This is a genomic window from Limnohabitans sp. Rim8 (assembly GCF_943326455.1).
GTDB lineage: Bacteria > Pseudomonadota > Gammaproteobacteria > Burkholderiales > Burkholderiaceae_C > Limnohabitans_A.
The window spans coordinates 1-54,360 of the sequence record NZ_CALPTI020000010.1; the positions used below are offsets into that span (position 1 = coordinate 1).

The 54,360-nt window shown below is 59.2% G+C and carries 57 protein-coding genes (1 of these 57 only partly in view); 30 read left to right on the forward strand and 27 right to left on the reverse strand.

All coding sequences use genetic code 11. The features are described 5' to 3' along the window. The 5 genes from Q1M54_RS08595 to Q1M54_RS08615 all read left to right on the forward strand — a co-directional run. The coding region (locus Q1M54_RS08595; RefSeq protein ID WP_300556259.1) for an SPASM domain-containing protein at window positions 1-499 on the forward strand (499 nt) is incomplete at its 5' end. Between the two features lie 75 nt (window positions 500-574). After that, on the forward strand, window positions 575-874 hold the full coding sequence (locus Q1M54_RS08600) for a DUF6127 family protein (RefSeq protein ID WP_300556261.1): 300 nt from the start codon (window positions 575-577) through the stop codon (window positions 872-874). Continuing rightward, entirely contained in the window at window positions 871-1,347 is a 477-nt protein-coding gene (locus Q1M54_RS08605; protein ID WP_300556263.1) for a hypothetical protein, read from the forward strand. Before Q1M54_RS08600 ends, Q1M54_RS08605 begins: the two co-directional genes overlap by 4 nt. Then, window positions 1,344-1,805, forward strand: coding sequence for a lysozyme (locus Q1M54_RS08610; protein ID WP_300556265.1), 462 nt, complete (start codon window positions 1,344-1,346; stop codon window positions 1,803-1,805). The genes Q1M54_RS08605 and Q1M54_RS08610 overlap by 4 nt, the downstream gene beginning before the upstream one ends. A 96-nt stretch (window positions 1,806-1,901) precedes the next feature. After that, a complete protein-coding gene (locus Q1M54_RS08615) occupies window positions 1,902-3,308 on the forward strand; it encodes a hypothetical protein (protein ID WP_300556267.1) in 1,407 nt (468 codons plus the stop codon). A gap of 18 nt (window positions 3,309-3,326) precedes the next feature. Here the strand turns inward: Q1M54_RS08615 and Q1M54_RS08620 are convergent, their stop codons facing one another. Together Q1M54_RS08620 and Q1M54_RS08625 are read right to left on the reverse strand one after the other, a co-directional pair. Further along, on the reverse strand, window positions 3,327-5,879 hold the full coding sequence (locus Q1M54_RS08620) for a DNA methyltransferase (protein WP_300556269.1): 2,553 nt from the start codon (window positions 5,877-5,879) through the stop codon (window positions 3,327-3,329). Beyond that, a complete protein-coding gene (locus tag Q1M54_RS08625; RefSeq protein ID WP_300556271.1) occupies window positions 5,876-6,115 on the reverse strand; it encodes a hypothetical protein in 240 nt (79 codons plus the stop codon). Before Q1M54_RS08625 ends, Q1M54_RS08620 begins: the two co-directional genes overlap by 4 nt. 161 nt (window positions 6,116-6,276) lie before the next feature. Here Q1M54_RS08625 and Q1M54_RS08630 point away from each other — a divergent pair, with 161 nt between their 5' ends. From Q1M54_RS08630 to Q1M54_RS08645, 4 genes are read left to right on the forward strand one after another with little or no spacing between them, the layout of a single operon-like run. Then, window positions 6,277-6,492, forward strand: coding sequence for a hypothetical protein (locus tag Q1M54_RS08630; RefSeq protein WP_300556273.1), 216 nt, complete (start codon window positions 6,277-6,279; stop codon window positions 6,490-6,492). A 1-nt stretch (window position 6,493) separates the two neighbouring features. Continuing rightward, a complete protein-coding gene (locus Q1M54_RS08635; RefSeq protein ID WP_300556275.1) occupies window positions 6,494-7,387 on the forward strand; it encodes a nucleotidyltransferase in 894 nt (297 codons plus the stop codon). A 13-nt stretch (window positions 7,388-7,400) separates the two neighbouring features. Then, window positions 7,401-8,063: a hypothetical protein gene (locus Q1M54_RS08640; RefSeq protein WP_300556277.1), complete on the forward strand. Its 663-nt coding sequence runs from the start codon at window positions 7,401-7,403 to the stop codon at window positions 8,061-8,063. Between the two features lie 5 nt (window positions 8,064-8,068). Then, entirely contained in the window at window positions 8,069-9,829 is a 1,761-nt protein-coding gene (locus Q1M54_RS08645; RefSeq protein WP_300556279.1) for a diadenylate cyclase, read from the forward strand. Window positions 9,830-10,258: 429 nt separating this feature from the next. Here Q1M54_RS08645 and Q1M54_RS08650 read toward each other — a convergent pair whose 3' ends face one another. Further along, window positions 10,259-10,465, reverse strand: a complete 207-nt coding sequence (locus Q1M54_RS08650) for a DNA-binding protein (RefSeq protein ID WP_300556281.1) — start codon at window positions 10,463-10,465, stop codon at window positions 10,259-10,261. 414 nt (window positions 10,466-10,879) lie between these two features. Here Q1M54_RS08650 and Q1M54_RS08655 point away from each other — a divergent pair, with 414 nt between their 5' ends. Continuing rightward, window positions 10,880-12,364 (forward strand): amidase, encoded by a 1,485-nt coding sequence (locus tag Q1M54_RS08655; RefSeq protein ID WP_300556283.1) that lies wholly within the window; start codon window positions 10,880-10,882, stop codon window positions 12,362-12,364. 91 nt (window positions 12,365-12,455) lie between these two features. On the opposite strand, the gene metK is transcribed toward Q1M54_RS08655, so the two are convergent. Then, window positions 12,456-13,637 (reverse strand): methionine adenosyltransferase, encoded by a 1,182-nt coding sequence (gene metK / locus Q1M54_RS08660; RefSeq protein ID WP_300556285.1) that lies wholly within the window; start codon window positions 13,635-13,637, stop codon window positions 12,456-12,458. Between the two features lie 173 nt (window positions 13,638-13,810). Here metK and Q1M54_RS08665 point away from each other — a divergent pair, with 173 nt between their 5' ends. Together Q1M54_RS08665 and Q1M54_RS08670 are read left to right on the forward strand one after the other, a co-directional pair. Beyond that, window positions 13,811-14,032, forward strand: a complete 222-nt coding sequence (locus Q1M54_RS08665; RefSeq protein WP_300556287.1) for a SlyX family protein — start codon at window positions 13,811-13,813, stop codon at window positions 14,030-14,032. 4 nt (window positions 14,033-14,036) lie between these two features. Further along, entirely contained in the window at window positions 14,037-15,095 is a 1,059-nt protein-coding gene (locus tag Q1M54_RS08670; protein ID WP_300556289.1) for an RNA methyltransferase, read from the forward strand. On the opposite strand, the gene Q1M54_RS08675 is transcribed toward Q1M54_RS08670, so the two are convergent. Further along, window positions 15,092-15,988 carry a DMT family transporter gene (locus tag Q1M54_RS08675; protein ID WP_300556291.1) on the reverse strand — a complete coding sequence of 299 codons (897 nt, stop codon included), beginning with the start codon at window positions 15,986-15,988 and terminating at the stop codon, window positions 15,092-15,094. The two genes, Q1M54_RS08670 and Q1M54_RS08675, sit on opposite strands and share 4 nt — an antisense overlap. After that, window positions 15,985-16,506: a methylated-DNA--[protein]-cysteine S-methyltransferase gene (locus tag Q1M54_RS08680; protein ID WP_300556293.1), complete on the reverse strand. Its 522-nt coding sequence runs from the start codon at window positions 16,504-16,506 to the stop codon at window positions 15,985-15,987. The genes Q1M54_RS08675 and Q1M54_RS08680 overlap by 4 nt, the downstream gene beginning before the upstream one ends. 81 nt (window positions 16,507-16,587) lie before the next feature. Here Q1M54_RS08680 and Q1M54_RS08685 point away from each other — a divergent pair, with 81 nt between their 5' ends. Genes Q1M54_RS08685 through Q1M54_RS08695 form a run of 3 tightly spaced genes read left to right on the forward strand, consistent with a single transcriptional unit; the run spans window position 16,588 to window position 20,485 of the window. Then, entirely contained in the window at window positions 16,588-17,991 is a 1,404-nt protein-coding gene (locus Q1M54_RS08685) for a phosphomannomutase/phosphoglucomutase (RefSeq protein WP_300556295.1), read from the forward strand. Window positions 17,992-18,013: 22 nt separating this feature from the next. Next, window positions 18,014-19,087, forward strand: a complete 1,074-nt coding sequence (locus Q1M54_RS08690) for a glycosyltransferase family 4 protein (RefSeq protein WP_300556297.1) — start codon at window positions 18,014-18,016, stop codon at window positions 19,085-19,087. 6 nt (window positions 19,088-19,093) lie between these two features. Further along, window positions 19,094-20,485, forward strand: coding sequence for a 3-deoxy-D-manno-octulosonic acid transferase (locus Q1M54_RS08695; protein ID WP_300556299.1), 1,392 nt, complete (start codon window positions 19,094-19,096; stop codon window positions 20,483-20,485). On the opposite strand, the gene Q1M54_RS08700 is transcribed toward Q1M54_RS08695, so the two are convergent. From Q1M54_RS08700 to Q1M54_RS08710, 3 genes are read right to left on the reverse strand one after another with little or no spacing between them, the layout of a single operon-like run. Next, complete coding sequence (locus tag Q1M54_RS08700; protein WP_300556301.1) at window positions 20,421-21,188, reverse strand: metal ABC transporter permease; 768 nt, start codon at window positions 21,186-21,188, stop codon at window positions 20,421-20,423. The genes Q1M54_RS08695 and Q1M54_RS08700 overlap by 65 nt on opposite strands. Then, window positions 21,188-22,096, reverse strand: coding sequence for a zinc ABC transporter substrate-binding protein (locus tag Q1M54_RS08705; protein WP_300556303.1), 909 nt, complete (start codon window positions 22,094-22,096; stop codon window positions 21,188-21,190). The genes Q1M54_RS08700 and Q1M54_RS08705 overlap by 1 nt, the downstream gene beginning before the upstream one ends. Then, the gene (locus tag Q1M54_RS08710; RefSeq protein WP_300556305.1) at window positions 22,077-23,246 is read right to left on the reverse strand and encodes a hypothetical protein; all 1,170 of its coding nucleotides are present in this window, start codon (window positions 23,244-23,246) and stop codon (window positions 22,077-22,079) included. The genes Q1M54_RS08705 and Q1M54_RS08710 overlap by 20 nt, the downstream gene beginning before the upstream one ends. Window positions 23,247-23,333: 87 nt before the next feature. Between Q1M54_RS08710 and Q1M54_RS08715 the strand changes: the two genes are divergently transcribed. After that, complete coding sequence (locus Q1M54_RS08715; protein WP_300556307.1) at window positions 23,334-23,705, forward strand: transcriptional repressor; 372 nt, start codon at window positions 23,334-23,336, stop codon at window positions 23,703-23,705. A gap of 23 nt (window positions 23,706-23,728) precedes the next feature. Here the strand turns inward: Q1M54_RS08715 and Q1M54_RS08720 are convergent, their stop codons facing one another. The 7 genes from Q1M54_RS08720 to Q1M54_RS08750 form a co-directional block, all read right to left on the reverse strand. After that, window positions 23,729-25,033, reverse strand: a complete 1,305-nt coding sequence (locus Q1M54_RS08720) for a TolC family outer membrane protein (protein ID WP_300556309.1) — start codon at window positions 25,031-25,033, stop codon at window positions 23,729-23,731. A 69-nt stretch (window positions 25,034-25,102) separates the two neighbouring features. Continuing rightward, on the reverse strand, window positions 25,103-25,432 hold the full coding sequence (locus tag Q1M54_RS08725) for a rhodanese-like domain-containing protein (RefSeq protein ID WP_300556311.1): 330 nt from the start codon (window positions 25,430-25,432) through the stop codon (window positions 25,103-25,105). A gap of 7 nt (window positions 25,433-25,439) precedes the next feature. Then, the gene (locus tag Q1M54_RS08730; protein WP_300556313.1) at window positions 25,440-26,099 is read right to left on the reverse strand and encodes a protein-L-isoaspartate O-methyltransferase; all 660 of its coding nucleotides are present in this window, start codon (window positions 26,097-26,099) and stop codon (window positions 25,440-25,442) included. Window positions 26,100-26,150: 51 nt separating this feature from the next. Next, the gene (locus Q1M54_RS08735) at window positions 26,151-29,336 is read right to left on the reverse strand and encodes an efflux RND transporter permease subunit (protein ID WP_300556315.1); all 3,186 of its coding nucleotides are present in this window, start codon (window positions 29,334-29,336) and stop codon (window positions 26,151-26,153) included. A gap of 12 nt (window positions 29,337-29,348) precedes the next feature. Further along, window positions 29,349-30,482 (reverse strand): efflux RND transporter periplasmic adaptor subunit, encoded by a 1,134-nt coding sequence (locus tag Q1M54_RS08740; protein ID WP_300556317.1) that lies wholly within the window; start codon window positions 30,480-30,482, stop codon window positions 29,349-29,351. A 29-nt stretch (window positions 30,483-30,511) separates the two neighbouring features. Continuing rightward, window positions 30,512-31,156: a TetR/AcrR family transcriptional regulator gene (locus Q1M54_RS08745; protein WP_300556319.1), complete on the reverse strand. Its 645-nt coding sequence runs from the start codon at window positions 31,154-31,156 to the stop codon at window positions 30,512-30,514. 185 nt (window positions 31,157-31,341) lie between these two features. Beyond that, a complete protein-coding gene (locus Q1M54_RS08750; RefSeq protein WP_300556321.1) occupies window positions 31,342-32,529 on the reverse strand; it encodes an acyl-CoA dehydrogenase in 1,188 nt (395 codons plus the stop codon). A 101-nt stretch (window positions 32,530-32,630) separates the two neighbouring features. On the opposite strand from Q1M54_RS08750, the gene Q1M54_RS08755 reads away from it, so the two are divergent. From Q1M54_RS08755 to Q1M54_RS08765, 3 genes are read left to right on the forward strand one after another with little or no spacing between them, the layout of a single operon-like run. Continuing rightward, window positions 32,631-33,521: a LysR family transcriptional regulator gene (locus tag Q1M54_RS08755; RefSeq protein WP_300556323.1), complete on the forward strand. Its 891-nt coding sequence runs from the start codon at window positions 32,631-32,633 to the stop codon at window positions 33,519-33,521. Between the two features lie 28 nt (window positions 33,522-33,549). Then, on the forward strand, window positions 33,550-34,080 hold the full coding sequence (gene msrA / locus Q1M54_RS08760; protein ID WP_300556325.1) for a peptide-methionine (S)-S-oxide reductase MsrA: 531 nt from the start codon (window positions 33,550-33,552) through the stop codon (window positions 34,078-34,080). Between the two features lie 20 nt (window positions 34,081-34,100). After that, window positions 34,101-35,039, forward strand: a complete 939-nt coding sequence (locus tag Q1M54_RS08765; RefSeq protein ID WP_300556327.1) for an alpha/beta hydrolase — start codon at window positions 34,101-34,103, stop codon at window positions 35,037-35,039. Here Q1M54_RS08765 and pdxH read toward each other — a convergent pair. Next, on the reverse strand, window positions 34,991-35,623 hold the full coding sequence (gene pdxH / locus Q1M54_RS08770) for a pyridoxamine 5'-phosphate oxidase (RefSeq protein WP_300556329.1): 633 nt from the start codon (window positions 35,621-35,623) through the stop codon (window positions 34,991-34,993). The genes Q1M54_RS08765 and pdxH overlap by 49 nt on opposite strands. Before the next feature lie 20 nt (window positions 35,624-35,643). Beyond that, entirely contained in the window at window positions 35,644-36,273 is a 630-nt protein-coding gene (locus Q1M54_RS08775) for a gamma-glutamylcyclotransferase (RefSeq protein WP_300556331.1), read from the reverse strand. 51 nt (window positions 36,274-36,324) lie between these two features. Between Q1M54_RS08775 and Q1M54_RS08780 the strand changes: the two genes are divergently transcribed. From Q1M54_RS08780 to eda, 3 genes are all read left to right on the forward strand, one after another. Further along, window positions 36,325-36,591, forward strand: a complete 267-nt coding sequence (locus Q1M54_RS08780; RefSeq protein ID WP_300556333.1) for a hypothetical protein — start codon at window positions 36,325-36,327, stop codon at window positions 36,589-36,591. Window positions 36,592-36,810: 219 nt separating this feature from the next. After that, window positions 36,811-38,652 carry a phosphogluconate dehydratase gene (gene edd / locus Q1M54_RS08785; RefSeq protein ID WP_300556335.1) on the forward strand — a complete coding sequence of 614 codons (1,842 nt, stop codon included), beginning with the start codon at window positions 36,811-36,813 and terminating at the stop codon, window positions 38,650-38,652. Then, entirely contained in the window at window positions 38,643-39,290 is a 648-nt protein-coding gene (eda, locus tag Q1M54_RS08790; RefSeq protein WP_300556337.1) for a bifunctional 4-hydroxy-2-oxoglutarate aldolase/2-dehydro-3-deoxy-phosphogluconate aldolase, read from the forward strand. Before edd ends, eda begins: the two co-directional genes overlap by 10 nt. Here the strand turns inward: eda and Q1M54_RS08795 are convergent, their stop codons facing one another. Genes Q1M54_RS08795 through Q1M54_RS08810 form a run of 4 tightly spaced genes read right to left on the reverse strand, consistent with a single transcriptional unit; the run spans window position 39,291 to window position 41,786 of the window. Then, window positions 39,291-39,974, reverse strand: a complete 684-nt coding sequence (locus Q1M54_RS08795) for an SDR family oxidoreductase (RefSeq protein ID WP_300556339.1) — start codon at window positions 39,972-39,974, stop codon at window positions 39,291-39,293. 11 nt (window positions 39,975-39,985) lie between these two features. After that, window positions 39,986-40,396 (reverse strand): lactoylglutathione lyase, encoded by a 411-nt coding sequence (gene gloA, locus Q1M54_RS08800; protein ID WP_300556341.1) that lies wholly within the window; start codon window positions 40,394-40,396, stop codon window positions 39,986-39,988. After that, window positions 40,393-40,965: a PaaI family thioesterase gene (locus Q1M54_RS08805; RefSeq protein ID WP_300556343.1), complete on the reverse strand. Its 573-nt coding sequence runs from the start codon at window positions 40,963-40,965 to the stop codon at window positions 40,393-40,395. Before Q1M54_RS08805 ends, gloA begins: the two co-directional genes overlap by 4 nt. A gap of 14 nt (window positions 40,966-40,979) precedes the next feature. Further along, on the reverse strand, window positions 40,980-41,786 hold the full coding sequence (locus tag Q1M54_RS08810) for an SDR family oxidoreductase (RefSeq protein ID WP_300556345.1): 807 nt from the start codon (window positions 41,784-41,786) through the stop codon (window positions 40,980-40,982). 135 nt (window positions 41,787-41,921) lie between these two features. On the opposite strand from Q1M54_RS08810, the gene Q1M54_RS08815 reads away from it, so the two are divergent. Genes Q1M54_RS08815 through Q1M54_RS08830 form a run of 4 tightly spaced genes read left to right on the forward strand, consistent with a single transcriptional unit; the run spans window position 41,922 to window position 44,745 of the window. Continuing rightward, a complete protein-coding gene (locus Q1M54_RS08815) occupies window positions 41,922-42,173 on the forward strand; it encodes a hypothetical protein (protein ID WP_300556347.1) in 252 nt (83 codons plus the stop codon). Between the two features lie 6 nt (window positions 42,174-42,179). After that, on the forward strand, window positions 42,180-43,061 hold the full coding sequence (locus tag Q1M54_RS08820) for a PA4780 family RIO1-like protein kinase (protein ID WP_300556349.1): 882 nt from the start codon (window positions 42,180-42,182) through the stop codon (window positions 43,059-43,061). After that, on the forward strand, window positions 43,061-43,816 hold the full coding sequence (locus Q1M54_RS08825) for a tRNA-uridine aminocarboxypropyltransferase (RefSeq protein ID WP_300556351.1): 756 nt from the start codon (window positions 43,061-43,063) through the stop codon (window positions 43,814-43,816). Before Q1M54_RS08820 ends, Q1M54_RS08825 begins: the two co-directional genes overlap by 1 nt. A 29-nt stretch (window positions 43,817-43,845) precedes the next feature. Continuing rightward, window positions 43,846-44,745 (forward strand): pirin family protein, encoded by a 900-nt coding sequence (locus Q1M54_RS08830; protein WP_300556353.1) that lies wholly within the window; start codon window positions 43,846-43,848, stop codon window positions 44,743-44,745. Here the strand turns inward: Q1M54_RS08830 and Q1M54_RS08835 are convergent, their stop codons facing one another. The 3 genes from Q1M54_RS08835 to Q1M54_RS08845 are packed head-to-tail and all read right to left on the reverse strand — an operon-like array spanning window position 44,746 to window position 47,299. After that, window positions 44,746-45,384 carry a 2-dehydro-3-deoxy-6-phosphogalactonate aldolase gene (locus Q1M54_RS08835; RefSeq protein ID WP_300556464.1) on the reverse strand — a complete coding sequence of 213 codons (639 nt, stop codon included), beginning with the start codon at window positions 45,382-45,384 and terminating at the stop codon, window positions 44,746-44,748. 20 nt (window positions 45,385-45,404) lie between these two features. Then, a complete protein-coding gene (locus Q1M54_RS08840) occupies window positions 45,405-46,313 on the reverse strand; it encodes a 2-dehydro-3-deoxygalactonokinase (RefSeq protein ID WP_300556355.1) in 909 nt (302 codons plus the stop codon). Beyond that, on the reverse strand, window positions 46,310-47,299 hold the full coding sequence (locus Q1M54_RS08845) for a sugar kinase (protein ID WP_300556357.1): 990 nt from the start codon (window positions 47,297-47,299) through the stop codon (window positions 46,310-46,312). The genes Q1M54_RS08840 and Q1M54_RS08845 overlap by 4 nt, the downstream gene beginning before the upstream one ends. Window positions 47,300-47,378: 79 nt before the next feature. On the opposite strand from Q1M54_RS08845, the gene Q1M54_RS08850 reads away from it, so the two are divergent. Beyond that, window positions 47,379-48,683 carry an amino acid deaminase gene (locus tag Q1M54_RS08850; RefSeq protein ID WP_300556358.1) on the forward strand — a complete coding sequence of 435 codons (1,305 nt, stop codon included), beginning with the start codon at window positions 47,379-47,381 and terminating at the stop codon, window positions 48,681-48,683. A gap of 64 nt (window positions 48,684-48,747) precedes the next feature. On the opposite strand, the gene denD is transcribed toward Q1M54_RS08850, so the two are convergent. Beyond that, window positions 48,748-49,752 carry a D-erythronate dehydrogenase gene (gene denD, locus Q1M54_RS08855; protein ID WP_300556360.1) on the reverse strand — a complete coding sequence of 335 codons (1,005 nt, stop codon included), beginning with the start codon at window positions 49,750-49,752 and terminating at the stop codon, window positions 48,748-48,750. A gap of 16 nt (window positions 49,753-49,768) precedes the next feature. Then, window positions 49,769-51,505 (reverse strand): IlvD/Edd family dehydratase, encoded by a 1,737-nt coding sequence (locus tag Q1M54_RS08860; RefSeq protein ID WP_300556362.1) that lies wholly within the window; start codon window positions 51,503-51,505, stop codon window positions 49,769-49,771. A 195-nt stretch (window positions 51,506-51,700) separates the two neighbouring features. On the opposite strand from Q1M54_RS08860, the gene Q1M54_RS08865 reads away from it, so the two are divergent. The 3 genes in view from Q1M54_RS08865 to Q1M54_RS08875 are tightly spaced (at most 14 nt apart) and all read left to right on the forward strand, a layout consistent with a single transcriptional unit that may run on beyond the window. Beyond that, window positions 51,701-52,492: a FadR/GntR family transcriptional regulator gene (locus Q1M54_RS08865; protein WP_300556364.1), complete on the forward strand. Its 792-nt coding sequence runs from the start codon at window positions 51,701-51,703 to the stop codon at window positions 52,490-52,492. Window positions 52,493-52,506: 14 nt separating this feature from the next. Next, the gene (locus tag Q1M54_RS08870) at window positions 52,507-53,073 is read left to right on the forward strand and encodes a TRAP transporter small permease (protein ID WP_300556366.1); all 567 of its coding nucleotides are present in this window, start codon (window positions 52,507-52,509) and stop codon (window positions 53,071-53,073) included. Further along, a protein-coding gene (locus Q1M54_RS08875) for a TRAP transporter large permease subunit (protein ID WP_300556368.1) crosses the window boundary here: on the forward strand, window positions 53,070-54,360 show its 5' portion. It continues 8 nt past the right edge of the window; 1,291 of the gene's 1,299 nt are visible here — the first part of the coding sequence; it begins with the start codon at window positions 53,070-53,072; its stop codon lies off the right edge, out of view. The genes Q1M54_RS08870 and Q1M54_RS08875 overlap by 4 nt, the downstream gene beginning before the upstream one ends.

Genomic DNA, 54,360 nt, shown 5'->3' on the forward strand with positions numbered 1-54,360 from the left:
CTTCATCGATTCCATTCGCTACCAGCGCCCAGCCTCTGCGCTTGGGCAAAAGTGCGGCATGGACCGCAGCCACAACCTGGCTGTGGATCTCAAAGGCAATGTCGTCACCTGCCAAAACGTGAGCGCCGCTGCCACGGCTCCGAATGGCCAGAGTCATCTGATCGGCCAGCTTTCAGATCTGTCCGCCGTGCGCATGAAAAGCGCCACGCACTGGAGCCAGCGCCAAGGCTGCTCGTCTTGTCCAGTCCTGCAAATGTGCAAGGGTTCGTGCATGTTTCTGGAAGGTCCGCTTTGGGAAGCTGGGTGCGACGCCGCCTATTCGGACAACTTGGTGTTCTTTGCAGCGGCCATTGAGTTCCTCACGGGGTGCATGCCGGTCTTTATCGACGGCGATCTGCCTCCGGAGCGCAAGGACATCTTTGGCCTGGCCAAAAGCACCGTGGAGTCGCCGCCAGTAAGGCGCGTGATTCCGATCATTGCAGCGCAGCAAGCAGCCTAAGCCAACCAATAAATCGTTTCATCAATCGCCCGCCTGGTTCACGCCAGTGCGGGCTTTTTCTTTTTGGAGATGCCCATGACAGAAGAATCCACCAGCAACCACAGCGCTGACATCCTGAACCTGCGCCCTGAGGACCTTGATGAGTTGCTCACCCGCGCCGCCGAGCGGGGGGCCGAGCGCGCGTTGGCCTGCCTTGGCCTTGAAAACGGCCACGCCGCCGCCGATATCCGTGACCTGCGGGGTCTCATCGATGCGTGGCGGGAAGCTCGCCGAACGGTCTGGCAAACCACTGTCAAGGTGCTGACCACCGGCGTGTTGGCTGCACTGCTGGTCGGCATCGCCATCAAGTTACGGCTGATGGGAGGACCCCAATGATCGAGACACTGTTGGGTGGCTTGCTGGGCGGCGCGTTTCGCTTGGCTCCCGAGGTCCTGAAATGGTTCGACCGCCAAGGCGAGCGTGGCCATGAATTGGCTATGCAGGACAAGGCGTTGGAGTTTGAGAAACTGCGCGGTGCCCAGCGCATGTCCGAGATCGGCGCGGCTGCCGACGGAGCATGGAACACCGGCGCAATCGAAACCCTGCGCGACGCCGTGCGCACCCAGGGCGAAAAAACTGGGGTGGCATGGGCAGATGCGCTCTCGAGCACGGTGCGCCCGGTGATCACTTACTGGTTCATGGCGTTGTACTGTGGGGCAAAGACGGCGGCATTTGCGGCGGCCTTGTCTGCTGGTGCTGACTGGGGAACAGCAGTTTTGCACGCATGGACTGAAGCTGACCAGGCTCTTTGGGCCGGGGTGCTGAACTTCTGGTTTTTGGGCCGCGTGTTTGACAAGGTCCGGCCATGATCGAAGTGCCGCAGGCGGCGATCGATTTGGCCAAGCGGTTCGAGGGGTTTTGCCTGGTGCCCAAGTCAGACCCTGACCGCGCTTATCCGTATGTCTGTCCAGCAGGGTTTTGGACGATCGGTTACGGCCATCTTTGCGATGCCAAGCATCTGCCGATCACCATGGAAGATGGCGAGGCTTATCTTTCTACTGACATGGCCGAAGCACTGAAGGCCACGCTGCGCTACTGTCCGGTGCTTGCCACCGAGCCGGAAACGCGGCTTGCGGCCATTGTGGATTTCACATTCAACCTCGGGGCCGGTCGGTTGCAGGCGTCGACGCTTCGACGGCGAGTCAATCAGCGGGATTGGCCGGGTGTCGCGAAAGAACTTCGCCGATGGATCTACGGTGGTGGACGCGTCTTGCCAGGGCTTGTCTTGAGAAGAACCGCTGAAGCCCTGCTGGTAGATTTTCAGTGACTGGCTCATTGCCTCTGGATCTTGCGACCCGTAGAATGATTGTATTTTAATCGCGCGCGACTTCTCGCTGTGCGTCTTTGCGGGTTAACACAATATATGGCAAAACTTCCAGGGAAAACAGCTTACTCTGGTGTTCGTCGACCTATGACGAGAGAGTCAGGATTTTCTTCTCACCCAGATTCAACTGGCGGAGAGTGGAAAGAGGAGCGATCCAAAAGCCTGAGTCTAAAGACGGGAGAATCACTGGAAATTGTTTTTACTATCCCTGCGCAGATCAAAGATACATGGATAGCATTTGGTGGCTGGTACTGCGCAGACAAAGGTCTGGCCATTAACATTGACTCCCCCTATCCTAAACATACATTATCAGAACCGGCATCACCGAATTGGTCAAAATTTGGGAGTATGTGGCAAGGCAATGGATCAGCAGTGACTGTCAAAGTCACCATGAATGCTATCAAAGACACAAATATTTCTCTTTGGAACTTGGCTTGTGGTCAAGTGGAGCAGCCCGGTTGTCACACTGCAGGAAAATTCGAAGTTTGCACCGCGCCAGGTTACTTGACCAATTTACACCTACTATCGCCTGAGGCACACTTTTGGACTGCAACTGGCGAAACAGAAGTTGCACTGCTTGGTTCTGCAGTATCACTAAATTTGGACGATGCTGGCGCGTACATCAGATTGAAGACATGTAATCGCTGCGCCCGTTTCTTACCAATAAATATTGATGACGAGAGGGTTCAACTCAGTTTTTCAAATCACTGCGTTGCACGTAGGCCGTGTGTGCATACGGGATTTGGGAAGCTCAGAAATGCAGATACACAAGAAATTCTACAGTTGGAATACGGCTACCAGCTCGAGTGCCGTTTCTGCAAAAAGTATTGTGTGAATGCTGCGCATAATAAAAATAGAACCGGTGCTCAGATGAAGGAGGACGGGGCGCGCCGTAGACACTTTGAGCTATTGGTTACTGAACTCTATCAAATGAGCCGTCAGATGGCTTTTAAGCACAAAACAGGCGTTGAGCTATCAGATTACGTCTGGAAGAAATTTGGGTGTAAGTGCTTCAATTGCAAGATAGAGCTTCCAACTGTGAAATCGATGGCTCTAGATCACACTAGGCCGTTGGCATTGTTGTGGCCTCTCGACGAAACCGCTACTGCCTTATGCGGTTCCTGTAATAGCTCAAAGAGTGACCGCTTTCCAAGCGACTTCTACACAGAAGTTCAACTGATTGAACTTAGCGGCTTGACCGGAATTGCCGTCAATGAGCTTGCAAATCCGACGCCAAATCTAGAGGTAATAAGTGAACTTATCGGGCGACTGGATTGGCTCTTTGGCACTTTTCTTATGAAATCTGAAATGATAAGAGTGCGTGATGGAAAGGTTACTGGAGAGTTGGTGGTCAAAGCGCTTCAGAAGGCTTTTGATGCTGCTCCTGGAGGCTCGACTGTTAATTTGATTGAGGAATACGAATCTCGCCGACAAGCTAAAGTTTGACGTCTCACCTGCAAAAACCTATGGTTTTTGCAGTACGAGATATTGATGGCCGGTCGTAGTTCCCTTGTCGCGAATTCCATGACTCTCGCAGTGTCCAACAGACTCGGTCGCAATGTCTACTACCTTGAAAAGTCCATCGACTCGCTGGGTGAGCTCCATGCCCATGTCGCACTTGTGACTTAGCCCAAGGTGCAGCACTGCAAGCCCCCCCGGCCGCAGCCGTTGATGAAACTTTTCAAATATGCCTCGATAGACATCAAAGGATTTTTTCTGAAGCGACTCCACAAATGCATTTGCGCGAGTGTCATAGTCGCTTCTTACCCATCCGCAGAACCAAAAGCGCATCCAGTTTGTTATGTAAAAACGAGTTGAGTCAAAAAACGGTGGTGATGTAATGATGGCGTCGAGCTCTCTTAGATCTGCAGGCCACTCGGAACAAATATCACCTTGAAAGCAACGCCCAGTTGGCAGATCCGCAGTTAGCTGAGAAGCTAAACTTTTTTCTACTTTAGCTCTCAATTTCTCAATCACGGATTTTTTGACGTAATCCCCGGTTGGTGCGTAAGGAGTTATTGGGTGACTGTTACGACTAAGTGCATACGGACGGTTGCCATGTAGAACATGAAGCATGCACGCCATTACAAGATGCCACTCCGGAGAGTCACTCTGGCTTGCCGCGAAAAACTCGCGAGCGACCAGTAATTCTTGGTAAGTGTCTGGATGAAAATATTCAATAAGCGGACCGTTAAACTTAATTTCTTCTGCCTGGCGAATAGAGTCGCTGCTTGGCTTTTTGTCAGAGATCCAAGAAGTCAATCTTTCAATGAGATCATTTACTTTTTGTGGATCGGCACGCATTAGCTTTGCGTTTGATATGGCAGTTCCCAGCAAACTAATTTCTAGCCCGAACCCTTGTCGTCCCATCAAACATGCTTCAAAGGGAATTGTTCCTGACCCACTAAACGGATCTAATATCCTGTCACCTTTTCTGCTGAATGTTTCAATGAGATGATGTGCCAAGGCTGGTTTCATCTTGGCTTGAAATGAACAAACAGAGTGGAGGGGGCTGCCCCAGTTGCGTTTTGAGTATGGTTCCTTTTGATGGGGAAGTGTATTCTTGAAATCATCCCATCGCGACAGAAACGTCATCTCACTCACCGCCTTAGTCCCCTCCGATGACTTGTCAGTAGGCTCAGTTTCAATCATTTTTCTCGTTCTAAAAATAATCAGAGATTGTGACAATAGACTCTGATCTTTTGATATTCTTTTTCTTAGGTGCACAGTTTCAACGTGTTCGAGTCCAATATCAAGACCTAACGATTCTAAAATTTCGTGGGTAGGTACATGTATTCCTCCGTATCGGCTATCACCAATATCTATACAGATAGCTGATCCAGGTTGGCAATTAGACATTAGTCCTTCAAGGACAAGTCGCATGTCTTCGAAGTACCCTGCCACCATTCGTGGAATTCTCTGGTCGTAGGCGTTTTCAGAGAGTCTGTCTACCAATGTCTGTATTGAGTCGTGAACAATTTTCCGGCCCTGTGCAGCTCCTACATCATTGATCCCCGAAGTAATCGCAGCGTCCCGGAACGACCTAAGTGTTGTTCCATTTGAAAGAAATCTGCCAAACCATAGTTCAAGCTTCGTATTCCTAAAGTAGTTTGTGCCGTTTAAATAGGGTGGCGATGTAATAACACCGTCAGCCATGTATGAGGGCGTCGCTATTAAGTCTCGCGCGTTGGGTGTGATCAAGTCAACCGATGCAGTAAGGCCATTTGCGGTGAGACAGTCCTTAGAAATTAGAAGTAAATGTTTTGATACCTCATCTACAAGTATGGGGACACCTTTCTGCAGTTCTTTTTCGGTTTTGTAACGAACATCGCCAGATCGCTTTAGCCTTGAGCAAATCACCAGCTTTGCCATCACTGCTACCGTAAACAAATCTCCAAGCAATTGATCCTTACTTGCGACTTGATCATTGATGGTCCTGAGTGCGAGAACTTGAGTCATTGCCGCATCATCAAAAAATTTGCTACCAGCGAAGTTGACCTGGTAATCTTGCTGAAGCGCTTTATCTAAATCTACTGCTTTTGTGCGTAGAGGTAGCTCTGTTGCAAGAGCGTCAAGCTTCATCGACAGTTGTTTTCGTCGGGCCACGTCTGCAGATCCAACAGCCATTTTTGACTCGACTACAAGCCTCATCGCTGGGTTCACTTCGCAATAACCGCAATCGATGCCCAACGCCGCCAATGCAACAGGTGTTGTCCCCGTGCCAGCAAATGGTTCAATGATTTTCTTTGCGTTTGGCATGTACTTCGTCAAAATATATTTAACGAACTCAGACGAGAACCCCTCCAGATAGGGGTACCAATCATGAAACGGCTCTCCCCGTCCACCTTGATGAGTTACTTGAGTGGGAGCTATGGTCTCAAGTCCATCCAAACTGAGTTGCATTTGATTTGACTTTTTTTGTCTCGTTCCTTTGGTTTTTGTACTTGCAACTGCACTGCTGCCTGCCGCTGTTTCAGAAAAAACGCTCAGCGTCTCATTGCTCGAAAACTGAGTCATGCCTGTACTCCGTTTGTCGGTGAACCTGCCTGCTCTATGGCAGTATCAAATGGTGACGATGAATCAGCTTTGGAAAACGTAAGCGGCAGTTGGCTGCTTGCTGTCATGTAATGCTCGACATTTCTCAAAAACCAATCCTTCAAAGTCAACCCATCCCGGGCCAACGCTGAGTAGAGTAGCCGCTTGGATTCAGGTTCGATTTCAATGACGATACGACCGCTGGTGCCGATGCTCATGGTGGAGTCCGTGAAAATGTAATGTGACGTATGTTACATTACATCTCGAGGTTAAAGAAGTCAAGCTCGACTTGAATAGCCACTTTTACATGTTGGTTGCGTCCTGTAGACATGGCCGCCGCCCGTCGAACGGAGCCGCTCGATACTGAAGGAGAGTCATGATGGCGAACTACTCAGAACACGACACCAGCAAAATCTACGATGCGGCGCAGTCCTTGCGGGCCAACTGCCTACTGCGGGATCGCTCGCTGCTGTTCCCAGACACTTCTGTCTGGCGCTCCGATGTTCTTGATCGCATCCGCCAACCTTTCGTTGCCACCCCTGACAATGGCGACCGGACATTTTTCGGCATGTTCAAAGACATCGCAGGGGGATAGCATGCACCCACTCGAAGCCGACTTCAGGGAGTGGTCCAAGCCACCCACTGCGACAGAAGAACAGCGCTGCTCGGGCGCGGAGAACGTCGTGCGCAACGCAATCCGCTCCTATCCGGCTTTCGCCACCAGAAACATCGAGGTGTTCCCGCAGGGCTCGTACCGGAACGGGACGAATGTTCGCGCCAACAGCGATGTCGACATTTGCGTGCGGTGCATGGATGTCTGCTTCTTCGACCTCCCAGCAGGCTACTCGAAATTTGATATCGATCTCGTCGACGCGAACTACACATACGCCGAGTTCAAGAACGACATTGAGCGGGCGCTTACGAGATATCTCGGAGCCGCAGCAGTCTCGCGTGGAAATAAGGCTTTCGACCTTCACGCCAATACTTACAGAGTTGACGCCGACGTTGTGCCGACGTTCGAGCATCGCCGCTACTGGGTGCAGGATGGCAGATACACCTACCTATCGGGAACCGAGCTACTCCCGGATGACGGCACGAGAATCATCAACTGGCCCCACCAGAATTACGAGAACGGCACAACGAAAAACAACGCGACGGGGACCCGCTTCAAAAAGCTTGTACGTGTACTCAAACGTCTGCGCGACGAGATGGTCGGGGAGGGTAACGCAGCAGCTAAGATGATCTCGTCATACCTGATTGAGTGCCTCGTCTGGAACGTCCCTAACGACGCTTTTTTCGACGACCAGTACGCAACTAACCTGCGGTCGATTCTGTTGAACCTCTACTCAAACACGCAGACCGACGTGGCCTGCAACGAGTGGGGCGAAGTCAACGAGCTGAAGTATCTATTCAGGGTAAGCCAGCCGTGGACGCGGGCCGATGTGAACAACTTCATCGTCGCGGCGTGGAACCGCGCTGGCTTCAATTGATCGGGGGAATGCCATGCTGAGCCGCCTGCATCTATCTGCCATTCTTCTCATCGCCGCCGCACTCTGGGGCGGCATGCTCATATTCGATGGCGTGGCAGTGAACGGTAAATGGTTCCGACCATTCTCGACGGTCGTTGGCGTCCTTCTGCTGCTGCTCGTGATCTTTGACATCTGGGCATGGCGTTGGCGCCTGCTCCGTGGATGGTTCGTGCCTCGGCCAGACCTTCGAGGCACCTGGCGCGTTGAGCTGCGCAGCAATTGGAAGAATCCGGCGACCAAAGTCGGCGTCGGGCCGATCGTCGCGTACCTTGTAATCCGTCAAACATTCTCCACGCTGAGCGTCCGTATGCTCACTGATGAGTCGACCTCTGAGCTGGTCGCCGCCGAGATCAACAAGGCAAACGACGGGACTTACCGCCTCGCGGCAGTTTATCGAAACGAACCTAATCTCTCGGTTCGCGATCACAGCCCAATTCACTTCGGCGCATTCGTGCTCGATGTGCAGGGCGACCCCGCCAAGGACCTAGTTGGCCACTACTGGACCGATCGCAACACACGCGGTGAGGTGCGTACGCTGGCGAGTCATGGCTCGATTGCGAACTCGTTCAAGGAGGCACGGACGTTGTTGCCGCCCGACGCCGAAACGGTGCAGGGCGCTGCAATCCAACGGGAGTAGCTGCTATGAGCCAGCACTTGATAAAACTATTCATGTGGGGATACCAGCCTCACTACAGATTCAGCGTCGAATATTTACTAAAGCTGACCCTCCAGGCACTCGGTGCTGAGGAACCGGGCGGAAAATGCCTGCTGGTCGGCACCAGGATTCCCGACGCTAATGTGATCCACGAGGTCTGCGTCGAGCCCGAGGATGGCCAATGGCCGGTTGTTCTGTTCGCCAACCTCATTTCAGCGATCGACGAGCAGATCAAGAATCATCAGCTGAACAACATTTTCTACGGCAACGAGCAGAGCATGCGAGACAAACCGGAGAACATCCGGCGCGATTCTGTCCGCAAGGCAGTCCAAGATGCTCTCGGACCCTACGACGCTCAGGCGAGCGTGCGTTCTTTTGCGGGTACCCCCGCTCCCGTCGCCGGATACTACGTCGTCCCAGTTCTCCAGATTCCGAGCGCTGTTTTCGAGCGTTTCCGCCCTCTCCGAGAACCCGTCACCGATGGCCACCACACCGGTGTCCCAAGCTTGATTCACGCGGCAATTAACGAGGTTTTAAGCGAAGCGCACGACGAACTGCTCCGCCCAGACCCTGGCCGTTACACCAGCACTAGATTGGCCTCTGCTGGTGAGATCGTGAACCGGGCAGCGTCGAACTTCATGTATGCGCCCTGCGTTGCAATCGGCGATAAAGCCTACGCTGGCCACAATCTGTTTGAGCGATTTAATCTGATTTCGTCGTTGATGTACGAGGGAGTCGAGGGCAAGGGGCGGATGCTGCTGACCAAGCTTGACAGCGACGCTGTCGATGTCGCGCTGGCGCTAGAAGATCCGGTACCGTTCAGCGAGCCACGATGGGCTCGTAAGATTTTACAGATGGCATCGGCGGAAATTGCTCTACTTGCCAGCACCGAAAGCATCCTCGGTCTAGGTAGCCTTGTGAAGGGACACGACCCTTGGAATGCGCAGAATATCTTCGAGGTCGAGTTTCATGACCACCATCATTGGAGCTTGTCGTGCGGCGAAGAAGTTCTTCTTGTGAGCAAGTTCGGAGCACCATCACTGCCCAGGGAAAAATTTTCGAGAGTACGGTTGATCGACACATTTCAGCGACTATTCCCTGAAGTGAACGCTGCGGATGTCGATAGCTTCACCGCCTTGTTTGACACAGCCGTCGAGCAACGTCGTGGCAGCATGCTGGTAGTCGCGCAAGATGCGGCCGCCGAGGCCGCTCGGCTCAGCGGCCAAGGGACGAAGATCGTTCCGACAAAGTTGACCCCCGAGTTGTACCGACGCGTCAGCAAAATCGACGGCACGATCATCATTGACCCGCAATGCAACTGTCATGCTGTCGGCGTAATCCTGGACGGCCCTTCGAACGATGGTTGCACCCCGTCCAGAGGCGCCCGCTACAACTCGGGTATCCGGTACGTCGCCGCGTCGCTGACGCCGCGCCTTGCGGTCGTTGTCTCAGACGATAGAACCGTGGACGTGATACCTGTCCTTCGTCCGCGAGTTCGTCGAAGCGCGATCGAGGCCCGGATTGCAAAGTTGGAGTCATCCTCGGTCGAAAATTACCATGAGCCGATTGGTTGGCTCGACACGCACCGGTTCTACCTCGATCAGGCGCAATGCGACCGAGTCAACGCGGTGCAGAGAAAGTTGGACAGCGAGCCAAGAGATGTTGGCGAGATCAGAGTCCTGCGCGCTGAGTTCCTCCCAGACCCGTTGTGTAACGCGGAGTACATCGAATCAGAGGCCAGTACATAACGCCCTGGCAGTTCCGGGTTGGGTAACCTGTACGTCCTACTCCCTTGTCTGTCAAAGTGCGGACCTGCAGTCCCATGTCCAGCAGATGTGAATGCTGATCCTGTAGTTCTTCACAGTAGAGGACGTTGGGTACGGCAAAACCGTAGCCCAATCTAAACATCAGTGCCACAAGGTCACCGACTTCAAAGGCCATCAATTTGTTGGCATCACTTAAATATGAGTTGTATCGCCGCCCTCCATGGAGCGGGCGCGCCGGAGCTTTTGCAATGCCATATTCATCAGCTTTTCAGCTTTTGATTTGCCGATGTAATCTTCAACTAAGCAGTGGAACACCAGTTGTTCGAATATTTGTGTCTTCACTGCTGGGTAGTCTTTCCGCGGTGCTTTTCGGAACCAATCCGAAGGAGTTGGGGGCTCAAAGTCAGTGGACTAAGTTGTCCGCTTTTCCTTTGAATTAAAAGCACCCGTCAGGCTGGCATTTTCAAATTCTTGGATCTCACAAATGCGGTAGAGCACTCGGCCGTTGATTTTTAAGTACTGTGGGCCGAGACCATCGCTCCTCCAACGTTCCAAAGTCGCTTCTGCAACACACCATCTGGCCGCCAGATGTTTTTGGGATAAGTGCACGGTGTCCATGTTGCGGTCCTTCTATAAAAAAATAGTTGACCTCAATGAACGCTCCATTTCCGACAATCAGTCAAGTTGCTGACGCCGGTTCAATTGCGATTTTCGGAATTGAACCGCCGTCCGCAAATCTGTAGAATTGGACGGGTTCGATGGGGCGTTCCCATTTGGGTGCGGCGCTGAATTGGGGATTGTTCGCAGGAACTAGATGAGGCCCGCAGGGGCTACTCTGAGGCTGTTTGCGCAGTGGTTACGCCCCACCACCAATTAAAGAAAAACCAACCCCTCGGGGTTGGCTTTTTTTTGCCTGTTCAATCTCAGACAAATGACAACCCCAGGAGAGAGCTGGCAAGCACCAGTCGCCTTAGGCACCAAGTTGAATGCGCCGAGACGGAACAATAGACCCATCAGGCAAGGAGCGCAGCAATGACTTTGGCAATGAATTGGCACGAATGGGTTCAGCACGATGCCGTGGGATTGGCCGAGCGAGTGCGGATGGGGGATGTATCGCCTGCCGAATTGGCTTTACAGGCATCAGCCGCAGTGGCGCTGATCAACCCGGCGGTGCACGCGGTGGTCGAGGTGTTTGACGATGTGGTGGCCGACCCACTGAAAGACAGGATGAATCCTTCAGGGCCTTTTGCAGGTGTGCCTTTTTTCATGAAGGATTTGGGACCCACGATGAAGGGCCGATTGCAAGAAATGGGTTCTTTGATGATGCGCGGGAACCGGGCCAGCGCAGACACTTTCCTCACCTCGCAAATGCGCAAAGCCGGCCTGAACATCATGGGCCGCACCACCACGCCCGAGTTTGGGGTGTGCAGCTCGGCCGAAAACCCGGCGGTGTATGTGACGCGCAACCCCTGGAACCCCGAATACACCAGTTACGGCTCTTCAGCCGGCACGGCGGTGGCGCTTGCGGCAGGCGTTTTGCCTTTGTCGCACGCCACCGATGGGGGGGGCTCGATCCGCATTCCGGCGGGAGCCAACGGCAACATCGGTTTGAAGCCCTCGCGCGGGGTGTTTTCTATTGCCCCGGCGGCGTCTGACTTGACCGGTTTGGTGTCCACCCAGGGCTGCCAAAGCCGCACGGTGCGCGATACGGCCGCATTTGTGGACCATTGCCGCGGCGGTGCGCCGGGGGAGTTCATGCCGTATTGGATGCCGCCAGAGCCTTACATTGACTTGATCCGGCGAGACCCGCCGCGCCTGCGCATTGCGTTGTCGCACGAGTGGGGTGACTATCGGGCGGTGCCGCATTTTGTGGACGAGCTGCAGCGCGTGGGGCATTTTCTGGAGGGCCTGGGCCACCAGGTGGAATGGGCCTTGCCCGAGGTGGATTTTCGGGCTGCATTTGATGCGCAGACCACTTGCTACATCAGCAATTTCGCGCAGACCATCTCCAACTTGCTGGCCCCAAGGGGCCTGACGCGCCCTCCGGAGGGGCTGGTTGAGCCGATCAACATCAAGATCTGGGAGATGGGCCTGAACACCAGCTTCACCGAGCGGGCCCGCATGCAGGCGGTGTTCAACACCACGTCGCGGGCGTTTGGCCAGTTTTTTGAAGACTGGGACATTATCCTCACGCCGATCACCGCTGTGCCCACGCCCAAGTTGGGCACCACCGAATACCTGACCACCAGTGACAACCCCAGCGTGCTCGATTGGTTTGCCAACCTCTGGCGCAATTTCGCCTACACACCTTTGACCAATTTGTGCGGCATGCCCGGTATCTCTTTGCCCATGGCCACACAGCAAAACGGTTTGCCTTTGGGCATCCATGCACAGGCCAAGCAGGCCAACGACGGTGTGCTGCTGCAATTGGCAGCGCAGATTGAGCGCGCATTGGGCGGCCAATGGCACGCGGGGCGCTTGCCCCAGGTGCATGTATGCCACGGGACGCAGCTCTAACCCTGCCAAAACACAGCCATAAAAAAAGCCGCTCAACGAAACGTCGAGCGGCTTTTTGCACGCGAAAGAGCTCAGTTGGTTTAACGCTACTTTAGCGTCCTGCAGCAGCCTTCAGTGCAGCAGCGCGGTCGGTGCGCTCCCAAGTGAAGTCGGGCTCGTCGCGGCCAAAGTGGCCATAAGCGGCGGTCTTGCTGTAGATCGGGCGCAGCAAATCGAGCATCTGGATGATGCCTTTGGGGCGCAGGTCAAAGTGCTCGGCCACCAAAACGGCCAGTTGGTCGTCTGAGATCACGCCTGTGCCTTCGGTGTTCACCGTGATGTTCATGGGGCGTGCCACGCCGATGGCGTAAGCCACCTGAATTTGGCACTTCGTGGCCAAACCTGCGGCCACGATGTTTTTGGCCACGTAACGCGCAGCGTAAGCGGCAGAGCGGTCAACCTTGGAAGGGTCCTTGCCCGAGAACGCGCCACCACCGTGCGGGCAAGCGCCGCCGTAGGTGTCCACGATGATCTTGCGGCCCGTCAAACCGCAATCGCCCTGGGGGCCGCCTATGACGAAACGGCCTGTGGGGTTGATCAAATACTGGGTGTCTTGCAACCACTCTTTGGGCAACACCGGCTTGATGATCTCTTCGATGATGGCCTCCACAAAGCTGGCCTTCATCTTGGTCGAAGTTTCGGACTGGTCCGGGCTGTGCTGGGTGGACAACACCACGGTGTCGATGCTGTGGGGCTTGCCATCCACATAGCGCATGGTCACTTGGCTCTTGGCGTCGGGGCGCAAAAAGGGCAGGCGGCCGTCTTTGCGCAGTTGGGCTTGACGCTCGACCAGACGGTGGGCGTAATAAATCGGAGCGGGCATCAGCTCAGGCGTTTCAGAGCAGGCATAACCGAACATCAGGCCCTGGTCACCCGCGCCGATGTTGAGGTGGTCATCTGACGCGTGGTCCACGCCTTGGGCGATGTCGTTGGACTGCTTGTCGTAGCAAACCATGACCGCGCAGCCCTTGTAGTCGATGCCGTAATCGGTGTTGTCGTAGCCGATGCGCTTGATGGTGTCGCGTGCGACCTGGATGTAGTCAACGTGCGCGTTGGTGGTGATCTCACCGGCCAAGACCACCAAACCCGTGTTGGTCAGGGTTTCGGCGGCCACGCGGCTACGGGGGTCTTGCGCAAAAATGGCGTCGAGGATCGCGTCAGAGATCTGGTCCGCGACCTTGTCGGGATGGCCTTCAGAGACCGACTCGGAAGTGAAGAGGTAATTGCTGGACATGAAAAAGGCTCCTTGGTTGTTGTGGATTTCGGCGTTGCCGACCCTTCAACTTTGGAGCCTGGCGAACGCTTTAGCAGAATTTATGAATCGCCCTGCAAGTAGTTCAGATAACTCGGCGAACACAAATTATAAAAGAAGCCCTAAACCTTGCAATTTCGGGTCCAATATGCGGCATGGACATTCCAACCCCCATTGAAAACCGGCTGGTCGACTTGGAGATCAAGGCGGGCTTTACCGAAGACCTGCTGGACCAGCTCAATGCGCAGGTGTACCGCCAACAGCAACACATCGACGCACTCATTCAAGAGCTGCGCCAGCTGCGTGACCGCCTGCCTGAATCCGGTGGGGGCGCCGAGACGCGCAACCCGCGTGACGAGATTCCACCGCATTATTGAGACCATGCACAGCGTCCAGGACATCCGCGACCACTTGCGCGCTTTGGGTGCCAACGCTCTGCATGAACAACGCGTGCTGCGCTTGTGGACGCAAGCCAAACCCCAAGACAGCGGACGCAGGCCATTGCACAGCTTCATGCCCACCGCAGTGCGCGAGGCTTTGCCCGCGCTCAGCCAAACGCTGGCCGGCTTGGCCACTTTGTGCGAGCAGCACCCGGGGCAAGACGGCTCGGCCCGATTGTTGGTCGGGCTGCAGGACGGCCAAACCGTGGAAAGTGTGTTGCTGCCCCGAGACGGCCTGTGCGTTTCAAGCCAAGTGGGCTGTGCAGTGGGCTGCGTGTTTTGCATGACCGGGCGCGAAGGCTTGATTCGGCAGGTGGGCAGCGCCGAGATCGTGGCGCAAGTGGCGCTGGCCCGCACGCTCAGGCCGGTGAAAAAAGTGGTGTTCATGGGCATGGGCGAGCCCTCGCACAATCTCGACGCCGTCATGGACGCGATCGATCTGCTGGGTACCGTGGGCAACATCGGCCACAAGAATTTGGTGTTTTCTACGGTGGGCGATTTACGGGTGTTTGAGCGCTTGCCACAAGGCCGCGTCAAGCCTGCGTTGGCTTTGTCGCTGCACAGCACCCGTGCCGACTTGCGGGCGCAACTGCTGCCGCGAGCGCCGCGATTTGACCCGCAGGATTTGGTAGAGGCGGGCGAGGTGTATGCCCGCGCCTCGGGTTACCCGATTCAATACCAGTGGACTTTGATCGAAGGGGTGAACGACAGTGACGAAGAGATCGATGGCATCGTGCGCTTGCTGCAGGGCAAGTACGCGATGATGAACATGATCCCCTACAACGCCGTGCCCGATTTGCCCTTTGCTCGCCCAACTTGGGAGAAGGCGGCGACCATTGCCCGCACATTGCACCAGCGCGGTGTGTTGACCAAACTGCGCCAGTCAGCGGGCCAAGATGTGGATGGGGGCTGTGGCCAACTCAGGGCCAGATATGTGTTGCAGCGGGAGCAGCGTGTGATCATTCAGCCCCGCTTCGCCCCCGCTTCAACCCCGTATTAACGCCCCGGCAGCTTGATCAAGCCGCTCGACAGGGCTGTGCCCAAAAAAACCACGGCGCCGCAGCCCAGCATCCAGGGGGTGATTTGTTCGCCCAACAAGATCACGCCGTAAACCAGGGCGAACACCGGGATCAAAAAAGTCACCGTCAAGGCGCGTGAGGGTCCTGCGCGTTCGATCAGCCGGAAATAAACCACGTAAGCAATCCCGGTACACACCACACCCAAGACGAGCAAAGCGCCCCAAGCCGCAGCCGAGGGCATGTGATCTGGGCGAAACCAAAGCGCGGGCCCAGCCAGCGCAAGCGAAGCCCCGATTTGACTGCCGGTGGCCGCCACCAAGGGCGGCATGCTGGGCAGGTGCTTTTTGGTGAAACTGGCCGAGAAGGCATAGCAGGTGGTGGCCACCAAACACGCCAGCACCGCCCACACCGGGGCCACGCCCGAGGCATTGGGCTTGAAGCTGGCCTGCCCACCGACCAGCAGAACCACGCCACCAAAGCCAATGGCCAACCCGATGGTGCGAGAAAGACCGGGTCGATCTCGGAGCCAGATCCAAGCCACCAGCGCTCCGAACAGCGGCACAGTGGCGTTCAAGATGGCCGACAAGCCGGTGCTGATGTGCATGACCGCAAAGGCATACAAGGCAAATGGAATGGCGCTGTTGAGCAGTCCCACCAAGAACACGGTGCGCCAATGTTGACGCAAGACAGGCCAATGGCCTTTGGCCACCAAAAGGGGCAGCAAAAACAAGGCGGCGATGGCCACGCGCATGGCGGCAGTGGGCAGGGCACCCAGATCCAAGGCGGCCAAACGCATGAACATGAAGGAAGCCCCCCAAATGGCGGCCAGCATCAAGAAGTCGGCCAGCCAGGCGCGGCTTGGGGTGGCGTTCATTCAGACAACAGGGCTGGTGCGCGTTGGGCAAAGCCATGGCCTTCCAGCTTTAAAAGCGCTTGTTTTCGCCAGAGCCCGCCTGCATAGCCGGTGAGTTGACCGCCTGCACCCATGACGCGGTGGCAGGGCACGAGGATGCTCACCGGGTTGCGTCCCACAGCTGCCCCAACGGCCCTGAACGCCAGGGGCTTGCCGAGCTGCTTGGCCAAATCGCCATAAGTTCGGCTTTGTCCGGCAGGGATGTTTAACAAAGCCCGCCAAACCGATTGTTGAAAAGCCGTCCCGGCCGACAAATCGAGTGGGCCAGGCCATGGCAAGGCTTGGCCGCCCAAATGAGCCTGAACATGGGCTGCGGCGCTGAGCAACACGGGGTGTTGTGCATCCTCGGTCCACTGCTGGCGCTGGGCTTCGGTGGGGCCGTGCTTTTGGTTGTCAAACCACACGCCGCATAGCCCCAGAGTGCTGGCCGCTAAAGTGATGGGCCCCAAGGGGCTGTCTGTTTGCAGTGCATGAATCATGGGGGGATGTTAGCGCGGCCCGCCTACAATCTGTCGATCAGATTCAACCGGGCCAGCTTGGTCCCTAGTCAGGCGAAGCGCATGCAAATCACCCCCTCCATTTTCAAAGCCTATGACATCCGTGGCGTGGTGCCCTCCACCTTGAACGAATCTGTGGCCGAGGGCCTGGGCAAGGCCTTTGGCACGCACGCTCTGGCCCAAGGCCAAAGCACCGTGGCCGTGGGGCGCGATGGTCGCCTGAGTGGCCCTGCATTGTCCGCAGCGCTGATTCGCGGCTTGGTGGCCGCAGGGATCCAAGTGATTGACATTGGCCTGGCCACCACACCCATGCTGTACTTTGCGGCCAGCACCTTGTGCCAAAGCGGCATCCAGGTCACGGGCAGCCACAACCCCAAGGACTACAACGGCTTCAAGATGGTGCTGGGCGGTCGTGCCATTTATGGCGACGAAATTCAGCTGCTGCGCCAAATGATGGAATCCGAAACTTGGCAGCTGCAGGGCGGCGGGGGCGTGACGCACCAAGACGTGCTGAGTGACTACACCCAGCGCATCGTGGGCGATATTCGGTTGGCGCGTCCGATGAAGATCGTGATCGATTCGGGCAACGGCATCGCGGGTGCTTCGGCGCCAGGCATCTTCCGCGCCTTGGGCTGCGAGGTGATCGAGCTGTTCAGCGAAGTGGATGGCAACTTTCCCAACCACCACCCCGACCCGAGCAAGCCAGAAAACCTGCAAGATCTGATCAAGGCCCTGAAAACCAGCGGCGCCGAGTTGGGCCTGGCCTTTGACGGCGACGGCGACCGCCTGGGCATCGTCACCCAAGACGGCCACAACATTTACCCCGACCGCCAGATGCAGCTGTTTGCGCAAGACGTGCTCAGTCGCGTGCCGGGCGGCACCATCTTGTTTGACGTGAAGTGCTCGCAGCGCCTGGCCCCTGCGATTGAAGCGGCTGGCGGCAAAGCCCTGATGTACAAAACCGGCCACTCGCTCATCAAGGCCCAAATGCGGGCCATTGAGGCTGCAGGCGGCCAAGCCCCCTTGGGGGGCGAGATGAGCGGCCACATCTTCTTCAAAGAGCGTTGGTACGGGTTTGACGACGGCACCTATGCCGGTTGCCGTTTGCTGGAGATCGTGAGCAAAGCCCCAGATGCCAACGTGGTGCTCAACGCTTTGCCCACCAGCTTCAGCACGCCGGAGTTGAACGTGGCCTGCGCCGAAGGCGAGCCATTCAGCGTGACCCGCGCCTTGCAAGCCCAGGCCGCCAGCGCCTTCATTGCACCGGCCCAGGTGTGCGACATCGATGGCCTGCGCGTGGACTGGCCCGATGGTTTTGGTTTGATCCGCGCGTCCAATACCACTCCGGTGTTGGTGCTGCGCTTTGAGGGGCAGACCCCCGAGGCACTGCACCGCATCGAAGGCGAGATGCTGGCGCTGCTGCGTTCGGTCAAGCCCGATGCGCAGATTCAAGCCTCTGCGCATTGAACGTTTGCAGCGAAAGCCTGACATGAATCCCGCCAACGCCGTGCTCAGCCCAGACCCTGAGGTCATCGTCTTCAACCTCAAAGCGCGTTACACCGGGGTGTCGGCCACCATCAATGCTTTGGTGCCTTTGCAGGCGCAGCAGTGGCGCTTGGGGTTTTGTGGCACGCGCATGTCGAACGGCATCGATGGCATGGGTTTGCGTGATGCGATTCGACTGTCGCGCAAGCCGCCCGAAGGCCGTGCGTTTCGCATCTGGCATGTGCGCCGCGACCCGGAAATGATGGCCGCGATTTTTGCGCGCGATGTGCTGCGCTTGCCCATCAAACTGGTGTTCACCTCGGCTGCGCAGCATTTGCATGGCGCGTTTCCACGTTGGTTGATTTCCAAAATGGACGCGGTCATCTCGACCACGCCACTGGCCGCTTCTTTTGTGCCCAACACCACGGCGGTGGTGCCGCATGGCATTGATTTGTCGCGGTTTTCACCGCCGCCCGACAAGCGCACCGCCTGGAAAGAATCCGGTTTGCCGGGCGAGTACGGCATTGGGGTGTTTGGCCGGGTCAGGCCCGATAAAGGCAGCGATGTGTTTGTGGACGCGATGATCGAGGCCTTGCCCCAACTGCCCGGGGCCACGGCGGTGATTGCCGGTTTGGCCCAACCCAAACACCAGGCTTACCAAGACGCGCTCAAGGCCAAGATTGCCGCTGCCGGTCTGTCAGAGCGCATTGTCTTTTTGGGCGAAGTGCCTGCGGGCCAGGTGCACCTGTGGTACCAGCGCTGTTTGTTGTGTGTGGCCTGTCCGCGCTACGAGCCCTTTGGCCTCACGCCTTTCGAGGCTGCTGCCACCGAGTGCGCTTTGGTCTGCTCCCGCACGGGTGCTTTTGACCAACTCAGCATCCCGGGTTTGACGGGCGAGATGGTGGACACGGGCGACGCCCCCGGTCTGGCGCAAGCGGTGTTGCGGGTGTTGTCTGACCGCGAGCAAGCCCTGCGCATGGGGCAGGCGGCGCGTCAGCGCGTGTTGCAGCAGTTTTCTTTGGCCAAAGAGGCCGAAGGCATTGGCCGCGTGTATGCGCAGCTGTTCGGCAAAGTCTAGGCTGAGATGTCTCGTTCATCCATGCCCCTGCGTTGGGTTGAGCGCTGCACCTTGTGGCTTTATGGCCAGTTCATGCGTTCATTGCAGCCTTTTTTGTTGCGCAAGCTCCGGCGGCGAGGGCAGCAAGAGCCGGGCTACTTGCACCAAGTGCCGCAGCGCTTGGGCCGTTATGACACCCCTGCTGTGTTGCCCGGTGCCGTCTGGGTGCATGCGGTGTCTTTGGGTGAGACCCGAGCAGCCGGATTGCTGATTGAGGCCTTGCGCCAGCGCTGGCCGGGCATGCGCCTGGTCTTGACGCACAGCACGGCCACAGGTTGGGCGCAGGGGCAAAGCCTGTTGCGACAGGGCGATGTGCAGGTGTGGTTCCCGTGGGACACACCTCAGGCCACGCAACGTTTTTTGCAACACCACCAACCTGCTTTGGGGGTGCTGATGGAAACCGAAGTCTGGCCGGTCATGGTGCAAGCCTGCCAGCAAGCCCGGGTGCCTTTGTTTTTGGCCAATGCGCGACTGAACCACGCCTCGCAGCGTTCGGCGCAGCGCTGGTCTTGGTTGTCCGGACCCGCTTACCGGGGTTTGCGCGGGGTTTGGGCGCAGTCAGAGGCCGACGCCCAACGCCTGCGTTCTTTGGGGGCAAGCATCGAGGCCGTGTTGGGCAACCTCAAGTTCGATGTGCAAGACCAACCGCAGGCGCTGGTGCAAGCGCAGTTTTGGCGGTCGCATTGGGTGCTGGGTGGGCGCCCTCGGCCTGTCGTCATGCTGGCCAGTACCCGAGAGGGCGAAGAAGCCGAGTGGTTGGCCGCATTGGCGGCCAAGCCCGAGCGCGAACAGGCCATGCGCGATGCGGGTGTTCTTTGGCTGTTGGTGCCACGGCACCCGCAGCGGTTTGAAGAAGTTCATGTGGCTGTCAAAGCCAGCGGCATGGCCGTGTTCAAGCGCAGCGCCTTGCTGCCGGACGATGGCGTTTGGCCCCAAGCTGCGGCCCAAGCGGAGGTTTTTTTGGGTGACAGTGTGGGCGAGATGCCGGTGTATTTTCAGGCGGCCGACATGGCTTTGCTGGGCGGCAGTTTCAAACCTTTGGGCGGGCAAAACCTGATTGAGGCGGCCGCTTTCGGATGCCCTGTGATCATGGGGCCGCACACCTTCAATTTTGCGCAAGCTGCAGATTGGGCTGAGAACTCGGGCGCGGCAAGCCGCGTGGCCGATATGGATGCCGCTTTGGACCAAGTGTTGGCTTGGTCAACGCATGCGGCCGATTTGGCCCGGGCAAAGCATCAAGGTTTGCAAATGGTGGCGCAAAGCCGGGGTGCGGCCGACCGTTACGCGCAGGCCATCATGGCTTTTGGGGATTTTGGGGATCAGGGTATTGAAGGGGCTTTGGCTTCACCCACAAACTGAGCACGCCCCACAGCGTGAGGGCCAGCGCAATGCTGGGGCCGCTGGGCGTGTCCAGCCACCAAGACACCGACAAACCCAATAAGGCAGCTGCCCAGGCCGCCAGCACAGCGGTCCATTGGCGCATGCCTCTTTCGATCCACAAAGCCGGTGCGATCAAGCAGCTGAACACCAAAAACAAACCCAGTGCCGGGACAGCCAAACTCGTCACCAAGGCAAACAGGGCATAAAAAGCGATGTCGTGGGCCAGCCAGCGGGTCTGGCGCACCAAGGCCATGACGACCGCACACAGCATCAGGCCCAGAACGCTGAAGCTGTTGACCCACAGCACATCGGCGGCCAACAGCTGCATGAGTTTTTCTTTGCCATGCGGGTGAGCGCTGGCACCCAACATGGCCAGGCACGCGCCTGCCACATACAGCAAGCCGATGAGTGCTTCGCGCTGAGCGGGCCAGCGGCGGGTGATGCCCGCAATCGCCAGGCTCACCCCCAGTGCCCCAGCGGTGGCCGCCAGTTGGTCCAGAACACCCGACTCCATGTCGAGCACAAAATGGACGCCAATGACGGCTGCGGCAGCGGCTTGTGCCACGGCCAAATCAATGAACACCACACCGCGGCGCAAGACCTGACTGCCCAAAGGCGCGAGCGCGATCAGGCCGCCCAACAGCGCCAGCATCGGCAGGGCGAGCCAAGCCTGCATCGCCATCACGGTGCCACCTGCACCAAGCGGTTGACCATCAGGTCAAACCAGCGAAACAAGGCGTCGGGGCCGTCGCTGGTGACCGTGGCCGGTAGAACGACCATCTTTTGCGGCGTCCCCAACTGACCGCTCAGCCACTGGGCGGGCCGGGGGTCGTGGTGTTGGGCGATCACGATGGCCATGGGCGGCGCAGCTCGGCTTTGCTCCAGCGTTCGTGCCAGGTGCGCGGGCGTGGGCGGGACCCCGGGTTTGGGTTCGAGGTCGGCCACGGGGTTCATGCCCAACCACAGCCACAGGTAACCAAAGTTGGCGTGTTGCGTGACCACAGACCGTCCCCGCAAGGGTTTGGCCAGTTGCTCCCAGGCTTGGATTTTGTCGGTCAAGGCCGTTTCAAATTGCTGGAGCTGCCGATCGATGCGCACTTTTTCTGCTGGTGCGATGGCTGCGAGCCTGGTGGCCAGGGCCCGCGCCACCGCCAGCAAACGCCTGGGGTCGGCATGCAGATGCGGGTTGCCCTGCACGTGCACATCGCCAGAAAACGGCGTGACCGTGCCCTTGAACGGGTGAATCAGGGTGACGTGATCGGCAGCGTAAAACATGCCGGGTTGCCCATTTTGGATCTTGGCGTTGCCCGCCTTGGCCTGCAGCATGGGCAGCCAGCCCGCTTCAAGTTCGGCCCCGGTGCAAACCGCCATGTCGGCATTGCGCAACTGCGCGATCAACGAGGGTCGGGCCTCGATGTGGTGGGGGTCTTGCAGGTGGTGGGTGGCGCTGTACACCTTGGCGCCCGGCAGCAGCGCTTGCGTCAAAGCCGCCCACTCGGGTTCGCACGCAAACACCGTCAGCGCCGCAGCGTGTCCCTGGGCCATCAAGACGGCCAGAGACAGAGCCAGCTTAGTAAGCGTGCGCACCATGGGCACCGAAGGCCACCACGTATTGCAATTGGATGCTGCGCTTGGCGGGGTTGGTGAAAACAACTTCTTCAGCGTGGCCATGTCGGGCGTTTTGCTGCGTCATTTGCAGGCGCAGGGTTTGTTTGTGTGAGGGTTTGTAGGCCAGCATGATGGCATTTTCTTTCAAGCGGCCCTGCAACACTTCTACGTCCCCATCGTGCAACTCGGCTTGGTTCACCCGTGCCAAGTCGGTGCGCACACCCACTTCCCACGCTGGGTGAAAGCGCCACACCGCACCCACGGACGATGCCGTGTGCTTGAGTGACGGGTCCAGCAGCGGGTGGAGGCGGCTGACTTGGGCGTATTCCCAGTTCACGCGCACTTGCTGGTTGCGGTTGTTGCCCTGGGGCGACCACTTCCAGACCAAGTCGCTGACCTGCATTCTTTGGCCGGTGAATCGGGCCGCATGGTTGTGGGCATGGCCATGGCCCGGTTCCTCGTGCTCGGCCAAGGGGGCGACGCGCTGGTTGTTCAAGGCGGACAAGCCCCATTGCCAGCTGCTGTTGCGACCAATGTCATTGCCGACTTTCAGGTTCAAAGTGGTGACGCGGTTGCCCGATTCGGCCGTGGCTTGAGGCACCCATTTTTTACCCCCAAACACCTCGGCGCCCAAGCGCAGGTAAAAAGGCGTGGGGGCGGTCCAGTTCATGCGCAGGCCGTCGTCGTACCAGTGACCGCCCAAAAAAGCCCGGTACAGCAAAGGCCGCTCGGCAAAATCATCGGTGTGCGGGTGCAATTCGTTGAGGTAGCCGATTTGGGAGGCAAATCGACCCGCCCGTACCTGAAGCCCTTGGGGCAGGCTGCGGGTTTGCACCCAGGCGTTTTCAAGGTGGTGCTCCAGTTGGCGGTCTGCCGTGTGAAAACCCAGAATCGCCTCGCCACTCAGGTGCTCATTGAAGGCGCCGCGCAGCAGCACATCGCTGTGGCCCAGGCCCACACCTTGGTCGCGAGCGCCCAGTTCCAACCCACGTGAGGTACTGGCGGCATCCAAGACCACGCCGGCTTGCCAGCGCTCAGTGGGCGGGGTGTTTTGGGACCAGGTGCTCAGTGGCAAAGTGCACAGCGCCCCAGCGAGGGCGGAAAGGGCGATCAGTGGGTGGTTAGAGGTCATGGTTTGGGGCCATTCAAAAGTTGCTTGACTTTAATGATAATAGTTTATCAATAGCAAGACAATGTTTTTTTGCAGTAAGCTCGCGGCGTGGAAAGATCAACCCGTCAAAGAACCGCGATCGCGCAAGCCCTGGCTGCTGTCGGGCAACCGCTGCTGCCCCAAGAGCTGCTGTTGGAAGCGCAAAAAAATGTGCCCAGCCTGAGCTTGGCCACGGTGTACCGTAACCTCAAGGGTTTGGTCGAAGACGGTGTGGTGGATGTGGTGGTTTTGCCGGGTGAGGCCACCCGTTATGAGTCGCACAGGCACCACCACCACCACCATTTCCACTGCAGCAGTTGCCAAAAGGTCTTTGACATCGATGCCTGCCCGGGCGATCTAGGTCACTTGCTGCCCAAAGGGTATGAGCTCGCATCGCACGAGCTGACCTTTTACGGCCGCTGCGCGGGTTGCGCGGCCTGAGTCGCCTGACCCGCTGAGGTCGATCAGGGGCGCAGCAGGGCGTCCAGATTCTTCACATCGTCCACTTTGAGCACTCCGGCCGCTTGGCGCAGGCGCAATTGGCCCACCAGCACATCGTGCCGGGCCTTGGCCAGATCGCGTTTGGTCTGGAACAGCTGGCTTTGGCTGTTGAGCACATCGATGTTGATGCGCACACCCACTTGGTAACCCAGCTTGTTGGCATCCAAAGCGCTTTGGCTGGAGGCTTCGGCCGCTTGCAGGGCCTTGATTTGGCTCAAACCCGATTCGACCCCAAAAAACGCGGTGCGTGTGGACTGGGCCACATTGCGCTGCGCGGCTTCCAGGTCGTTGCGTGCTTTTTCTTCCAGGGCCACCGTTTCACGGATGCGGTTTTGGCTGGCTTGCCCGGTGTACAGCGGCATGTTGAAGGCCAAGCCGATGGTGGCGGTGTTGTTGTTGACTTGAACTGCTGAGCCGTTTTGGAACCGGGCCAATCCATAACTGGCATTCAGGTCCAAGGTGGGCTTTTCGGCAGCTTTGGCCTTCTCGATTTCGAGGCGGGCCACTTCCAAGGCGATGCGGGCCGCGGTGAGGTTGCCGTTGTCCTGGCTTGATTGGGCCACCCACGACTGAACGGTCCCGGTTTGCAGTCGGTCGATGTTGGCCGCCGCCATCAAGGGCTGTGGTTTGACCTGAGGTTGCCCCACGGTGTCGGACAAGATGCCTTGTTTGACGCGCAAATCGTTGTCGGCGGCGATCTCTTGGGCGGTCACCAAGTCAAAGCGGGCTTGGGCTTCGCGGGTGTCGGTGATGGTGGAGGTGCCGACCTCGAAATTGCGTTTGGCCGCGGCCAGCTGTTCAGAGACCGCTGATTTTTGGGCCTTCACAAAGTTCAGGCTCTCTTGGGCGGTCAGTACGTCAAAGTAAGCCTGGCTCAAGCGCACGATCAAGTCTTGCTCCGCGATCTTGAGTTGGGCCTCACCCAGCGCCACTTGTTTCATGCCTTGCTCATAGCTGGCCTTGTTGCCCGGACGGTACAGGGGCTGACTGCCGCTGAATGTCATGTTGCGGGCGCCCGTTTGTCGGTTGAGCGTTGGGAGTTCGATGTTGCTTTCGGACATGTTGGCGCCCAAGTTGGCTGTTGGGCGAAGCAGCGCTTTGGCTTGCTCGGCGCGGGCCAGGCTGGCATCGTATTGCGAACGGGCCGATTTGTAGGTGGCGTCGTGTGCTTTGGCCGCCTCGAACAATTGGGACAAGCTTTGGGCCGAGGCGGGGCCAGTGAAGGCGGCCATCAGGGCCAAAGTCAGGGGCAGGGTGCGCAGTGTCATGGCTTTTCTCTTCATCAAAGACGGCCCATCATGGGTCGAGGGTGAACCGAAAACCGGCTCACAGTGGGCTCAATAAACCGGGACGCTCGGGTCGACTTGCGCCGACCAAGCGTGGATGCCGCCTGCCACATTCACGACTTGAAAGCCGTGTTGCAACAAGAAGCTGGCCACCTGCATGCTGCGGCCACCATGGTGGCAAAAGCAGGCGATCGGGCGTGTTTTGTCGAGCTCGTCCAAGCGGGCCGGAATGGACTGCATGGGCATGTGCACCAGGTCCAGCGCTTCGGGTTTGGCGCAGGCCGTCTGCACTTCCCAAGCTTCGCGCACATCCAGCAGAATGGGCCGCTGGGTTTGCTGGCTGGCCCATTCGGCGACTTGGGCGGGGTAGATCTGTTCCATGATGACCTCAGAATTTGAAGCGGGAAGGCTCTGCAAAGCCCGACAGGCGTGGGGCGTTGCAGTCCCAAGGTTCGGTGGTGCTCCAGCTGTTTTCGCCGCTGCGGGTGATCAAGGTGGTGCGCATCATGGGCTCATCGCCCACGATGGCGACCAAACGGCCGCCAATGCTCAGTTGTTGCAGCAAAACCGCAGGCACTTCGGCCACCGAGCCGCTCAGCAAAATGGCGTCAAAGGGGCCGTCAGAGGCCGCGCCCTGGCTGCCATCGGCTTGGCGCACAGTGACGTTGTTCACGCCCGCTTTTTGCAAATTGCTTTGGGCTTGGGCAGCCAGTGTGGCGTCCAATTCCAAGCTCAGCACGTTGGCGGCTTGGTGACCCAGCAAGGCGGCCATGAAGCCCGAGCCTGTTCCGATGTCCAGCACTTTGTCTGTTTTGCGCACTGCCAGGTCTTGCAGCAGTCGGGCTTGCACACGGGGCGCCAGCATGACCTGGTTGGGCGCTTGGCCCAGGGGGATTTCCATGTCCACAAAGGCCAAGGCTTTGTGCGCCAAGGGGGCAAAATCTTCGCGCCGAACGGTGGACAGCAGTGCCAACACATTCGGGTCCAGCACTTCCCAGGGGCGGATTTGCTGTTCAATCATGTTGAAGCGGGCTTGTTTCAGATCCATGTGCGGTAACTCCTGCGGGCGTGATCGGGTATCAGGTTCAAAAACTTCATTTTAAGCGGCGTGGGTGTCTTGACTCTGACGCGCAGGGGCCAGTCCTGCTTTGCGCCGCAACCATTGCGCCAAGTCGTCCATGTAGCAATAGACCACCGGCACCACCACCAAGGTCAGCAGCGAGGAGGTGATGACCCCGCCAATGACCGCTTGGCCCATGGGTGCGCGTTGTTCAGAGCCCTCGCTCAAGGCAAAAGCCAAGGGCACCATGCCAAAGATCATGGCCAAAGTGGTCATCAAAATGGGGCGCAGACGCACCTTGGCCGCCATCAGCAAAGCTTCGTTGCGCGGCAGACCAGGGACCAGCATGCCGTTGGCATCGGGTTGGTCGGCACGGGCCCGGATGGCGAAATCGATCAGCAAAATCGCATTTTTGGTGGCCAAGCCCATCAGCATGATGACGCCGATGATGGAGAACATCGACAAAGTGGAGCCAAACACCATGAGGGCCAAGACCACACCGATCAGGGTCAGGGGCAGGGAAGTCATGAGGGCCAAGGGCTGGAAAAAGCTCTTGAACTGGCTGGCCAGGATCATGTAAATGAAGATCACCGCCATCAGCAGGGCCGACAAGGCGTAGCCAAAGGACTCGGCCATGTTTTTGGTGGAGCCGCCAAAGCTGTAGCGGTAGCCGGGGGGCAGGTTCAGGCTGTCCATGGCCGCCCGCACGTCGGCAGACACTTCGCCTGCCGAGCGCCCGAACACGTTGGCATTGATGGCCACTTCGCGCATCATGTCGCGCCGGTTGATTTGGTTGGAGCCGGTGGTTTCGGTGACGTGCGCCACCTGACCCAAACGCACGATGCGCGGGCTGCCGTCAGGCGCACTGCCCACCACAAAGGGCAGCCGCGCCAGATCTTGAGGGCTGTTGCGGGCTTCGGGTGAGAGGCGCACATTCACGTCGTAGGTTTGGTCGTCCGGGGCGCGCCAATTGCCCACGGTTTGCCCAGCCACCAGCGTGCGCAAAGGCCCGGCCAGCTGCGCGGTGCCCAGCCCCAAGTCGGATGCGGCATCGCGCTGAATTTCAATCTGCACCATGGGTTTGAAGGGCTTCACGCTGGAGTCCAAATCGACCAAGCCGGGAATCGCGCGCACTTTGTCCAAGGCCAACAATGCCAGGCGTTCGAGCTCTTGCTGGTCGGGGCCTTTGAGAGAAAACTCGATTTGTTTGTTGCCCCCCACAGCATCCAGCAAACCCGCGTGCGTCAAGGCCACCCCGGGCACATGCTTCAGGCGGTCGCGCAATACAGCGGACATTTGATCGGCATTGCGGTCGCGGTTTTTGCGGTCCACCAAGCGGATGTAAAGGTTGACGTTGTTTTTTCCCTGGGCGTTGGCGGTGTTGATGGTGCTCAGGGTGTAGACCACCTCGGGGAACTCGCGCAAAATGGCTTCGACCTGTCGGGCCTTGGCTTCGGTGGCTTCCAGCGAAGTGCCCACCGGGGTCTCAAACTTGAGCGAGGTTTCTGAAAAGTCGGCTTTGGGTACGAACTCGGTGCCCAGCAAGCGGATCATGAACAGACTGGCCACAAAGATGGTCAAAGCCAAAAATACCGTGGCTTTTTTGTACACCAAGGCCCAACGCAACAGGGCTTGGTAGCCATCGGCCAAACGCTCGGTGCCTTGGTCAAACCAACCGGTCACCTGGCCAATGCTTTTGTCGTACCAGTTTGCAGGCGCGTGCTGTTTGCCGTGTGCGTCGATGGCCGGGTCGTGCCAAATGCTGGACAACATCGGGTCCAGGGTGAAGCTGACGAACATGGAGATCATCACCGCCGCCACGATGGTGATGCCGAATTCGTGGAAAAACTTGCCGATGATGCCTTCCATGAAGCCAATCGGCAAAAACACGGCCACGATGGACAAGGTGGTGGCCAACACGGCCAAGCCAATTTCTTGCGTGCCATCCATGGATGCTCGGTAAGCATCTTTGCCCATCTGTACATGGCGCACGATGTTTTCGCGCACGACGATGGCGTCGTCGATCAACAGGCCCACGCACAAACTCAGCGCCATCAGCGTGATCATGTTGATGGTGAAGCCAAACATCTGCATGAACATGAAGGTGCCGATGATGGAGATCGGCAGCGTCAGCCCGGTGATCACAGTCGAACGCCAGGAGTTGAGGAACAAAAACACAATCAACACCGTCAGCACTGCGCCTTCGATCAGGGTTTGGCGCACGTTGTTGACCGACAAACGGATGGGGCGCGAGTTGTCGGTGATGGGCTCGAGTCTGAGGCCCTTGGGCAGTTGGGCCTGCATGTCGGCCACCGCCTTGACCAAGCCATCGACCACCTGAATGGTGTTCTCGTCTTGTGACTTTTGCACCGACATCAAGAGGGTGCGCTGGCCGTTGTACAGCGCGAGGTTTTCCAGCTCTTGTGCGCCATCTTGCACGGTGGCCACTTGCGACAGGCGAATGGGCGTGCCGTTTTTGCGCGCCACGATGATGCGCCCAAAGTCTTCGGGTCTGACCATGCGCGAGCTGATTTGCACCGCACGTTCTTGCTGCAGCGACCGGATGGCGCCGACAGGCAAGTCTTGGTTTTCGTTGCGCACCGCAGCCACCACCTGCTCAGCGGTGATGCCCAAAGCCTCCATCTTGGCCGGTTGCAAATACAGGTTGATCTCACGTTTGCTGCCACCCACCATGGTGACCGAGCCGACACCGCGCACGTTTTCCAAGCGCTTTTTCAGCACCTGTTCGGACCAGTTGGTCAGCTCAACCGCGTTCAGTTGCTGGCCCTCGGGGATGACAGCGAGCGACCACACGGCGCGACTGGCTGGGTCAAACCGCAGGACACGGGGCTCTTTGACTTCGGTGCGCAGCAGCGGGCGCAGCGAGGCGACTTTTTCGCGCACATCCTCGGCGGCTTTGCGACCATCGATCTGCAGCTGAAATTCGATGATCACCAAGGACTGGTTTTCGTAGCTGCGCGAAGTCAGTGCGCTGATGCCAGCGATGGAATTGACGCCTTCCTCGATCTTTTTAGAGACTTCACTCTCCACGATCTCGGGGGAGGCACCCGGGTATTCGGTGCTGATGACCACCACGGGAAAATCGATGTTGGGAAACTGATCGACCTTCAGGCGTTGGTACGAAAAAAGGCCCATGACCACAATGGCCAACATGACCATGGTGGCAAAAACTGGGTTTTGCAGACTGACACGGGTGAACCACATGCGCTCAATTCCTCAAGGTGTGGACTTGGCAGCCGCCGTGAACACCACTGCAACGCCTTCGCGCACCGGGCCGACACTGCCTGTCAAGACCTGCGCACCGGCGGTCAGGCCGCTGACGGCGATGAGGCTTTCACGCCCACCTTCGCTGCGCGCACCCGGTTGCACCGTGAGGTGCTGGATGACACCGTCTTGCACCACCTGCACATAGGGCTGGGGTTTGTCGGTGCGCACGCTGCTGACGGGAACAGCCAGCACCTGCACGCTTTGTGTGCCCAAGCTGCCTTGGGCAAACAGACCTTGGCGCAAGCCCTCACGGCCAGTGATGCCCAAATACACCACGATGTTGCGGCTGCCCATTTGGGCGCTGGGGTTGATGCGCAAGACCTTGGCGGCCACAGGCTCAGCGATGCCTTCAATGCTCAGTTGTGCGGTCATGCCGACCTTGACTCGGCTGGCTTCTTCGGCGCTCAGCGCCGCTTCCAACTCCAGCCGTGACAGGTTGATCACTTCGAGCAAGCGCGCCTCAATGGCCACCCGCTCCCCGGGTTGGGCCAAGCGCTGCGCCACCACGCCGGACAAGGGCGAGCGCAGGGTGGCGTCAGCCAATGACTTGTTGGCCAGGTCCAGGGCTGCCAGCGCCGCCAGGTGGGTGGCTTTGGCGCCATTCAAGCTGGCTTGTGAGGCGAGCAGGGCGGTTTGTGAGATGAAGCCTTGGTTCACCAGCGCTTGGTTGTTGTCAAACTGGCGCTGTGCAATGTCCACTTGCGCCTTGGCTGCATCGGCTTGTTGCTGGGCTTGCCTGACGCGGGCGTGGAATTCGCTGGGGTCAATGCGGGCGACCACTTGGCCGGCCTGCACCGGGTCACCCTCGCGCACCGACATCTCTTGCAACTCGCCGGCGACCCTGGCCTTGATGATGGCGCTGTCGCTGGCTTTGAGGGGGCCCGAGACTGCGATGCCCAAGTTCAAGGTTTGGATTTGGGCTGTGAAGACGTCGGTACGGGCCAGTTCGATTCGGGGCACTGCGGCGGCCACAGAGGGGGCGGGCTTTTTGGCCGCTTGGCGCTGTTGGGCCCAGCGGGCAGCGCCTGCGACCAAAGTGGCCAAAGCCACAGCAGAAAGGATCCAGAGGGTCGATTTTTTCATGGGTTCAAAGAATGGCGGTTCGGTGCGGATCAGGCTTGTGACAGGCCGCGTGCCAACAATTGGGCGTGCAAAGCAATGAAGGCTTCGGGGTCTATTTGTTCATGGCTGGGGCAGCAAGGTCCCATGGAATGTTTCCACATCACCAAAAACAGCAAAGGAGACATCACCGAGTGCAGTGTCAAATCGACGTTGACTGCGAAAAATTCGCCACGGTCGATGCCGCGTTGCAAGGCGCTGCGCACCAAGGCATGCGCAGGCGTGATGACTTCGGTGCGAAAAAAATCAACCAAATCCGGGAAGTTGCTGGCCTCGCTCATCACCAGCTTGGAAATGCCGGAGGCCTTGGTCGCGCCATATCGCCGCCACCACTGGAGCATCATCCATTCGATCAATTCGCTGCTGCTGCCCTGAAACTGCGCCACCTCGGCCGCGCCTTGGGCCACGGACGCGACGATGTTTTCGCGCACCACAGCCTTGAACAGATCTTCCTTGCTGGGAAAGTACAAAAACAAGGTGCCTTTGGATACACCGGCCCTGGCCGCCACTTCTTCGACGCGGGTGGCGGCATAGCCTTTTTCCACGAACAAATCCAAAGCGGCCTCGATCAGTTCACCGGGGCGGTCTTGTTTGCGGCGTTCACGCTTAGGCTGGGCTAGGGGGTCGGCGAGGTTCAAATGCTGAGGTTTAATGACTGACTGGTTATTAATGTACGCCGTGGGCGGCTCGGTCGTCAAGGCGTAGGCGCACACAGGCCATCACAAGGCGCAAAACAGGGGCCGAAGCCCCTTTGACAAGTGTGACCAACAGTCCATTCGCCATGCGGATGATCCGCAGACGGTGTCATGTGGGGCGCTTGGCTTCAATTCGAGAAAGCAGGAATCCCGGTGATCGCGCGTCCCAAAATCAATGCGTGCACATCGTGCGTGCCTTCGTAGGTGTTGACCACTTCCAGGTTCACCAGGTGGCGGGCCACGCCGTATTCGGCGCTGATGCCGTTGCCACCCATCATGTCACGCGCCATGCGGGCGATGTCGAGGGCTTTGCCGCAGCTGTTGCGCTTGAGGATGGAGGTCAGGTCCACCGAGGCAGTGCCTTCGTCCTTCATGCGACCCAAGCGCAGGCAGCCTTGCAGGCCCAAGCTGATCTCGGTCAGCATGTCGGCCAGTTTCTTCTGGATCAGCTGGTTGGCGGCCAAGGGGCGGCCAAACTGCTGGCGGTCCATCACATATTGGCGGGCACGGGCGTAGCAGTCTTCGGCGGCGCCCAAGGCGCCCCAAGCGATGCCGTAGCGGGCGCTGTTCAGGCAAGTGAAGGGGCCTTTCAAGCCACGCACCTCAGGAAAGGCGTTTTCTTCGGGGCAGAACACCTCGTCCATGACGATTTCGCCAGTGATCGAGGCACGCAGGCCAACCTTGCCGTGCACGGCGGGGGCGGAGAGGCCTTTCCAGCCTTTTTCCAAAATGAAGCCACGGATCTGGCCGCCGTCGTCCTTGGCCCAGACCACGAACACGTCGGCGATGGGGCTGTTGGTGATCCACATCTTGGCGCCGCTCAAGCTGTAACCGCCGTCCACCTTTTTGGCACGGGTGATCATGCTGCCGGGATCAGAGCCATGGTTGGGTTCGGTCAGGCCAAAGCAGCCGATCCATTCGCCACGCGCCAGTTTGGGCAGGTATTTTTGCTTTTGGGCTTCAGAGCCAAAGTCGTTGATGGGCAGCATCACCAAAGAAGACTGCACGCTCATCATGGAGCGGTAACCGCTGTCCACGCGCTCGACTTCGCGCGCCACCAGGCCGTAGCAAACGTAATTGAGGCCTGCGCCGCCGTATTGCTCGGGGATGGTGGCACCCAAAAGGCCCAGCTCGCCCATTTCGCGGAAGATGGCCACGTCGGTGGACTCGTTCAAGAACGCGTCTTTCACGCGGGGCAGCAGGCGTTCCTGGCAGTAAGCGCGGGCGGCTTCTTGAACCTGGCGCTCGTCGTCGGTCAGTTGTGCGCTGAGGTTGAAGGGGTCTTCCCAGCTGAAGGTGTTTTTGGTGGCGGCCATGGTGGGTGTCTCCGTGAAAAAAGTCTTGAAGCCAATTGTCAGGCGGAGATGAATAGTTGTCTAATATTGATTGCCTATTCATCAATACAATATTTTAATTCATGGAATTCCGTCACCTGCGCTATTTCCTCATGCTGGCCGAAGAGCTGCATTTTGGCCGCGCCGCCCAGCGCTTGTCCATTTCGCAGCCGCCGCTCAGCCTGAACATCCAGCAGCTCGAAGCCTCGGTGGGGGCGCAGTTGTTCACGCGCAACAGCCGGGGCGTTCAGCTGACGGCCGCGGGCCAGGCCTTTGTGCCGGCCGCCCGGGCCTTGCTGGCGCAGGCCACTGCAGCCGCGCGTGAGGCGCGCGATGTGGCCGAGGGCCAATCGGGTCAGCTGCACATCGGCTTTGCGGGCACCATGCTGTACTGCGGCCTGCCGCAAATCCTCAGCCGCTTTCAGGTCAGCCACCCGCGTTTGCGCCTGGTGCTGCGGGAACTCAGTTCGACCGAGCAGCTGTCCGAACTGCTGCGTGACCGACTGGATGTGGGTTTTGTGCACACCCCCCGGGTGCCGCCAGGGTTTGAGCAAATTTTGGTGGCCAGCCAACCTATGGTGGCCTGTTTGCCCGCCAAACACCCTTTGTCAAAAAAGGGCAGCCTTGGCTTGGAGGCATTGGTCGGGCAAGACTTGGTGGTGGTGTCCAGCATGGTCTCGCCCGATTACCACGAACGCATTTTGCAGTTGTGTGAGCAGTCGGGCTGGATGCCCCCCGTGGTGCACGAGCTGCGCCATTGGCTGAGCGTGGTGTCTTTGGTGTCCCAAGGTTTGGGCGTGGCGCTGGTGCCCGAGGCACTGGCGCAATCTGCCTTGGCGGGCGCGGTGTTCGTGCCGCTGCACGATGTGGATGTGCGCTACGACACGCGTTGCTTGTGGCGCAGCGAACGAGACCAAACTGCCTTGGGGGACTTTGTCCAAGCGGTGTCGGCGGGACTTGCCGGCCACGGATAATCAAGCGCTTCTTTCACAAGGAATCAAAATGACTGAAACGTTGGTTTTGGGAGGCGGTTGCTTTTGGTGCACCGAAGCGGTCTTCGTCAAGGTGCGCGGTGTCACCGATGTCGAGTCGGGTTACTGCAACGGCCAGACTGTGGACCCCACCTACGAAGAAGTCTGCACCGGTCGCACCGGCCACAACGAAGTGGTCAAACTCGAATACGACCCCATGCAGATCAGCACCCGCGACTTGCTCGAGATTTTCTTCGTCATCCACGACCCGACCACCTTGAACCGCCAAGGCAACGATGTGGGCACGCAGTACCGCAGTGGCATCTACTTCACCACGCCTGAACAGGCCCAAGAGGCTAAGGCCATGCTCGCTGAGCTGACCGCGGCCAACGCTTTTGGCCAGCCCATCGTGACCGAGGTGCTGGCGCTGGCCAATTACAGCGCGGCTGAGCAATACCACCAAGACTTTTTCGAGCGCAACCCCTACCAAGGCTATTGCATGGCCGTGGCCGCGCCCAAGGTGGCCAAGTTCAAGAAAACTTTCGCCCGATGGGTTCGCTGAGTTCTGACCGGTGCTGGACCATGAACACAGCACTGCCAGCCGCGCTCGACACCGATTCACACACCTTGCACCATTTGGATGGAACCAGCGGTCGCATCGCGGTGTATGCAGGCGGGTCGGGGACGCCCGTGCTGCTGGTGCACAGCATCAACGCACTGGCTTCGGTGGCCGAAGTGCGGCCCTTGTTTGAGGCTTTGTGCCAAGACCACAGTGTCTATGCGCTTGATCTGCCAGGTTACGGTTTGTCCGACCGTTTGCCGCGTGTTTACTCAGTGGGCGACATGTGCGACGCCATCCAGCAAGTGGCGCAATGGGTGACAGACCGCCACTCGGGGCTGGCGCTGCATGTGGTGGGGGTGTCCTTGTCCTGCGAATTTGTGGCCCGTGTGGCCCAGCAAGCGCCAGGCCTTTTCGCCGGTTTGGCCTTGGTCAGCCCCACGGGTTTTCGGGGCGGCAAGTCACTGCGCCAGCCTGCTGGCAGCACCTTGTTCATGGGTGGGTTTGACCGCTTTTTGCGCCGCCCGGGGCCAGCTTGGGGCCGCTTTTTGTTCCGACAGCTGTCACGGCCTTCGGTGGTGCGTTACTTTTTGCAACGCACTTGGGGTGGGAAAAACATCAACGAAACCCTTTGGGCCTATGCGGTGCGCACCGCCCATGTGCCCAACGCAGAGCAGGCGCCGCTGTCGTTTTTGAGCGGGGGCTTGTTCAGTGCTGACATGCACAACGTCTACGAAAGCCTGAGCTTGCCGGTGTGGGTGGTGCACGGTACCCGGGGTGATTTCACCGATTACCGGGCACTCGATTTGGTGCGCGAACGCCCCAACTGGCAAGTGACGGTGATGCAAGCCGGTGCCATGCCTTACTTTGAGGACATCGCCGCTTTCATGGCGACTTACCGGGCGTTTTTGCTTCAGGGCGCCAAGCGTTCGCGCAGCCAACCATTGGCATCGGGTGTGTAGCGCAGCCGGTCATGCAAACGGCTTTTGCGGCCTTGCCAAAATTCCCAGCGGTCGGGCACCAAGCGAAAGCCGCCCCAGTGCGGTGGGCGCGGGGGCTGGAGCATGAATTGCGCGGCGTATTTGGCGGCGTTGGTCACCAGCACCGTTCGCCCGTCGATCACTTGGCTCTGCGGCGAGGCCCAAGCGCCGATGCGTGAATCGAGTGGTCGGCTGTGGAAGTAGGCGTCGCTTTCTTCGCTGCTGACCTTTTCTACCCGGCCTTCGATGCGCACCACGCGTTCGAGCTCAACCCAATGGAATTGCAAAGCAGCAAAAGGGTTGCCCGCTAACTCTTGGCCCTTTTGGCTTTCGTAATTGGTGTACCAAACAATGCCGCGCGCATCGCAGCCTTTGATCAACACCACCCGTGTGCTGGGGCGCAACTGGCTGCTCACGGTGGCCAGTGTCATGGCGTTGGGCTCGGGCACTTCGGCGGCGATGGCCTCTTGAAGCCAATGCTCAAATTGCTTCAGAGGGTCCGCATGGGAGGCGTTTTCGTTGAGCTCGGCTTTTTCATAGCTCTTGCGCAGGTCGGCGATGTTCATGGGGCAAGTATAGGCAGGCTTCAGTCTTGGGCATGGCGCAGCAAGGCGGTCAATGCTCGGTCGTCGATGCCGTGAGAGCGCAGGCTGTCGTAAGTCTGCTTGGCGTAGTCGAGCGTGGTGCCAAAGCGGCCACTGGCATTTTTGAAAATGTGCCGGTAGGTCTCAGGTGTCAAATGGCCTGTGAAACTGGGGCTGCTGCGCGGCAATGTGAAGGCCAGTGCCTTGACGGGACCCTCAGGCGTGCTGCAAGGCAGCCACACGGGGGTGTAGACGTCCATGGGCATTTCGCGCGCCCACAGGCGCTGCAAAACCTCATCGGCATCGCTTTGGGCCACCCGGTAAACGATGCCTTGGCAGCTGCCGCCCGGCAACAAGGCGAACACCAAGCCCGGACATTCTGGGCTGCCCCGGTTCAGACGGCTCCACATTTTCAGGGCGCGGTGCCAGCCCCAAACCCGGCTGGCGTGCTGCTCTTGCGCCTCAAACTCGGGCCGCCACAGCAGCGAGGCATAGCCAAACACCCACAAGTCTTGGCCTGCAGCTTGGGCTCTGAAGCGCTCCAGCAAATCGCCCCTGAAGGCCACGCGTGCCGCATCGGCCGTGAGGCTGGGTAGGCTGAACGCCCGGGCGCTGTCGGGTGTGTCGGTCATGTGCAATCGGGTCCCATTACAATCTGACCACTATTTTCGGAGAAAACAAACATGTCAAACAATGAAGATGAGAATCAACCCGTGGTGTTGGCCATTTTGGTCGGCGTGATTGTGCTGGTCATTGGACTGGCCGTGGGTATTGGCATCGCCAAGAGCCAAAAAGCAGCGCCTGCTGTCCCTGCTGCTGTCACTGCCCCTGCAGCGCAAGATGCCGCGCCTGCTGCGGATGCCGCGGCGCCTGCTGCTGCGCCGGCTGCCGACGCAGCAGCTCCAGCGGCTGCGGCACCAGCAGCTCCCGTTGCTGCACCCGCGAAGTGATGCGGCGCCAAGCCCTGTATAAACCCGCCTCGGCGGGTTTTTTTACGGGTGTCGCCAAAGCCAGGTCATTGAATGACCTGTTTTCTGTTGGCCTTAACCAGCACGTTGTGCAAGGCCGCTAACATGAGCGCATCGTTTGAACGGCCCCTCGGGCCGAGATTTTTCTTGCGGGTTGATTGATTTCAAAGCGCAAACTGTTTACCGCAAAGGCCCATGCCCATGACCCTTCATCCCGCCGTGGCGGCCGTCACTGCCCGCATCACCGAGCGCAGCCGCTTGACTCGCCAAGCTTATTTGCAGCAGCTCGACGCTGCATCTCAGCAAGACCCGGGCGCCCAGCGTCTGGGCTGCGCCAATGTGGCGCATGCCTTTGCCGCGATGCCTCAAGGTGACAAAGACCGCGCCACTGCGCTCGACAAAATCAAAGTGGTCGCCCCGCGTGCGCCGAATATTGGCATCGTCAACGCCTACAACGACCTGCTGTCTGCCCACGCGCCGCTGCAGCACTACCCTGACCTGATCAAAGACGAAGCCCGCAAGCTGGGCGCCACTGCCCAAGTGGCGGGAGGCGTACCCGCCATGTGCGATGGCGTCACGCAAGGCACGCCGGGCATGGAGCTCAGCCTGTTCAGCCGCGATGTGATCGCCATGGCCACAGCGGTGTCGCTGAGTCACGATGTGTTTGATGCCGCCCTGATGCTGGGCGTGTGCGACAAGATCGTGCCGGGCTTGCTCATTGGCGCTTTGCACTTTGGCCATTTGCCCACGGTGTTTGTGCCCGCAGGGCCCATGGGCAGTGGTCTGTCCAACACCGACAAATCCAAGGTGCGCGAACAGGCCGCCCAGGGCTTGGTGGGCCGTCCTGAATTGCTGGAGGCCGAGTCCAAGGCCTACCACGGCGAGGGTACCTGCACTTTTTATGGCACGGCCAACAGCAACCAGATGCTGCTCGAAGCCATGGGCCTGCATGTGCCGGGCACGGCTTTCATTCCCCCGGCCGACGGCCTGCGCCAAGACCTGACCCGCGAAGCTGCCCGAACTGTGCTGGCGCTGGTCCAGGGACAGAACTTCACGCCCATTGGCCGTTTGGTCGATGAGCGCAGCATCGTCAACGCCATGGTGGCGCTGTTGGCCACGGGTGGCTCCACCAACCATTTGATCCACTGGGTGGCGGTGGCGCGTGCTGCGGGCATCGTGATCGACTGGGACGACTTCTCTGCACTGTCGGATGTGGTGCCGCTGCTCAGCCGCGTGTACCCCAATGGCTCGGCCGATGTGAACCAGTTCCAGGCCGCCGGCGGGCCTGGCTTCATCATTCGTGAATTGCTCGACGCTGGCTTCATGCACGCCGATGTGCTGACGGTGCGACCGGGCGGTCTGCGTGAATTCACGCGCAAGCCCAGCACAGCCGATGGGCGATTGGTCTGGCGCGACATCGGCGCCAGCCAAGACGACACCGTGGTGCGACCAGCCAGCCAGCCGTTCAGTGCCACTGGCGGGCTCAGACTGTTGCAAGGCAATCTGGGGCGCAGTGTGATCAAGGTCTCTGCCGTTCCAGAGGCTTTGCATGTGATCGAAGCGCCGGCGCGCGTGTTCAATTCGCAAGAAGCCTTGCTGGCCGCGTTCAAGGCTGGAGACATGGACCAAGACATGGTGTGTGTAGTGCGCTGGCAAGGCCCACAAGCCAATGGCATGCCCGAGTTGCACAAACTCACCCCGCCGCTGGCGGTGCTGCAGGGCAAAGGCTTCAAGGTGGCCTTGGTCACCGATGGCCGCATGAGCGGCGCGTCGGGCAAAGTGCCGGCGGCCATCCACGTCTCGCCCGAAGCGGCAGCCGGTGGCCCGCTGGCCAAGGTGCAAGACGGTGATGTGATTCGCCTCGACGGCGTCGCGGGCACTTTGCAAGTGTTGGTGAGCGAGGCCGAATGGGCCGCCCGTCCGCTGGCCCCCATGCCCACCGAGCTGCGCGCCGCCAATGGCGTGGGCATGGGCCGTGAATTGTTTGCCAACCTGCGTCGCCACGCGCTCAAAGCCGAAGAAGGAGCCTGCTCATGGCTGTGAATTCAAATGCCCCTTTGACCGCCCTGCAAGTCATGCAAGACGCTCCGGTGATCCCCGTGATCGTGCTCCACGATGTGGCCCACGCCGTGCCCATGGCACGCGCCTTGGTGGCCGGTGGCATCCGCATGCTGGAGGTCACGCTGCGCACCCCACAGGCGCTCGCCTGCATCGAGGCGATTGCCAACGAGGTCGAAGGCGCCGTGTTGGGTGCAGGCACGGTGCGCAGCGCAGCCGATGCGGCCGCAGCGGCCAAAGCCGGTGCCCGTTTTGCCGTGAGCCCCGGCTACACCCGGGCAGTGGGGCAGGCTTGTCGCGATCATGGTTTGTCGCTCTTGCCCGGCGTGGCCACCGGCAGTGAAATCATGATGGCACAAGAAGACGGTTACACCGAACTCAAGTTCTTTCCCGCCATGCAAGCTGGCGGCACTGCCATGCTCAAAGCTTGGAGCGGTCCGTTTTTTGATGTGAAGTTTTGCCCCACGGGCGGCGTCATGCCCGGCAATGCCTTGGACTTTTTGAGTCTGCCCAATGTAGCTTGCGTGGGCGGCTCGTGGTTGGTGCCCGCCGACGCGCTGGCCCAGGGTGACTGGGCGCGCATCGAAGCGCTGGCCCGTGAGGCGAGTCAGTTGCCTCGCTGATCAGCGCACCGCCCAACCGCCCGACATGGGAAACACCTGCCCCACAAAGCAGCTCGCCTCTTCGCTGCACAGGTAGGCCACAAAGCGGGCGTCCTCTTCGGCCTTGACCAGGCGACCCAGCGGCACTTCGCGCTTGAGGCGCTCCTGAAAACGCGGGTTGGCCTGCACCTCTGGCGGGAAGTAGGTGGGGTTGTCGACAAAGTTTTGCGCCACCGCATTGAGCTGGATGTTGTCGGGGGCCAGCTCTACGCCAGCCGCTTGCACATAGGCCAGCTGTGCCCCACGCGCCGCGCTGTAGCTGGCGGCGCGCTTCATGCCCCGCAAAGCCGAGGCACTGCCCATCACCACGATCTTGCCGCCGCCGCGGGCCTTCATGCCGGGCACCACTGCCCGCACCAACCGGGGCAGGGGGTCGACCATCACTTCAAACACCTGCCGCCATTCGGCCTCGTCAATCTGCGTGACGGGGGTAGACGGCGCAGGCAGCGCCAGATTGATCACCAAAGCGTCGAGTGGCCCAGCCGCATCGATCATGGCTTGCGCATCTTGCGGGGCTGTCAGCACGGAAACGTCAGCGATCACTTCGGCACCGCAAGCCCGCAGCTCGTGGCACAGGGCCGGCCCCATGAAATCTTGGGCCTGGGTCACCAAGATGCGTTGGCCAGTCAGGTCGATCATGTTCATCCACCGTTTGTTCAGCGCAAACCTTGTCCGCCAGCGTATTCGGTCCGCTGGATCAGCTCGACCTTGTAGCCATCCGGGTCTGTCACAAAGGCGATCACGGTGCTGCCGCCTTTGACCGGACCCGCTTCACGCGTGACCTTGCCGCCAGCGGCTTTGATTTTTTCGCAAGCGGCATAGGCATCGGGCACGCCCAGGGCGATGTGGCCGTAGGCTGTGCCCATCTCGTAGCTTTCAACGCCCCAGTTGTAGGTCAACTCCAGCTCGGCGTGGTCGGGGTTGTTGCCGAAACCGACAAAGGCCAGCGAGTATTTGTACTCGGGATTTTCCGAGGTGCGCAGCAGCTGCATGCCCATCACCTGGGTGTAGAAGTCAATCGAGCGTTGCAGGTTGCCCACGCGCAGCATGGTGTGAAGGAGTCTCATGATGTTTTCCCGTTGGGTGAAGGCATTTCAAAAACAAGGCAAGCGGTGCTGGCGTGGGCATACAAAGTGCCGTCTGGCCCGACCAGGCGAGCCTCTGCCGTGGCCAGTTGGCGGCCGCAGTGCACCACTTGCGCAATGGCGCGCACGCGCTGCACTTTGGGCGTGATGGCTTTGACCAGTTTCACGCTCAAGTCGGCCGTGGTGTAGCCGCGCCCGGGCGGCATCATGGTGTGCACCGCGCAGCCCAGCGCCGAGTCGAGCAGGCTGGCAAACCAGCCGCCGTGCACGGTGCCCAGTGGGTTCAAGTGTTGGACGCCGGGTGTGCCCTGAAAAATGGCCAGACCCGCGCCGACCTCGATCAGCATGAAGTCCAGCGTCTTGGCCATCTGCGCATAAGGCAGCTCGCCTGTCAGCAGGCCCTGCATGACCTCTAGGCCTGTCTTGCCAGTCACTTGTTCAGGCCGGGCCACACCGGGGCCGACCCCGGCATCGATGCGTGTGCGCACGTCACGCTCTTGGGTCAGCCAGGCCTCTAAAGCGCTCTGGCGTGTGCCGGTGGTGGTGCTCATAGAAACGGGCTCTTTCAAACCGGTACGGTGTAGTTGAGGGCCATGCGCCCGCCATCCACAGTGACAATTTCGCCGGTGATGTAGCTCGCTGCATCGCTGGCCAAAAAGGCCACCACCTTGGCCACTTCGTCGGGCTCGCCCAAGCGCTTCATGGGCGTGCGCATCATGATTTTCTTTTCGGCGGCCTCGCTGGTCAGCACGGCTTGGCGCGCCAGTTCGGTGGCAATCGTGCCGGGGGCCACTGCGTTGACGCGGATGCCAAAGTCGGTCAGTGCCAAAGACATGGCCCGTGTCAGTTGGTTGATGCCGCCTTTGCTCACGTTGTAGCTGGCGATGTTGGGGATGGCCAGCACCGCGTTGACCGAGCTCATGTTGACAATCGCCCCGCCCCCGGTGCTTTTCATGGCACGGGCTGCGGCCTGGCCCATCAAAAACGAGCCCTTGATGTTCACGTTGATGACGGCGTCAAAGTCTTCTTCGGTCACATCCAGAAAATCAGCGGCTCTGAAAATGCCGGCGTTGTTGACCAGCACGTCGATGCGGCCAAAGGCCTGCAGCACATGGTCGACCAAGGCGTCGACATCGGCCTTGCGCGAGACGTCGCAGGCCATGAAGCCTGCGCTGTGGCCTTGGCTGCGCAATTCGGCAGCCACGGCAGCGCCGCGCGTGCTGTTGACGTCAGACAAAATGACATGGGCAGACTCGGCGGCAAATCGGCGCGCGCAGGCCTCGCCAATGCCGTTGGCTGCGCCGGTGACGATGACGACACGGCCTTGCAGGCCAAACGAGAGGGTGTTGGGCGCTAAAAGCGGGGAAGTCATGAGCGGGTCTCCGAGGTTTGTTGGAAGGATGGTGGATGCTGCCACAGCGACCCCAAAATGCCTGTCGCCAGAATGCAGGCCGGTACAGCGACAATACATGCATCGCGAAAAATCGCATTGTCCAAGAATTCAAACATGACCATGAACGCTCAAGTCCCCCAAAAACCGAACTCACCGGTCTTGTGCGAACCCTGCTCTGGCATCCAGCGTCATTGGCGCAAAGCCCCTGGTCACGCGGAATTGGTTCAGGGCACCCACCAGCGCGAAGACCGTGGCAACGGCCAAGCCAGCTTCACGCGTTACCGCTGTGACCGCTGCGGTGCGGCCTGGGAATATGAAAACAACAAAGCCAACCAGCACGCCGGTTGGGCCTTGCTCCAGCACTGAAGCCGCATGAATGCGCCACCCAGACTGCAAAACCTTGTTGAAGAAGGCCTGATCGACACCGTGGTGCGCCAGCTCATGAGCGGCAAAGAGGCCATGGTCTTTGTGGTGCGCTGCGGGGACGAGACCCGCTGCGCCAAAATTTACAAAGAGGCGACACACCGCAGCTTTCGGCAAGCGGTGGACTACACCGAAAACCGCAAGGTCAAGAACTCACGTTCGGCCCGCGCCATGGCCAAGGGCAGCAAATTTGGCCGTCAAGAACAAGAAGCCGCTTGGCAAAGTGCCGAGGTGGACGCGCTCTACCGACTGGCTGCAGCCGGTGTGCGCGTGCCCCGGCCCTTCAACTTCTTTGATGGCGTGCTGCTCATGGAACTGGTCACCGATGCCGACGGCGACGCCGCACCCCGCCTGAACGATGTGGCCTTTACCCCCGAGCAAGCCCTGCAACACCACGCCACCCTGGTTGGCGAAGTGGTGCGCATGCTGTGCGCGGGCGTGGTGCATGGCGATTTGTCGGAGTTCAATATTTTGTTGGCGCACATTCCGGCTGCGGGCGATCAGCCGGGTGTGGACGAGCCCGTCATCATCGACCTGCCCCAAGCGGTGGATGCGGCCGGCAACAACCATGCCCAGCGCATGCTGCTGCGCGATGTGGGCAACCTGCGCGATTTCTTTGGGCAATTTGCGCCCTCGCTGCTCAAGACCGACTACGGCCCTGAAATCTGGAGCCTTTACCAAGCGGGTTTGCTGAACAATGAATCACCGCTCACCGGTCACTTTGAGCGTTCGACTGCCAGTGTGGACATGGTCGCTGTGCTGCGTGAGATCGACGATGCGCGCGACGAAGAAGCGGCACGTCGGCTGCGCATGGCCACGCCATCCGTCTGATGTCTGCGCAAACGCTGAAACTGCCCCACGCCGTCTCGCGACTGCGCACTGAACGTTTGTCCCGCAGCGCCAAGCCTTTCTTGGCCCGTGGCGGCATCAAGGCAGAGCGCTGCCCCGGCTGCCGTTTGGTGCCCAGCCACTGCATCTGCGCAATGCGCCCAGAGGTGCCCACACAAGCTGCGATGTGTTTGCTCATGGCCGACATCGAACCCCTCAAACCCAGCAACACCGGCTGGCTGATCGCCGATGTGGTGCCGGACACTTTCGCCTTTGGTTGGGCCCGCACCGAAGTCGCCCCGGATTTGCTGGCGCTCTTGGCCGATCCTCAGTGGCAGGCCTTTGTGGTGTTTCCGGGCGATTTTGTGGAGCCCGCGCGGGTGGTGCACGATGTGTCCCCATCCTCAGCCGAGATGCCCGCAGGCCAGCGTCCGCTGTTCATCTTGCTTGACGCCACTTGGCCCGAAGCCCGCAAGATGTTCCGCAAAAGTCCCTATCTGAACCACTTGCCGGTGCTCAGCCTGAAGCCGGAGCAAGTCTCCCGTTACCAACTGCGCCGATCCAAACGTGATGACCACTTTTGCACCAGCGAAGTGGCTTCACTGTGCCTAGAATTGGCAGGTGAGACCCACGCTGCCCAGACGCTGCAGGCCTATCTGGGTGTTTACACCCATCACTATTTGCAGGCCAAACACCAGCTGCCACCTGACCTGCAAGGCGTTGCGCACGCGCAGTGGCATGCGCTGAAACAGGCTTGACACCTTGGTGTCGTTGAAAGGAAATTGCTGTGTCCAACAACCCGTTTACCCCTCTTGTTCCAGCTTCGAGCCACGCTGTTTTGAATTCACGCGCCGTTGAGCGCTTGGTCACGGGCCAAGCCACGTCAGACGGTGCAGGTGTCAAGCTCAGCCGCATCCTCACGCAAGACCTGCAGCACCGGCTTGACCCGTTTTTGATGCTGGATGCCTTTGGCAGTGACAAACCGGACGACTACATCGCCGGTTTCCCGGACCACCCGCACCGGGGCTTTGAAACCGTGACCTACATGATTGCCGGGCGCATGCTGCACCGTGACAGCGCGGGCAATGAAGGCCTGTTGCAAAACGGTGGCGTGCAATGGATGACCGCAGGCCAGGGCGTGATCCACTCTGAAATTCCGCAGCAAGCCGATGGCGTGATGGAGGGCTTTCAGTTGTGGTTGAACCTGCACAGCTCAGAGAAGATGAACGCGCCTTGGTATCGAGACTTTCAGAACGATCAACTGCCGCAGTTCCAGACGTCTGAAGGCGTGGCCGTCACGGTGATCGCCGGGGTCAGCCATGGTGTACAGGGCGCGGTGAGTCGCGAGATCACGCAACCGGTTTATCTGGACGTGCACATGCCGCAGGGCGCACATTTTGAGCAATTACTGCCTGCTGGCCACAACGCCTTTTTGTACGTGTACCGGGGCGAGGTTGGCATTGGCGGCCAGGCCGTGCCCGCGCAGCGCATGGCCATTTTGAAAAACACACCTCAGGCCGATGGGGTGATGATCAAGGCCAGTGTCGACACCCAACTGATTTTGGTGGCTGGCAAACCTCTGAAGCAGCCCATCGTGCAATACGGGCCATTTGTGATGAACACCAAAGAAGAGATCTACCAAGCCTTGGCCGATTTCCGAAATGGGCGGCTGGGGGAGAGGGCTTGATCAGCCCCTGAATGCCTTGACAAAGTTTTGCGCTGCGGCCCGCGTTTGCTCAGCACTTCTCCCTGGCGCATACAAGGCCGATCCCAAGCCAAAACCTGAAGCGCCAGCCGTGCGGTATGCCGCCATGTTGTCGGGCGTGATGCCGCCCACGGGCATGAGGGCCGTGTCTTTCGGCAGGACGGCCCGAAGCGCTTTGACGGTGGCAGGCGAGATCATCTCGGCGGGGAACAGCTTGAGCCCATGCGCGCCCGCGTCAAGCGCGGCAAAGGCTTCGGTGGGTGTGGCCACACCGGGCAGCACCACCATGTTCAGGGCCAAGGCCTGCGCGACCACTGCAGGGTTGAAGTTGGGGGCCACGACCAGGCGGCCGCCAGCAGCGTGCACATCTTTGACTTGCTGCGCATTCAGCACCGTGCCAGCACCGATCAGGGTGCGGGGCAAAAGACGAGCGAGCGTGGCGATGCTGAGCAAAGGCTCGGGTGAGTTCAGCGGCACCTCGATAATGGCAAAGCCACTTTCAACCAGCCCTTGGCCGATGGCTGGGGCTTCAGAAGGCGTGAGGCCGCGCAGGATGGCGATCAGGGGCAGTTGTGTCAAGGCTTGCGCCAGGGTGTGGGCGGGTGGGTGCAAAGCGCTCATGGTGGTCGTATCGGTTGTGTTCATGAATGGTCGAATGAGGATGCCAGTGCAAACAAGCCCGCCCAAGTGGCCTCGGCCCCCCAACTGTGACAGGGGATGCGCAGGTGCTGCAGGGCCAAGGTGTAGCGCATCGTCAAGGCTTCGCTACCGATCAAAATCAAGGGTTCGGCGTGGTTTGACACATTCTGAGTGCGCAGCTCTTCGCCGATCAGCAGGCCCGACAAGTAGCTGGGCAATTGGGCTGCGCTCAGGCGCTCAAACAAGCCCAGTGTGCGCACCGCAAACAGGTGGTGCAGCACGCTGCTCGCTCGCTGGCTTTGGTCAATCCCTTGCAAAAAAACTGTTGCTTCAAACGCACCCTGCAGGTCCATTGTTTTGCCCAAAATCGAGTGCTGGCTCATCAGGGCATAGACCTCGCCCGTCATGAAGGTCTGAAACTGCGCGACGTGCCCGCCTTGCACCTGCACCCATTTGCTGTGCGTGCCCGGCAGCACCAGCGTGGCGCGGTCACGGCCGGCCAGCTGAAGTGCGCCAAAAATCTGCACTTCTTCGCCTCGCATCACGTCGGGTGTGTTCAAGGCGTCTGTGCTCGAACAGCTCAGGCCCGGCACCAAGGCGATGCGCCCGGGCTGCAACCACAGCAGGTGTTGGCTCAGCTCGGCAAAGCCGGCGGGGCAGGGGCAGTAGGGCGCTTCTTGCCAGCCCTGGCGGCTGCCCGCCATGCCCGAGATCAGGCACAGGGCATGGGGTATTTTCAGCCAGTCGCCAAACAGTTCGTGCAACACAGTCTCAAACTGGCCGGGGGGCACGGTGAGGATGCCGCGTGGAAATTCACGGGATTCGAGCACCTGGCCATTGGCACCGAGCTGCGCGCCGCGCAGCGAAGAGGTGCCCCAATCGATGGCGATCAAGGGTCTTGTGGTGTTCATGTGGCTGCGCCTTTCGTGCTGTCTTTCAAACCATTGTTTTTTTGCAGCATGTTCAGAACACCGTGGGGGCGAGGCAGCGGAGCGACCGCGCCAAAGCCCTGCACCGACAGAGCGGCCGCAGCATTGGCGTAAGCAGTGGCCGCCCACAAGTCGTCACCGGTAGACAAACGCGCCAACAGGTTGCCTGCAAAACAATCGCCCGCACCCGTGGCATCCACCGCCGTGACGGTGTGGCCAGCCAAGCGGCGCTGACTATGGCCGTCGCTGGCTACAGCGCCGCCCTCCCCCAGCTTGAGCACCACTTGCGCTGCACCCTGGGCATGGCTCCATGCGATGATGTCTGCTGCTTGAGTCAGGCCGGTGAGGGCGATCATGTCTTCCAGGCTGGGTAAGAACAGATCACACAGCCCCACCGCTTGGCGAATGCAGGCCTGCGCCCGGGCCAGTGGCCAGAGCGATAAACGCAAATTCGAGTCCAGCGCCACCCGCGTGCCCACGTTGCGAGCATGCGACATGGCTGCAAAAGCCGTGTCGCAAGCCGAGGCGGAAATCGCCAGCGAAATGCCCGACAGGTGCAGCCACTGGCTGCTGGCAATGGCGTCTTGCCAGTGCTGCAAGTCTTGGGGCTGCATGCGGCTAGCCGCCGATCCGGCACGCGCATAGCTGAAGTGGTGGCCTTGCGCATCGTGGCTCACAAAGTACATCCCGGTGGGCGCTTGTGCGTCGCGCAGCACGTTGGTGCTGCCCACGTTTTCGCGCTGCCACAGGTCCATGAGGCACTCGCCCCAACGGTCGGTGCCCAGACGCGTCAGGTAGGCTACCCGCGCACCGGCTCGTGCCGCGGCAATCGCGGCGTTGCTGGTGTCGCCACCAAAACCTTGTGCATACAGCGGGGCATCGTTTGCGTCTGAATGGGGACGTTGGTTGAACTCGACCATGGCTTCACCCAGCGCCACGATGTCGAGTTTTGAGGAGGCTTGGTTCATGTTTTAAAAAGGCGGCGAGTCTTGTGGTGAGGTGGGAGAATGGCCGTCAAACCGAACCACCCTGGATCAAAAGTTGGAGATGAAACGCATGTGGAACAAGGGCATTGACCTCGATTTTGTGCTGGATGCGTCTTGCAAAGGCTTTCCACTGGCCGCTGAGCCCTGTGCAGTGTCTCAGCTGGGCCAACGCGGCTGGAGCCTGCTGGACGATGCGCTGGCCTACCCGGTGGCCGTGTTGCGACGCCCAGCCCTCACGCACAACTTGGCCTGGATGCAAGACTTTGTGCAGCGCAAAGGTGTGGCTCTGGCCCCGCACGGCAAGACCACCTTGTCGCCGGAGTTGTTTCGCATGCAGTTGCAAGCGGGCGCTTGGGGCCTGACCTTTGCCAATGTGCACCAGTTGCGCGTGGGTTTGGTGGCGGGAGTCCAGCGCGCCATCATCGCCAACCAATTGTTGTCGGACACCGACTTGGACGGATTGGATCTGTTGTTGCGCCAGCATCCGCAGGCGCAAGTGTGGTTTTTGGTGGACTCTTTGGTGCAGCTCGATTTGCTGGTCGATTGGGGGCGTCGCCGTGAGAGCAATCGTTGCTGGGACGTGTTGTTGGAATTGGGCATTGCGGGGTATCGCACCGGCTGTCGCACGCACGAACAGGCCTTGGTTTTGGCGCGGGCTATGGCTGCATCGCCTAGCGTGCGCTTGGGTGGCGTGGAGTGTTACGAGGGTGGACTGGGCCAATGCGACAGCGCCCACGACATCGAGGCGGTGAGCGTTCTGGTGCGCAGTGTGCAGGCTTTGGTTCAGCAAATCGATGCGCAAAACCTGTGGGGTCGTGACGAGGTTTTGCTGTCGGCTGGGGGCTCGGCGGTGTTTGACCTGGTGATCCCCATGCTCAAAATGCAGGTCAAAAGCCGACCGGTGCAAGGCGTTTTGCGATCGGGTTGCTATGTGACGCACGACCACTGGAATTACGCCCGTTATCTCAAATTGGTGGAGGCGCGTGAGGGGCTGAGTGCTTCGTTGCAACCCGCGCTGGAGATCTGGACCCGGGTGCAATCTGTGCCCGAGCCGGGACTGGCCATTTTGACGGCGGGTCGGCGTGACCTGTCGTTTGATCAGTGCATGCCCATGCCGGTGCGATGGGCAGTGCGCGGTCACCGCGGTGCCGACGCGATGCAGGCCACCCCCGGGTCTTGGAAAGTCAAGGCCTTGAGCGACCAGCATGCGCACATGGTGTTCGATGCCGAGGGCGTCTGGCCGCAAGTGGGCGACCGCGTGGCCTTGGGTATTTCGCACCCTTGCACCACCTTTGACAAGTGGCGCTGGATGGCCATCATCGAGGACGATGGGCGCATCTGTGGGGCGATCAGCACGCATTTTTAAGGGGTGAACCCGTGTGAAAAAAAAGGCCGCCACGCAGCATCCGCGTGGCGGCCTTTTGTAAAGCTCACTTCAAACCGTTCAATGCCTCGGCCGGGTAGCCTGGGCGGGTTTTGCAGTCCTCGATGTACTGCTCAATGATGGCCTCGTAGCTGGCATCGGTGCGCAGGCCCAATGCATGGGCGCGCTCAAAGGTGCAACCCTTAGCCCAGTTGTCCACAATGCCCGCAATCCGCTCGTCTTTGGCAAAGGTGACATGCGCACGCACAGCAGGTCCGGCGACTTTTTCGAGGGCTGCCAGCATGTCGCTGACCTTCACGTTGAGACCCGGCAGGTTCAGTGCCATGCGGCCGCCAAACGCTTCGCGGCTGGCCTCGAACACGGTGATCAAACCATGCACGGTGTTGCCGGGCGAAGAGATGGGGTGCGACACCGTGGGATCCACTGGGCAGGTGGTGGCGGTGCCCGCCAAAGGCTCGCGGATGATGCCGCTGAAGAACGAAGATGCTGCGCCGTTGGGTTTGCCGGGGCGCACGGCCACCGTCATCAGGCGAGCCGCTCGGCCGTCGATGTAGCCCTTGCGGGTGTAGTCGGCCACCATGTACTCGATCATCAGCTTGTGCGTGCCATACGACGTTTGTGGCGTGGGCAGTGTGGTATCGGCCACCAAGGCAGGCATGGGGTTGGCCGCATCGGGTCCGAACACGGCCACAGAGCTTGCAAAAACCAAGCGAGACACTTTACCGGAGGCGCGTATGCTGTCGAGCAACAAACGGCTGCTGTCCACATTGGAGCGCAGGCCCAGGTCAAAGTCGAGTTCGCATTCGCCCGAGACGGCCGATGCCAAATGGAACACACCATCGAAGCCGCTTTGGAACAAGTCGCCTTGTTCCAGCATAGGACCCGCGTGGCCCTTGACCCGTGGGTCGGCCAGTAAATCAGCGGGAGCAGGGAACAGGTCGGCAATGACCAATTCGCGCACGCTTTGGCCGTTGAGTTGGCCGCGCTTCAAAATCTCGCGGGCCAGGCGTGCACCCAAAAATCCGGCACCGCCGGTGATCAAAATCCGCATGTGTTTTCCTTGTCAATCAGTGATTGTCTTTGGGAACAGCTGATCCGCGTTGGCCGACCAGGAAGTCCATGTCTGCGCCCTCGTCAGCTTGCAGCACATGGTCGATGTAGAGTTTCCAGTAGCCTGACTGCATGGCTGGTTCAGGCTTGGTCCATGCGGCCAGGCGTTTGGCCAGTTCCTCGTTGCTGATCATCAATTGCAGTTTGCGCTCGGGTACGTTGAGCGAGATCATGTCACCGTTTTGCACCACAGCCAGCGGACCGCCTGCAGCCGCTTCAGGTGATGTGTGCAAGACCACGGTGCCATAGGCGGTGCCACTCATGCGGGCATCGCTGATGCGGACCATGTCGGTGATGCCTTTGCGCAGCACCTTGGGGGGCAGTGGCATGTTGCCGACTTCGGCCATGCCGGGGTAACCCTTGGGGCCGCAGTTCTTCAGCACCAATATGCAGGTTTCATCGACGTCCAGGTTTTCGTCGTCGATGCGTTTGTGGAAATCATCGCTGTCTTCAAACACCACGGCCCGGCCCGTGTGCACCATCAGTGCGGGGGTGGCCGCGCTGGGTTTGATGACCGCGCCACGCGGGGCTAAGTTGCCGCGCAAGATGGCAATGCCCGCTTTTTCTTTGAAAGGCGCGTCCATGGTCTTGATGACACGAGGGTCGTAATTCACGGCCGCTTCGTTGTTCTCGCGCACACTCTTGCCGCTCACGGTGATGATGTTGTTGTGCAAGAGGCTTTCGATCTCTTTCATGACGACCGGCAAGCCACCCGCATAGCAAAAGTCTTCCATGAGGTGCTCGCCAGAAGGCTGCATGTTCAAAATGCAGGACATATCACTGCCCAATCGTTCAAAGTCATCCAAGGTGAGTTTCAAACCCAGACGACCGGCAATCGCGATCAGGTGAATGACAGCGTTGGTCGAGCCACCGATGGCGGCCAGTGTACGGATGGCGTTTTCAAAAGCTTCACGGGTGAGCACTTTGCTGATGGTCTGGTCGGTGTGAACCATTTCCACAATGCGGCGACCCGAGTCGCGCGCCAAAACGTTGCGGCGACCATCTACCGCAGGGAAGGTGGCATTACCCGGCAAACCAATGCCCAAGGCTTCGACCATGCAGGCCATGGTGCTGGCCGTGCCCATGGTCATGCAGTGGCCATGGCTGCGGTGCATGCAGCTTTCGGCATCGAAGAAATCAGCCAGCTTGAGGGTGCCTGCGCGCACCTGTTCGCTCATGCTCCACACGCCTGTGCCGGAGCCCAGTTCTTGGCCGCGCCATTTGCCATTGAGCATGGGGCCACCGCTGATGCCAATGGTGGGCAGCCCAACGCTGGAAGCGCCCATCAGCAAACTGGGGGTGGTTTTGTCGCAGCCCATCAGCAGCACCACGCCGTCGATCGGGTTGCCACGGATGCTTTCTTCCACGTCCATGCTGGCCAGGTTCCGGTAGAGCATGGCGGTGGGGCGCAGCAGCGTTTCGCCGAGAGACATCACGGGAAACTCAAGAGGGAATCCGCCAGCCTCGTAAACGCCGATCTTGACCTGCTCGGCCAGAGCGCGGAAGTGCGAATTACAAGGTGTCAGTTCGCTGAAGGTGTTGCAGATGCCAATGACTGGGCGACCATCAAACTGGTCATGCGGCACGCCCTTGCCTTTAACCCAGCTGCGGTAGGCAAAGCCATCGCGGTCTTGTCGGCCAAACCATTGCTGGCTGCGCAGTTCTTCGGGTTTTTTGCGGGGGGTGTCGCTCATGGTGCGTGTCCAGGTTGGGAGTGAATCGTGAATCTTGAAAATCCTATCGTATGACGATAGAAAAACAAACAGGCTATGTAAAGCCAGCGACATACGGGCAAACCCTAGACGCCAATAAGACCCTGCCTAGGGTTTACCAGAGTCTGTCTCCGGTCGCCAATCATCATATGATAGGTCGCTCGACCGTATTCGGCCATGACGAACAATTTCCACAAAAATTCTCTTGATTTATTGGGCCAGGCCATTTTGTCTGGTCGTTATGGGGTGGGCGCAAGCCTGCCTCCTGAGCCTGTTTTGTGCGAAGAGTTGGGTGTGAGCCGCACCGTGGTGCGCGAGGCCATCAAGTCGCTGGTGGCCAAAGGCTTGCTATCGACCGGCCCCAAGGTCGGCACGCGCGTCATGCCCGATGCGCACTGGAACTGGTTTGACCCCGATGTGGTGGCTTGGCAGGCTCGCTGCGGTCTGACACCTGAGTTTTTGAAAGACTTGCAAGAGCTGCGTCGCGTGGTCGAGCCAGCCGCAGTGCGCCTGGCTGCTGAGCGGGCCACGCCCGAAGACATCGCCCACATTGAGACCGCCTATGCGGGCATGAAACAAGCAGTGGAAGAGGGTGGCGATTACGTCACGCACGACCTGCGTTTTCATGAAGGTTTGCTGCAGGCCTCGCACAACCGCATGCTGGTGCAAATGAGCAAGGCGCTCAATGCCTTGCTGCGCACCAGTTTCGAAATTTCCACCCGCATTGAGGATGGCACCAAGACGTCCTTGCCTTTGCACCGTGCGGTGCTCAACGCTGTCATCGCCCGCAACCCTGCCAAGGCCGAACGGGCCGTCATGGTCTTGATCGAAGGCGCCCGACAAGACATTGAGCAGGTGTTGGCCTCGCGCCGCAAGTTGCCCACGGTCTCGGGGGTGGCCACCCGCATCCAATCGAAAAACCGGTCTGTCAAGACGGCCGGCAAGAAAGTGATCAGGGCAGTGGCCTGAGCCGAAAGACACGCATGCAAAAGACGATCAATGTTTTTTTCAAACTGTTGGAGTTCCTGGTGGTGGCCTGCCTGGTGGCCATGGTCATCATGGTCTTTGGCAACGTGGTGTTGCGCTACGGGTTCAATTCGGGCATATCGGTTTCAGACGAGATGTCGCGATATTGCTTCATTTGGCTGACCTACATCGGGGCGATGGTGGCCATGCGTGAAAAGGGTCATCTGGGTGTGGATACCCTGGTGCGTCGCTTGCCTTTGGGCGGTAAAAAGATGTGCTTTTTTCTCAGCGAAATCCTGATGCTGCTTTGCAATGCTTTGTTTTTTTGGGGTACTTGGAAAATGCACGACTTGCAAGTGACCAACATCTCGGTGGTGGTGGGCATTTCCATGATCTGGATCTATGGCATCGGTTACGTCACAGCCAGCGTCATGGCGGTCATGAACCTTAATCAACTGCGCTTGCTGCTGACGGGTCGCCTGAAAGAAGAGGACTTGGTGATGGTGGTGGAGTCTGAGGACGCAGTGGCCCTCGAAGACTTGGAACCCAAAGCGATGACACCTGAAATGCGGGGGCGCGCATGACCATCGCTGTTTTTGTGTTCAGTCTGCTTGGGGCGATGGCCTTGGGCATGCCCATTGCCTATGCCTTGCTGGTGTGTGGTTTGAGTTTGATGGCCTACATGGCCAGCAACGGCATGATCAACGCGTTCGACAGCCAAATATTGGCGCAGCGCTTTGTCGATGGGGCCGACAACTTCCCGTTGCTGGCCGTGCCGTTCTTCTTGTTGGCGGGCGAGTTCATGAATGCCGGTGGCTTGAGCCGCCGCATCGTGAACCTGGCCATGGCCTGGGTGGGTCATTTCCGTGGGGGCTTGGGTTATGTGGCTGTGATGGCAGCGGTCATTATGGCCTCGCTGTCGGGTTCGGCCGTGGCCGACACAGCCGCACTGGCGGCCTTGTTGATTCCGATGATGAAGCGGGCGGGTTACAACGTGGGGCGATCGGCCGGTTTGATTGCATCGGGCGGCATCATCGCGCCGGTGATCCCGCCTTCGATCGGTTTCATCATCTTCGGTGTGGCGGCCAACGTCTCTATCACCAAGCTGTTTTTGGCGGGCATCGTGCCAGGCTTGTTGATGGGCGTGGCCATTGGCTTGACTTGGTGGTGGGTGGCCAAGCGCGAAAATGTGCAGCCTGGACCTCGCATGAAGCTGGCCGAAAAACTGAAAGCGACCCGTGAAGGGATTTTGGCTTTGGGCTTACCGGTGTTCATCATTGGCGGTATGAAGTTTGGTGTGTTCACCCCGACAGAGGCGGCCGTGGTTGCCGCTGTGTACAGCTTTGTGGTGGGGGTGTTCATTTACCGTGAGTTGCAGTGGTCCAAGTTGTACGGCTTGATTTTGGCGGCCGGTAAAACCACCTCGGTGATCATGTTCTTGGTGGCTGCCGCCATGGTCAGCGCTTGGTTGATCACGGTGGCCAACATTCCGGCCGAGGTGGCCCGGATGATGGAGCCACTCATGCACAACAAAACTTTGCTGATGGTGGTGTTGATGCTCTTGGTCATTGTGGTGGGCACGGCGCTGGACTTCACACCCACCGTGTTGATCCTGACCCCGGTGCTGATGCCTTTGGTCATCAAGGCGGGCATCGATCCCGTTTATTTTGGTGTGTTGTTCATCATGAACAACGCCATCGGCCTGATCACACCACCCGTGGGTACCGTGCTCAATGTGGTGTGTGGTGTGGCCAAAATCAACATGGACACGGCGTTCAGAGGGGTGCTGCCATTTTTGTGGGCGCAACTCGCTGTGCTGGCCTTGTTGATTGCTTTTCCATCTATCGTCATCGAGCCGATGAAATGGATGC

Excerpts from the sequence above, each read along its gene's own strand:
- Q1M54_RS08610 (WP_300556265.1), top strand. The coding sequence starts at position 1,344 with ATGATCGAAGTGCCGCAGGCGGCGATCGATTTGGCCAAGCGGTTCGAG.
- Q1M54_RS08690 (WP_300556297.1), top strand. The coding sequence starts at position 18,014 with ATGAATCCCGCCAACGCCGTGCTCAGCCCAGACCCTGAGGTCATCGTC.
- Q1M54_RS08670 (WP_300556289.1), top strand. The coding sequence starts at position 14,037 with ATGCACAGCGTCCAGGACATCCGCGACCACTTGCGCGCTTTGGGTGCC.
- Q1M54_RS08775 (WP_300556331.1), bottom strand. The coding sequence starts at position 36,273 with ATGACCGACACACCCGACAGCGCCCGGGCGTTCAGCCTACCCAGCCTC.
- Q1M54_RS08645 (WP_300556279.1), top strand. The coding sequence starts at position 8,069 with ATGAGCCAGCACTTGATAAAACTATTCATGTGGGGATACCAGCCTCAC.
- Q1M54_RS08675 (WP_300556291.1), bottom strand. The coding sequence starts at position 15,988 with ATGAACGCCACCCCAAGCCGCGCCTGGCTGGCCGACTTCTTGATGCTG.
- Q1M54_RS08860 (WP_300556362.1), bottom strand. The coding sequence starts at position 51,505 with ATGAGCGACACCCCCCGCAAAAAACCCGAAGAACTGCGCAGCCAGCAA.
- Q1M54_RS08635 (WP_300556275.1), top strand. The coding sequence starts at position 6,494 with ATGCACCCACTCGAAGCCGACTTCAGGGAGTGGTCCAAGCCACCCACT.
- Q1M54_RS08805 (WP_300556343.1), bottom strand. The coding sequence starts at position 40,965 with ATGAGCACCACCACCGGCACACGCCAGAGCGCTTTAGAGGCCTGGCTG.
- Q1M54_RS08735 (WP_300556315.1), bottom strand. The coding sequence starts at position 29,336 with ATGTGGTTCACCCGTGTCAGTCTGCAAAACCCAGTTTTTGCCACCATG.
- Q1M54_RS08870 (WP_300556366.1), top strand. The coding sequence starts at position 52,507 with ATGCAAAAGACGATCAATGTTTTTTTCAAACTGTTGGAGTTCCTGGTG.
- Q1M54_RS08750 (WP_300556321.1), bottom strand. The coding sequence starts at position 32,529 with ATGGCCGCCACCAAAAACACCTTCAGCTGGGAAGACCCCTTCAACCTC.
- denD (WP_300556360.1), bottom strand. The coding sequence starts at position 49,752 with ATGCGGATTTTGATCACCGGCGGTGCCGGATTTTTGGGTGCACGCCTG.
- Q1M54_RS08825 (WP_300556351.1), top strand. The coding sequence starts at position 43,061 with ATGTCTGCGCAAACGCTGAAACTGCCCCACGCCGTCTCGCGACTGCGC.
- Q1M54_RS08755 (WP_300556323.1), top strand. The coding sequence starts at position 32,631 with ATGGAATTCCGTCACCTGCGCTATTTCCTCATGCTGGCCGAAGAGCTG.
- Q1M54_RS08600 (WP_300556261.1), top strand. The coding sequence starts at position 575 with ATGACAGAAGAATCCACCAGCAACCACAGCGCTGACATCCTGAACCTG.
- Q1M54_RS08765 (WP_300556327.1), top strand. The coding sequence starts at position 34,101 with ATGAACACAGCACTGCCAGCCGCGCTCGACACCGATTCACACACCTTG.
- Q1M54_RS08665 (WP_300556287.1), top strand. The coding sequence starts at position 13,811 with ATGGACATTCCAACCCCCATTGAAAACCGGCTGGTCGACTTGGAGATC.
- Q1M54_RS08625 (WP_300556271.1), bottom strand. The coding sequence starts at position 6,115 with ATGAGCATCGGCACCAGCGGTCGTATCGTCATTGAAATCGAACCTGAA.
- Q1M54_RS08845 (WP_300556357.1), bottom strand. The coding sequence starts at position 47,299 with ATGAACCAAGCCTCCTCAAAACTCGACATCGTGGCGCTGGGTGAAGCC.
- gloA (WP_300556341.1), bottom strand. The coding sequence starts at position 40,396 with ATGAGACTCCTTCACACCATGCTGCGCGTGGGCAACCTGCAACGCTCG.
- Q1M54_RS08620 (WP_300556269.1), bottom strand. The coding sequence starts at position 5,879 with ATGACTCAGTTTTCGAGCAATGAGACGCTGAGCGTTTTTTCTGAAACA.
- Q1M54_RS08740 (WP_300556317.1), bottom strand. The coding sequence starts at position 30,482 with ATGAAAAAATCGACCCTCTGGATCCTTTCTGCTGTGGCTTTGGCCACT.
- Q1M54_RS08730 (WP_300556313.1), bottom strand. The coding sequence starts at position 26,099 with ATGGATCTGAAACAAGCCCGCTTCAACATGATTGAACAGCAAATCCGC.
- Q1M54_RS08710 (WP_300556305.1), bottom strand. The coding sequence starts at position 23,246 with ATGACCTCTAACCACCCACTGATCGCCCTTTCCGCCCTCGCTGGGGCG.
- Q1M54_RS08615 (WP_300556267.1), top strand. The coding sequence starts at position 1,902 with ATGGCAAAACTTCCAGGGAAAACAGCTTACTCTGGTGTTCGTCGACCT.
- Q1M54_RS08835 (WP_300556464.1), bottom strand. The coding sequence starts at position 45,384 with ATGAGCGCTTTGCACCCACCCGCCCACACCCTGGCGCAAGCCTTGACA.
- Q1M54_RS08605 (WP_300556263.1), top strand. The coding sequence starts at position 871 with ATGATCGAGACACTGTTGGGTGGCTTGCTGGGCGGCGCGTTTCGCTTG.
- Q1M54_RS08865 (WP_300556364.1), top strand. The coding sequence starts at position 51,701 with ATGACGAACAATTTCCACAAAAATTCTCTTGATTTATTGGGCCAGGCC.
- msrA (WP_300556325.1), top strand. The coding sequence starts at position 33,550 with ATGACTGAAACGTTGGTTTTGGGAGGCGGTTGCTTTTGGTGCACCGAA.
- Q1M54_RS08680 (WP_300556293.1), bottom strand. The coding sequence starts at position 16,506 with ATGATTCATGCACTGCAAACAGACAGCCCCTTGGGGCCCATCACTTTA.
- Q1M54_RS08630 (WP_300556273.1), top strand. The coding sequence starts at position 6,277 with ATGGCGAACTACTCAGAACACGACACCAGCAAAATCTACGATGCGGCG.
- Q1M54_RS08720 (WP_300556309.1), bottom strand. The coding sequence starts at position 25,033 with ATGACACTGCGCACCCTGCCCCTGACTTTGGCCCTGATGGCCGCCTTC.
- eda (WP_300556337.1), top strand. The coding sequence starts at position 38,643 with ATGGCTGTGAATTCAAATGCCCCTTTGACCGCCCTGCAAGTCATGCAA.
- Q1M54_RS08815 (WP_300556347.1), top strand. The coding sequence starts at position 41,922 with ATGACCATGAACGCTCAAGTCCCCCAAAAACCGAACTCACCGGTCTTG.
- Q1M54_RS08685 (WP_300556295.1), top strand. The coding sequence starts at position 16,588 with ATGCAAATCACCCCCTCCATTTTCAAAGCCTATGACATCCGTGGCGTG.
- Q1M54_RS08840 (WP_300556355.1), bottom strand. The coding sequence starts at position 46,313 with ATGAACACCACAAGACCCTTGATCGCCATCGATTGGGGCACCTCTTCG.
- Q1M54_RS08820 (WP_300556349.1), top strand. The coding sequence starts at position 42,180 with ATGAATGCGCCACCCAGACTGCAAAACCTTGTTGAAGAAGGCCTGATC.
- Q1M54_RS08655 (WP_300556283.1), top strand. The coding sequence starts at position 10,880 with ATGACTTTGGCAATGAATTGGCACGAATGGGTTCAGCACGATGCCGTG.
- metK (WP_300556285.1), bottom strand. The coding sequence starts at position 13,637 with ATGTCCAGCAATTACCTCTTCACTTCCGAGTCGGTCTCTGAAGGCCAT.
- Q1M54_RS08650 (WP_300556281.1), bottom strand. The coding sequence starts at position 10,465 with ATGGACACCGTGCACTTATCCCAAAAACATCTGGCGGCCAGATGGTGT.
- Q1M54_RS08640 (WP_300556277.1), top strand. The coding sequence starts at position 7,401 with ATGCTGAGCCGCCTGCATCTATCTGCCATTCTTCTCATCGCCGCCGCA.
- Q1M54_RS08705 (WP_300556303.1), bottom strand. The coding sequence starts at position 22,096 with ATGGTGCGCACGCTTACTAAGCTGGCTCTGTCTCTGGCCGTCTTGATG.
- Q1M54_RS08780 (WP_300556333.1), top strand. The coding sequence starts at position 36,325 with ATGTCAAACAATGAAGATGAGAATCAACCCGTGGTGTTGGCCATTTTG.
- Q1M54_RS08700 (WP_300556301.1), bottom strand. The coding sequence starts at position 21,188 with ATGGCGATGCAGGCTTGGCTCGCCCTGCCGATGCTGGCGCTGTTGGGC.
- Q1M54_RS08850 (WP_300556358.1), top strand. The coding sequence starts at position 47,379 with ATGAAACGCATGTGGAACAAGGGCATTGACCTCGATTTTGTGCTGGAT.
- Q1M54_RS08725 (WP_300556311.1), bottom strand. The coding sequence starts at position 25,432 with ATGGAACAGATCTACCCCGCCCAAGTCGCCGAATGGGCCAGCCAGCAA.
- Q1M54_RS08810 (WP_300556345.1), bottom strand. The coding sequence starts at position 41,786 with ATGACTTCCCCGCTTTTAGCGCCCAACACCCTCTCGTTTGGCCTGCAA.
- Q1M54_RS08695 (WP_300556299.1), top strand. The coding sequence starts at position 19,094 with ATGTCTCGTTCATCCATGCCCCTGCGTTGGGTTGAGCGCTGCACCTTG.
- edd (WP_300556335.1), top strand. The coding sequence starts at position 36,811 with ATGACCCTTCATCCCGCCGTGGCGGCCGTCACTGCCCGCATCACCGAG.
- pdxH (WP_300556329.1), bottom strand. The coding sequence starts at position 35,623 with ATGAACATCGCCGACCTGCGCAAGAGCTATGAAAAAGCCGAGCTCAAC.
- Q1M54_RS08795 (WP_300556339.1), bottom strand. The coding sequence starts at position 39,974 with ATGAACATGATCGACCTGACTGGCCAACGCATCTTGGTGACCCAGGCC.